This window comes from Actinomadura barringtoniae (genome assembly GCF_017573505.1).
GTDB classification, from domain to species: domain Bacteria; phylum Actinomycetota; class Actinomycetes; order Streptosporangiales; family Streptosporangiaceae; genus Spirillospora; species Spirillospora barringtoniae.
Map to the genome: position 1 here is coordinate 509,139 of NZ_JAGEOJ010000005.1, position 57,671 is coordinate 566,809.

The window sequence follows — 57,671 nt, forward strand, 5'->3', positions numbered from 1 at the left end:
GGGTTCGGCGTGAGGACCGTGTAGGGGAAGTCGAGGTCGGGCGAGCGGTGGCTGGACGCAGGCCGGACCACGATCATCTTGCCGGTGGAGGCGGCGCCATTGGAGGCGGCGCCATGGCCGTTCAGCTGCGTCACGGTCTGCTCGGGCAGGACCGCGACCTGGCGGGTGCCCGCGCCGGTCAGGCTCGCCTGAACGTTCGCGCCGCCCTCGCCGGGGTCGAGCACCTTGGCCGCGCGGAGCATCCGGGTGAACGTGCCGAGCTGCCTCGATCCCGTTCCCGACTGCAACCACATCGCCAGCAGCGAGACCATCCCCGCCCCGCTGCGGGCCGGATCCAGCATCCGCAGGCGCAGGCTGTCGGCAGCGCTGTCCGCCGCACCGCCCGCCGCGTTGCCCGCGCCGGCCCCCGCGTGGGCGAGGACGCCGAACCCGTTCCGCCGCAGCCGGTCCAGGTCGGCGCCGAGCGCGCCCGAACGGGCTGCGGGCACGGAGAAGACGAGCGGCGAGGAGGCCACTGAAGGCGTCTGCGCGGCCGGGGGCACCTTCGAGGCGCCGGATCCGCCGCGCGATCCGCCGCGCGCGAGGTTCACCCACAGGGAGGAATCGGGAATCCAGACGTCCGGCCCGGACCTGCCCCCGGCGAGCGCGCCCGCCGTCACCGACGAGGGCGAGGCGGTCACCCGGACCGTCACGCAGTGGCCCGCCCCGCGCTGGGAGGCGTTGAAACGGTCGGCGGCCGCGGTGATCGCCCCGGCCAGGCCGGGATCGGCCACCACGCTCAGTGATCGCGCCCGGCCGCCGCAGCCCGACGCGCCGCGGGCCAGCGCCCACCCTCCGGCCCCGAGCAGCAGGCCCGAGGCCAGCGCCACCGCCGCCACGACGGTCAGCCGGTCCTGGCCTCGGGAGGCACCGGGTGCCGGAGGACCGGGAGTTGAGTACGAGGGACCCACTCAATACGACCCTTCTCGCACTATGGCCCATATAGGACCAAAAAGACCACAAGGATCAGCGGTACACACCCTAGACACTCGGACCACTCAAGATCATAAAAAGCCCGATATCCGGCCTGGCCGGCTACGGGCCGTGCGGGACGCCCGCGCGGCACCCGCGCGACACCCGCGCGACGCCCGCGCGGCACCCGTGAAGGCACCCCGCACCACGTTCCGTGATCACAACGTCACCGTGACGCCGACGGGGATGGCGAGCCCGGAGAGGTAGTCTGGTCGGGTGCGATCCCGTGTGGCAGGCACGCGGCGCCGCGACAGGCACGGTCGCGGCCTCCGTGGCCCTCTGACGCCCCCGCAGGCCCCGGCCTCCCTCACTCGCGCGGAACGCTTCGACGGCATCGTGCGCGACGAGGTACGCCGCCTCGAGCAGCACTGGGGCCGCGAGCTGGCCCAGGTGGAGTTCGCGGTCGAGGACGTGCCCGACCTTCCCGCCGACTTCGACGGGCCCGTTCCGCTCGGCCAGACCGCGCCCGGCATCGCCGGGCGCCCCGTCCGCATCGTGATCTTCCGGCGGCCGACCGAGGCGCGCGGCTCCGGCGACGCCGAGCTGAGCCTGCTCGTGCGCGACCTCCTGGTGAAGGAGATCGCGGACCTGCTCGGCCTCTCCCCCGAATCGGTCGACCCCAGCTACGACTCGCCCGACGACTGAGAGCGGGCCGGGCGAAATGGGCCCCGGCGCATCTGGTGGAAGCCGCCACCGTCCTTCATGATCACCGAGTGACCGTGATCATCCGCGGCACGGTCACTCCGGTGACACATGAAGGACGGCCATGCGACCTCTCCCCCCGTTCCCCCGTGCGGGCAGACCGGCTGCGGCCGGGCTCCTCGCCGCCGCCGCCGCGGCCACCACGATCTCCGCCACCGCCTCCCCCGCCGCCGCGTCGCCCACCAGGCCGGCCGTACGGAGCGCGTCCACGCCCGTCTACTTCCTGCACGGCATCGACTGGAACCACGGTCACGCCGGCGACGCCCAGGTCAACTGCGAGAGCGCGTGGACGGCCGCCAAGACCGCGCTCAAGGACCGCGGCTGGACCGGCGACCTGATCACCTGGGGCTACTACGCCAAGGACACCCGCTGCACGCGGAAGTTCGACGGTGACCTGAACACCCGCATCCAGGAGCTGGGCAGGCAGTTCGCCTGGGACGTCCACGACCACTACACCAAGTACGGGCAGCCCGTGGACGTCGCCGCCCACTCCATGGGAGGCCTGGTCGTACGGGCCGCGATCGAGGGCGTGAGGCGGTACGGCCAGAACAAGGACTGGCCGGACAGCCTGGCCATCCAGGACGTCGTCACGTTCAGCACGCCGCACACCGGCACGAGCTGGGCGACGACCTGCACCGCGCTCAAGGGCTGGAAGCAGTGCAGCGACACCAGGCCGGGCAGCGGCTTCCTGAAGTGGTCGGGGCAGAACCCGCAGGCCGGCGGCGGTACGGACTGGACCCTGATCGGCGCGAGCGACGACGACATGGTCACCTCGGGCTCGGCGACCGGGATGCGGGCCAGGCACAAGACGATCTACGCGTCGGGCCAGGGCCTGGAGCACGGCACGATCAAGAACAAGGGCACCGGGGACACCTGGAAGGCCAAGTACACCGACGACTACGGGACGACCTGGAAGAACCGCACGGGCCCCGGCCCGCTCCGGCTGCTCTACGACGCCCTGTACGACGCGTCCTCCGCCTGAACACGAACTCCGCCTGAACACGAACTCCGCCTGAACGCGAAATGCCTTCGCCCCGACCATGAACGGCATGGTCGGGGCGAAGAGTGCGGGGTGAATCAGGAGGCGGGCAGCTTGGGGGTCGTGATGGTCTGCGTGGCACTGCAGCGCGCCTTCGCGCCCGTGCCCTGGCACACCTTGACGGTGTACTTGGTGATGAACGAACTGGCCGCCGGGTAACCGAAGCCGCGCTCCAGCTTCTTGGTGAACGCGTGGCTCTGGGTGTTGTGCGTTCCGCGCTTGGTGTACGCGGTCACGTAGAAGTACGCCTTGCCGCCGAGCTTGTTATAGGCGGACACCTTGCCGGTCGCGTACTTACCGAACGTGATGGTGCCGTGGGCACGCAGCTTGCGGTTCTTGGCGGTCGAGCACTTCTTGGCCTTGGGGTAACAGACGTCGAAGGGCTTGACCGGCGCGGCGACGGCCGCGGACGTGCCGGCGGCAGAGGCCGAGGACGCGCCGGCGACGGCGGCACCCGCGGAGCCGGTGCCCGCGGCGGCGACGCCGTCGACACCGGCGCCGAGCGCGAGGGAAAGGCCGCCCAGGACGGCGGCGCCGCGAACGCGGCGGGGGGTGGCGGTCTTCATCTATGTGTCCTCTCGGAGGGATCACTGTGACGGCACCGGCGGGGGCGGCACCGCTCATGATCATATTGGCCCGTCCGGGCGCTCCTCCGGTAGAAGCCACGGGGCCCTCGCACTAGTGCCCAGGCACCAGTCGCCGTGCGTCAGTGGATGACGGCGGTCTGCGAGTCGCCCACCGGCGGAAGGGTCACCGTGGTCGCGGCGGGCTCCAGCGGAAGCACCGTGAACAGGGCCTTGTCGCCCTTGCCCGTGGTGAGCGTCCGGGCCGCGTGCACCGGTCCCGAGCCCTCGACCGGGACGACGAGCACGCCGTAGCCGTGTTCACCGCCGCGCGGGCCCGCGATCTTGACCTCGGTGGTCCGGCCCGCGGGGATCTTCACCACCTGCGGGCTGCCCGGTCCCTGGCCGCCGATCGCGGTGATCCGTACGCTCGCGGCGCCCGCCGGGGCGGTCAGCTGGAGCGTGGAGTCGAACCGGTTGTCCGAGATCACCGCGCCGGTAGGGCTGAGCGGCGCGGTCGCCGTACCGAAGCCCACGTCACCGCCGCGCTGCGCGTCGAAGCCCGCGACGATCGGCCGGTCGGAGACCAGCCGTACGGCGGCGGGCTTGCCCGACAGCGCGCGGTCCAGTTCCAGCGGGGTCACGGTCTCGGCGGGGGCGTCCAGCACGTCCTGGCCCTGCGGGGCGAACGCACCGTTCGGCGTGAGCACCTGCACCTTGATCCGGGCGTCCTCGGAGCCGGGAACGCCGACCAGCAGTTGCCGGTTGCCCTCCCCGCTCGGGATGCCCGGCACGACCAGCGTCTTGGCGGGCGCGGGTGACAGCGGCATCCACTCGATGCCCTTCTTCTTGCCGATCCGCACCCGTACCGAGGCGGCGACCCGGCCCGTGGTCGAGTGCACCCGCAGCGCCAGGTCGCGCGCGGTGGCCAGGATGTCGCCGAGCCCCTCCGGCGACTTGCCGAGCGGGATGATCCTGGTGCTGTACGGCTCGACGGGCGTTCCCTGGCCGTCCGGGGTGTCCAGCGGCCCCTCGCCCGACAGCGCCGTGACGTCCACGGAGGCGGGCTGTGCGTCGACGTTGGTCAGGTAGAGATCCAGCTTCTCAGCCGCGATCGGCCCCGGCCCGAGGAACCACAGGTCGGTGCCCGGCCGGGCACAGCGCACGCCCGCCAGCCCGCGGTCGTCGCCGCCGGGCCAGTACGTGGTCCGTTCGGCCTCCAGCCCGGACGCCAGCGCCCCGGACCCGCGAACGGTGTAGGAGTCCTGGCCGTGCGTGATGTCCTTGGCGTAGGACTCGCCCGGGTTGGGGACCGAGGCGACGACCTTGCCGTCGCGGGTCTGCACGATGTCGGCGCGGCCGGACCCGCTCCGCGCGGGCGCCAGCACGCTCACCCGCCCGTCCTCGTGGGCCGGGCAGACCATCATCGTCGAGGTCAGCGCGGCCTCGACGGGTTTGCCCGCCGCCCGCGCGGGAGCGTCGGGACGCGAGAGATCGGCCGCGCCGTACAGAGCGGCGAGCGCGATCAGGACCAGGCCCGCGGTGGCATAGCGCAGCCCGAGAAGCCGGAGGAGCCTGTCCATCAGGAGCGCTCCTCGCTGCCGACCCGGTCGTCCGAAGAGGCCTCCGCCTCATCGCCGGGCGACGACGGCTCCGGAACCTCACCGCGCCACGCGCGCCGCAGCCGCCGAACGCCCCGGAGCCGCCCGGGAGACTCGATCCCGTCCTCCGCCGCGTCGTCCTCGCCCACGCCGCTCTGAACGCCATGAGAGCCGCTGCTACGAGACGGGGTGGTCTCGGAGACCTCCCTCTCGGACCTCTCGGAGCCACTGCCGGAGTCGCCGGCGCGCGGTGTGGCGCGGTGGGAGCCGCTGCTCCGGGACCGACGGCCCGGAGACGACACGGGCTCCTCGGCCGGGAGGTTCTGAGTCGTGGAGGGCTCGGGTTCGGCGGGCTGCTCGTCGAGATCCGGGCCGTCGAGCGACAAGGTGTCGCGGGCTCGGCGGCGGAGTGCCTGGGTGCCCCGGTCGGCGCGGCGCGCGGCCTTGCGGGCCAGCGTGCCGGCGCGGCGGCGGCCCCGGGACTCGGACTCGGCCTCTGCGGCGGGCGCGCCGGGCAGGGCCAGCACGGCGACCGCGATGACGGCGAAGGCCTGGACGGCGATCCAGGTGTGCCGCATCCACATGCCGCGGGTCAGCTCGAACTGGCCGCCGGACGCCGGGATCTCGTAGCCCTGGGCCCAGCCGTCGACCTTCTCGGACTTGAGCGAGTCGCCGTTCAGGCTGGCGTGCCAGCCGCCGTCGGCGGGCTCGGCGAGCAGCAGCGTGCGGGTGCTGTCGCCGGGCGGGATCTGGACGGCGGCGTCGGTGTGACCGGCCTCGAGCGGCGTGATGGTCTGGCCCTCCATGAGCATCAGGCGGCCCGCCGGGGACGGCAGTCCCCACGTTCCGAACGCGTCGCTGCGGGCGAGGCGGGTCAGCTCGGGGTCGGCGTCCAGGACCTCGGTCAGCGGCTCCCTCTCGGGGCGCGGGACCAGGACGTACTGAACGCCCATCCGGGTCAGCGCCCTGCCCTCGCCGCCGCGTCCGCCCGCCAGGCCGGACACCAGGTCGTCGAGGCGGTTGCGGAGCGGACCGGTCACCGGGGTCTCGGCCTCGCCGAGCATCGGCTCGGTGCCGCGCAGCAGCGTGTAGGCGACGCGGCCGGTGGGCTCGCGGTGCAGCACGAGCGTGCGCGGGCCGGTGGAGTCCTGGACGAACGAGGGGATCGTGTCGGAGGACACGCGCCCGACCGGGTCGCCCGCGCCGCGGACGATCCAGGTGCCGGCGGCCAGGGCCGGGACGGTGATGGCGGCCAGCACGATCAGCGCGCCGAACGCCCGGTAGGTCAGGTGGCGTCCGGCGAGGACCTCGGTGCCGCGCTGGACGAGCGCGGTCGCCGCCAGCAGCACGCCCGCCGCCGCGAAGACCAGCGCCACGCCGGGCCAGGCGGGCGCACTGTCGGCGCCCTTGCTCACGGTCGCCGTGCTCACCAGGATCGCGACGAGCGACCCGAAGATGGCCAGCATCCAGCCCGCCAGGACGGCGGTGCGGCGGCCGCGCAGCGGCAGCGCGCACAGCGCGATGGCGAGCAGGCCGTAGGTCGTCCATTGCGCGGGAGCGCCGGGACCGCCCGGGTTGAGCGCGAGCAGCTCGCGCGCGGTCGGGACCGGGGACGTGGTGTGCAGCCCGGCCTCCAGCAGGAACCGGGACGGGTGCACGATCATGCCGAGCGTCCACGGCAGCAGCAGGAGCGGCGGGACGGCCAGCGCGATGACCAGGTTGCGGCGGCCGCGCGGCCCCTGGCGCCCGGCGAACAGCGCCCAGGTGAGGCCGCCCGCGGCCAGCGCCAGCGGCCAGGTCAGCGGCACGAACGCCATCGCGATCGTGAGCAGCAGCGCGACCGCCCAGGACGCGCGCCCGGCCCGCTTGGCCCGGGCGATCGGGTCCGCGTCGGCGGCCGAACGGGGCAGCCCGTACATCCGCGCCACCTGGACGGCGATCAGCGGCAGCAGCACGATCACCACGGCGGCGCCGAGCCGCCCGCCCGCGATCGCGCCGGTGGCGGCGGGCAGCAGCGCGTAGACCGCGGCGAACCAGGCCCGTACGACCGAGGCCGGGATCCGGCGGCGCGCGGCACGGCGGCCCGAACGCGGCGTCTCAGGAACGACCAGGCGCGCGGCCAGGTAGGCGGTGAGCCCGGCGAGCGGAACACTGCCGAGCAGCAGCACCGACACCACGACCCACGGCTTGCCGAACGCGAGCGTGGACAGCACCGCGAGCACGCCCACGTACGGCGGGCTGCCCTCGGCCGAGCCGAGGCCGACCGGATGCCAGCCCGAGACGTACTGGCTCCACAGGTCGCTCGCCCCGCCCCACGCGGGCACGAGCGCGCCGCCGCCCAGCCGGCTCGCGGCGGTGAGCAGCGAGCGCTCGGCGGCGATCGACACGACGGTGAGCGCGATGACCAGGACGATGCCCGGGTGCGCGAGCAGGCGGCGGACCGGGCCCGGTCCCTCGGGGATCGGGATGTCGTCGGGGGCCTCGCGGCGGCTCGCGTCGCTCTGCTCGGCGAAGTGGCTGGTGATGGTGTCGAACGCGTGGCGCGCGGCCACCCAGCGCGGCTGGAAGCGTTTGATGCTGCGGTAGACGTGCCTGCGTCCGTCCGCGCGAGCCGCCCGTGCGCGCCGCAGCCGTCCCGGGGACCTCAGCACGTCGCCGAGCGCGCGCACCTCGTCCCGTGCCGCCTGCGGTTGTTTGACGACCAGCAGGAGGAGCGCGCGGACCAGCGTCGACCACACGTTGCGCGCCAGCGCCCTGAACATCACGCCGAGCGGAAGGTTCGCCAGCAGCGTGTAGAGCGCGTTGCGGCGGTCCCGTCGGCGGGCGCTCTCGGCGGCCATGCCGATCTCCCGCACGCCGCGGCGCGACGCCTCGGCGTGGAAGACGACGGCGTCGCTGACCGCGACCACCCGCTGGCCCGCGGCGTGCGCGCGCCAGCAGAAGTCGATGTCGTCGCGGAAGAGGCCGAACTCCAGGTCGAAGCCGCCGAGCCGTTCCCAGACGTCGCGGCGCACGAGCATGCCCGCACTGCTCACCGCGAGCACGTCCCGGATGCCGTCGTGCTGGCCCTGGTCGAACTCGCGGCGATCGAGGCCCGTCTCGCGGCGGCCCGCGCCGTCCATCGCGACGCCGATCTCCAGCAGCACCCGCCGGTCGGTCCAGTCCCGCAGCTTGGCGCCGAGGACGGTCGCGTTGGGGTCGTTGTCGGCCACCCGCAGCAGCAGCGCGAGCGCGTCGTGCGCCGGCGCGGAGTCGTCGTGCAGCAGCCACACCCATTCGGTGCGCTGTTCGCCCGGGTTGTCCTCGGGGACCGGCAATGAGGCGGCGGCATGCCGCAACGCCTCGGCGACGGCCTCGCCGTAACCGGTGGTCCGGGGCAACGTCAGTACGTTGCCGGCGCCCACCACCTCGGCGAGAACGGCCGGGCCGCGGTCACGGCTTCCGGTGTCCACCGCGACGAGCCGTTGTACGGGCCGCGTCTGGGTCAGCAGTGCCTTCAGCGTCTCGGGCAGCCAGCGCGCACCTTCGTGCGCGACGAGGACGGCCGTGACGACATGGCGATCGGGAGTGGGCGACAAGGTGCGCTCATCTGGGGGTCGACAGTCAGCAGCCGTGCCGGCCGGTGGCCGGCACGGCTGACAACTGTACGCGTGCCCGCGGGGACCCGCCCCGGGATCCCCCCACACATCCGGAACCGCGGTCGTGAGAGCGTCCGCGCGACTCCGGTGGAGGTCCGTCGATCAGACGGCCTGCCGCTTCAGCTTGCGGCGCTCCCGTTCTGACAGACCCCCCCAAATACCGAAACGTTCATCGTGCTGAAGCGCGTACTCCAAGCACTCCGCCCGCACCTCGCATGCCCGGCACACCTTCTTGGCTTCGCGAGTCGAGCCGCCCTTCTCCGGAAAAAAAGCCTCCGGGTCCGTCTGCGCGCACAACGCGCGCTCCTGCCAGCCCATCTCTTCGCCGTCTGTGCCGTGCGCCAGCGGGATCACTACCTCGCTCACAGCGCACCTCCTAGCCCGTGGAGCCCCCTGGTCAATGCCTTCCCTCGAGCTCCATCCCCCGAGAAGGCATAGAACTACACCCACGAAATTACACGCGTGTAGCGCCCGCCCCGTCAAGCGGAACAAGTTTCCGGGGGGACATAGGCGGCTATTTGGGTATGGCTGCGTTCCAGTTTGACCGGCGATCACTTCTGGCCGTTAAATAATCACCGCCGCGGAGGCAGTCTCGGCTGCCGTCCGCGGCGGTGATCTTCGCCGTCTGTGAACGTCGATTGACGCTGGTTGTCGCCGCGCGTTACCGCCGCCGTCACAGCGGCAGGTTAGCGCCCGGCGTTACTGCGGCGGGCGGTTGTCGCGATACCAGTCGCCGCCCTCTTCGGACTGCTGGCCCTGCTGACCCTGCTGCTGGCCGTAGCCGGGCTGCTGGTAGCCGCCGGACTGACCGCCGTACGCGCGGGTCCACTCGCCCTCACCTTCGCCCTCGGCGGCGGCGTCGGCTGCGGGCTGCTGCTGGTAACCCTGCTGCTGGCCGTACTGCTGCTGGCCCTGCTGCTGGCCCTGCTGGTCGTAGCCGGGCTGCGCCTGCTGCTGGTAGCCCTGCTGGCCGTAGCCCTGCTGCTGCCCGTACTGCTGCTGGTCATAGCCCTGCTGGCCGTACTGCTGGCCCTGCTGGCCCTCGGCGCCCTGCTGGTAGCCCTGCTGCCCGTACTGCTGCTGGCCGTAGCCCTGCTGCTGGCCGTACTGGTCCTGGCCGTAGCCCTGCTGGCCCTGCTGGTAGCCGTAGTCGGGGTAGCCCTGACCGACCTGGCCCCCCTGGCCCTGCGGCTTGGACGGCTGCATGCCCTGGAAAACGGTGAAGATGTACCAGCCGCTGACGCCGATCACCGCGATCTTGGCGGCACCGATCAGGAACTCGGCGAACTTCTCCGACGCCGACGGGCCGGTCTTGATCGTCACACCGCTGATGCTGCCGGACTCACCGCCCGCCAGCAGTCCGCCGAACCAAGCGATCACGGTGAAAAGGGCGATGGCGCCGAGCACCCCGAGCGCGCCCATCACGATCAACCGGGCGTTGGGGGTGACGGTGTCGCCCCAGGTGACCAGCAACACGGCGACCACAAGCAGGCCGACCACGGTGATGCCGGTGAAAACGCCCCCGGTGATCTCGTTATAGGCGTGGTACTTGAATCCCCCATCGCCGGAGAAGAGGCTCACGAGTCCTGCGACCAGTTGCAGACCGGCGGCGGCGAGCAATACCCAGGCTGCCGGTTCGCGCAGACGCTGGACGGCTTCCTTGTTCACGACCATCTCTCCAGACGAGGGAATCGGTTTACAACCCAAAGCTTTGCACATCGCGAGCCCCGGCGTCCGCAGGGCAATGATCGTTCCCCGATGTGGTCACCGCCGCAGGCCACAGACCCCCCTCAAAGGCGTACCAACGTGCAGATCGCCCGCCCCGCCGCCCTAGGCTTGCCCGCATGAGGATCGTGACGCTGGCGGGCGGCATCGGCGGGGCCCGCTTCCTGCGCGGACTGCAGGCGGCCGCCCCCGAGGCCGAGATCACCGTCATCGGGAACACGGGCGACGACATCTCCCTCTTCGGCCTGCGCGTCTGTCCCGACCTGGACACCGTGATGTACACCCTCGGCGGCGGCATCAACGAGGACCAGGGCTGGGGACGGCTCGACGAGAGCTTCACGGTCAAGGAGGAGCTGCTGGCGTACGGGGTCGGGCCGGGCTGGTTCGGGCTCGGCGACCGCGACTTCGCCACCCACATCGTCCGCACGCAGATGCTCGCGGCGGGCTACCCCCTCTCGGCGGTCACCGAGGCGCTCTGCGACCGGTGGAAGCCGGGCGTACGGCTGATCCCGATGACCGACGACCAGGTCGAGACGCACGTGGTGGTCGACGACCCCGACCAGGGGCGCCGGGCGATCCACTTCCAGGAGTGGTGGGTGCGGCTGCGCGCCTCCATCCCGGCCCAGTCGATCGCGGCGGTCGGCGCCGAGGAGTCCAAGCCGGCGCCGGGCGTGGTCGAGGCGATCGAGGCCGCGGACGTGGTGATCTTCCCGCCGTCCAACCCGGTGGTCAGCATCGGCACGATCCTGGCGGTGCCGGGCATCCGCGCCGCGGTCGCGACCAAGACCGTGGTCGGCGTCTCCCCGATCATCGGCGACGCGCCGGTGCGCGGGATGGCCGACGCGTGCCTGACCGCGATCGGCGTGGAGACCTCGGCCCAGGCGGTCGGCGAGCTGTACGGTCCCGGCCTGATCGACGGCTGGCTGGTCGACGACGCCGACGCGGCCGTACGGGTGGACGGCGTCGAGGTCCGTTCCCGGCCGCTGCTGATGAGCGACCCGGAAGCGACCGCAGCCATCGCCCAGGCCGCACTGGACCTGGCCCTGGAGCTCAAGGAACTCGACAAGTGAACTTGCAGGTCTTCGGCCTTCCCGGCCTCCCGGAGGTCAAGGAGGGCGACGACATCGCCGCCCTCGTCCCGGCGGACATGCTGGAGGACGGCGACATCCTCGTCGTCACGTCCAAGATCGTGAGCAAGGCGGAGGGGCGCGTCCTGGTCGCCGATGACCGGGAGAAGGCGATCGACGCCGAGACCGTGCGCGTCGTCGCCCGGCGCAAGCACCCCGGCGGCGAGACCCGGATCGTCGAGACCCGGCAGGGCCTGGTGATGGCCGCCGCCGGAGTCGACGCCTCCAACACCGAGCCCGGGACCGTACTGCTGCTGCCCGCCGACCCCGACGCGTCCGCTCGCGAGCTGCGCGCCGCGCTGCGCGAGCGCACCGGCCTGAACGTCGCGGTCATCGTGTCGGACACGCTCGGCCGCCCCTGGCGGATCGGCCTCACCGACGCCGCGATCGGGGTGGCCGGGCTCGCGCCGCTCGACGACTTCCGCGGCCGCGAGGACACCTACGGCAACCGCCTCGAGGCGACCGTCACCGCCGTCGCCGACGAGCTGGCCTCGGCCGCCGAGCTGGTGAAGGGCAAGCTGGACGGCGTCCCTATCGCGGTCGTGCGCGGGATGGGCTCGCTGGTGACCGCGGGCGACGGGCCCGGCGCGCGCGTCATGGTCCGGCCCTCGCAGGACGACATGTTCCGCTACGGCTCGGCCGAGGTGCTGCACGCCCGCCGCACGATCCGCGAGTTCACGCAGGAGCCGGTGGACGGCGAGGCGGTCCGGCGCGCGGTCGCCGCCGCGATCACCGCGCCCGCGCCGCACCACACCACGCCGTGGCGGTTCGTGCTGGTCGAGTCGGCCGAGACCAGGACCAGGCTGCTGGACGCGATGCGCGACGCCTGGGAGGCCGACCTGCGCCGCGACGGCTTCACCGAGGAGTCGATCACCAAGCGGCTGCGGCGCGGCGACGTGCTGCGGCGCGCGCCGTACCTGATCGTGCCGTGCCTGGTGATGGAGGGCTCGCACGACTATCCGGACGAACGCCGCGGCGGCGCCGAACGCGAGATGTTCGTCGTCGCGGTCGGCGCCGGCGTGGAGAACCTGCTGGTCGCGCTGGCCGTCGAGGGTCTCGGCTCCTGCTGGGTGTCGAGCACGATGTTCTGCCGCGACGTCGTACGCGAGGCGCTGGACCTGCCGGACGAGTGGGACCCGATGGGCGCGGTCGGCGTCGGCCACGCCGCCGCCCCGCCCCGCGACCGCCCGCCGCGTTCCCCCGACACCTTCATCGAGGTCCGCTGAACGCACCGATCTTGCTCTCATGGCCCTTTATCGCTGCCCGAGAGGGCTATGAGAGCAAGATCGGCGTATTTCTCAGCTCCAGGATTTGATGGCGTGGGTGACATCGTCCGGGGTCGGCCAGCGCAGCAGGCGCGGCATCGTCTCGGGGATGCCGTTGCGGCGGGCGGCCGACTCCGCCAGCGTTCCGTCGGGGGCGCGGAAACCGAAGCGTTGCAGGCTCTCGCGGGCGGACCGCGACCCGAGCGCGGAGAAGAACGCCGCCGCCGCGTCGCGCCGCAGCGGGTCCGGGGTGGTGATCACGAACGGGTGGTCCAGCGTCAGCGTTCCCTCGCGGGGCGCCAGCGCGACCACGGGGTTCGGGCGGTGCGCGTCGTTGTAGGCGACCACGGCCTGCTCTGAGGTGACGGCGAGCGGCCGGCCGAAGCGTTCCAGCCCGCCGAGATCGGCCAGCGGGGCCGCGGCGCCACCTCCGGACACGTCACCCGGCACGCCCCGGCGCAGGTCACGGACCGTTCCGGCGCCTGGCTCGGCGACCTGGTCCATCGCGATCAGGGCGAGCGTCCCGGTCATGCCGACGCCGGGCGCGGTCGTACGGCGGTTCAGCGTGATCCCGTCGGCGTCCGGCTCGTTCAGCAGCTTCCACGCGGGCTCGACCCCCGCGTCCTTCAGCTCGGCGGCCACCGGCCGGGTCGTCGCCAGCACGATCGGCGAGACCACCAGCGACGGCGCGACCTGCGGCAGCGTGCCGAGACCCGAGCTGCGCGCGACGCCGAGCCACAGCGACGACTCGGGGATCCACGCGTCGGCGCCCTGCCGGGCGGCGGGCTTGCGGACATAGTCGGCCGGCGTGACGGCCGCGATGTCGGCGCGCACGCAATGGCCGCCGACCTCGCGCGACTCGACGTTGAAGCGGGCGGCGGCGTCCCGCAGCGCCGGGGCGAGCTCGGGCTGCGCCGCGACGCGTACCCGCAGCTCCGACCCGCCGCACGACGCGGAGAACGCGCCGAGCGCCCACGCGCCGCCGCCGAGCGCGCCGGCGGCCAGCGCGGCGGCCACCGCGATCACGGGCCAGCGCGGGCGCCTGGCCCCGGTCTCTCTCACCACGCGGATACAGAAGCACATCGGCGGCGGGGACGTCCAAATCGGGCCGACCGATTTGTCCAATTCTCCACTTTGTCCAGGTCATCGCGTGACCCATTCCGCAGCGTGATCACCCCATGGCAAGATCCACGACACCTCATGCCCCCGCGCGGTGCCCGGCCTCCCGGGTACCCGAAAGGATGCAGCTCCCACATGAGATCAAGAGCTCGACTGACGATCGCCTCCGCGATCGCCGTCGTCTGCGGGGCGGCGGCGCTCATCGCCGTCCTCGCCGGCGGCGGTATACACGGCGTCAGCGCCGCGATCACCGGTGCCGACGGCGCCGACGGCCAGGCCGTCCGTTACTTCCCCGCCGGCACCGACCTCGGCGGACGGAAGGTCAAGAACCTCAAGGGCAAGCAGTACAAGCAGTACGTCAAGGGCACCAAGGTCGGCGTGAAGTGCCAGGCCTGGGGCGTCCTCGCGGGCGAGTCCTACATCTGGGACAAGACCACCGACGGCCTGTGGGTGCCCGACTACAACGTGAAGACCGGCACGACGCTGTTCGTCCCGGGCATGCCGCGCTGCGACCGTGACAGGCCGTCCGCGGGTCCGGGCACCGGCAAGCCGATCTTCACCGACCCGCGCTGCGGCACGGCCGGCGCCAAGCACGGCCGCTGGTGGAGCACGACCGAGCCCGCGGTCCGCAAGGCCAAGGGTTCGACGCGCGGCACCTCCAAGGCCAAGGTCGAGCGGGTCATCAAGGCGGCCCTCTCCCAGACCGGCAAGAAGCTCCCCTACTCCTGGGGCGCGGGCGGCCTGGCCGGGCCGAGCTGCGGCGGCGAGAAGAACCACATCCGCGAGAACGTGGACGACTACGACCGCTACGGCTACGACTGCTCCGGGTTCACCGCCTACGCGTTCTGGAAGGGCGCGGGCAAGAACATCGGCGTCGCCACCGGCAGCCAGGTCAAGTCCGGCACGAAGGTCGCCTACAAGAACCTGCGCCGCGGCGACCTGATCTTCTGGGAGTCGCACCCGGGCACGACCGACCACGTCGCCCTCTACCTCGGCAAGGGCAAGATCGTCGAGGCCAAGTGGCCGCGCACGACCACCAGCGTGCACGTCCGCACGTTCAAGCGCTCGAAGGAGGCCGGCCTCTCCCCGTACGCGATCCGCGTCTTCCGCTGACACCCCACCCGCGCGACGCGACCACGCGCCGATCTTGCTCTCACGGCCCTTGGAAACGTTTCCAAAGGGCGCTGAGAGCAAGATCGGCGCATTTGTGCGGCCCAGTGGGTGGCACACTTGCGGTGCGATGTCCGGGGAGATGAAGGGTCTGAGCCGTTTGTGGCGGCCGCCGTACGAGCTCGATGTCCGGCTGACCGTGGGCCTGCACCGGCGCGGCGGCGGCGACCCCGCGTTCCGCTTCGACGGGGACGGCACGATCTGGCGGGCGTCCTGCACGCCCGACGGGCCCGGGACGCTGCGGCTGAACGAGGCGGACGGCGTCATCGAGGCGCGTGCCTGGGGCCCAGGGGCGGCGTGGCTGCTGGAGGGCGTTCCCGATCTGCTGGGGGCGTCGGACTCGACCGAGGGCTTCCGGCCGACGCACGCGATCATCAAGGACACCATGGAGCAGCGACCCGGCCTGCGCCTCAGCAGGAGCGGGCGGGTGTTCGAGGCGCTCGTCCCGGCCGTTCTGGAGCAGAAGGTGCTCGGCGTCGAGGCCTGGCGGGCGTGGCGCTACCTGCTACGCCGCTTCGGCGAGCCGGCGCCGGGCGCCCCGGACATGCGAGTGCCCCCGCCGCCCGAGGTGTGGGCCAGGATCCCGTCGTGGGAGTGGCACCGTTCGGGCGCGGAGGCGGTGCGGGCCCGCACCATCATCGGCGCGGCCCGGGTGGCGGGGCGGCTGGAGGCCGACCCGAGCGAGCGGAAGCTGCGTTCGCTGCCCGGGATCGGGGTGTGGACGGCGGCCGAGATCCGGCAGCGGGCGCTCGGCGACCCCGACGCCGTCTCGGTCGGCGACTACCACCTGCCCGGGATCGTGGGCTGGGCGCTCACCGGCCGCAAGGTCGACGACGACGGGATGCTCGAGCTGCTGGCGCCGTACGCGGGGCACCGGTACCGGGTCACACGCCTGCTGGAACTGTCCGGCGCCCATCCGCCGCGACGCGGCCCCCGCCTTCCCGTGCGTGACTACCGCGGCTTCTGAAAGAGGCCGAGGAGCCCCTTCGCCGCAGCCAGAAGTTGTTCTTGGCCCAGTCGAGGCCGTCACGGGAGTCGGCGCCGAAGATCGGGCCGAAGACGGCGAGGGCGACGAAGAGAGCGAGAACGATCAACATGGGACTGTCCTTTGCGGTGGTGATTGCAGTGGACCCTGGCCGGGGTCCGGGACTATCCCGCGCGGTGTGCCTTTAGTTTGACGTGGTCCAACATTCAGGTCCAGCGACTATTTCTGGAGGGAATGTGTAAGAATCCCTTCACTATGCTGGATCTGGGGCGGTTGCGGGTGCTTCGCGAGCTGAGGGTGCGCGGGACCGTCAGCGCCGTCGCGGACGCCCTGGGTTACACGCCTTCCGCGGTCTCCCAGCAGCTCGCCCAGCTGCAGAAGGACGTCAACGTCAAGCTCGTCGAACGGGTCGGCCGCAGGCTGCGGCTCACCGAGGCGGGCGAGGTCCTCGCCGAGCAGGCCGAGTCCCTGCTCCTCCAGGCGCAGCGGGCCGAGGAGTCCGCCAAGGCGGCGGGCGGACGCGTCGCCGGAACGGTCAAGGCCGTCGGCTTCCAGACCGCGCTCCTGCACGTGCTGGCTCCGGCGCTGTCCAGGCTGAGGGCCGAGTACCCCGACCTGTGCGTCGACCTCCTCGACGAGGAGTTCCACCGCGTACTGCAGGGGCTCGCCCTCCAGGAGATCGACCTGGTCATCACCGACGAGTACTCGCATCTGCCGCGCGCCGTACGCCCCGAGCTCACCGCCGAGACGCTCATCACCGAACGGATGCAGATCGCGCTCCCGGAAGGCCACCGGCTGGCCAAGACCGAGGAGCCCGTTCACCTCGCCGACCTGGCCGACTGCGCGTGGGCGACCGGGCACATCGGCACCAACCACTCCGACCTGCTGGAGCGGACCTGCGTCGACGTCGCCGGGTTCCGGCCGGACGTGCGGCATCGGTCCAACGACCTCATGGTGCTGAACGCGGTGATCGCGCACGGCGGCGCGGTCGCGCTCGTACCGGACCTGGCGCTGTCGCGGTTCGAGTCGGGCATCGTCGCGCGCCCGCTGGCCGAGACGCAGGTGTGGCGGCGGATGGTGCTGTGGACTCGGGTCGGCGCCGAGGAACGCCCGTCGGTCCACGCCGTCGCGCGGGTGGTGCGGGCGACCGCCGACGAGCTGGTCGCCCAGCGTCCCAGCCTGATCCGCGGCGATCTTCAGGATGAGAGCGCCGATCCACAGGGCTAGATGCGGACCGGACCGGCGGGAATAGGCTCGACCTGCGGGCGGCTGGACTTAACAACCTCTTCACCTCGAGGTACCCCAGGGCTCCAGAAACTATGACGCTTGGCATAGAGTGCCGTTCATGGACGCTGGTGTGACGGAGTCCGCGCTCCGCAGGGCCTTGGCCCGGGCACGCGACGGCAAGACACTCGACCTCTCCGAGGCGACCACCCTGCTGCACGCCCGCGGCGCGCAGCTGGGCGACCTCCTGACGTACGCCTCACGCGTGCGCGACTCCGGGCTGGAGGCGGTGGGACGCCCCGGCGTCATCACCTACAGCCGCGGCGTCTTCATCCCGCTGACCCGCTTGTGCCGGGACCGCTGTGGCTACTGCACGTTCGCCACCGTTCCGCACAAGCTGGAGTCGCCCTACCTCAGCCCCGACGAGGTCCTGGACATCGCCCGCAAGGGCGCGGAGATGGGCTGCAAGGAGGCCCTCTTCACGCTCGGCGACAAGCCCGAGGACCGCTGGAAGGCCGCCCGCGACTGGCTCGACGCGCACGGCTACGACGACACGATCTCCTACGTCCGCGCGATGGCCATCCGCGTGCTGGAGGAGACGGGGCTGCTCCCCCACCTCAACCCCGGCGTCATGAACTGGCGCGACTTCCAGCGGCTCAAGCCCGTGTCGGCCTCCATGGGCATGATGCTGGAGACTACGGCGACCCGGCTCTTCAGCGAGAAGGGCGGGGCGCACTTCGGCTCCCCCGACAAGGACCCGGCCGTGCGGCTGCGCGTCCTGGAGGACGCGGGCCGCACCAACACCCCGTTCACCACCGGCATCCTCATCGGCATCGGCGAGACGCTCACCGAACGCGCCGAGTCGATCTTCGCGATCCGCAAGACCATGCGGGAGTACGGCGCGATCCAGGAGATCATCGTCCAGAACTTCCGCGCCAAGCCCGACACCAAGATGCGCGCCACCCCCGACGCGCTCCCCGAGGAACTGGCCGCGACCATCGCGGTGGCCCGCCTGGTGCTCGGCCCGAAGGCCCGCATCCAGGCTCCGCCCAACCTGGTCGGCGGCGAGTTCGAGCTGATGCTGCGCGCCGGGATCGACGACTGGGGCGGCGTCTCGCCGGTCACGATCGACCACGTCAACCCCGAGCGCCCGTGGCCGCAGATCGACGACCTCACCGCCCGTACCGCCGAGCTCGGCTTCACGCTCCGCGAGCGGCTGCCGATCTACCCCGAGTACGTCAAGCGCGGCGAGCCGTGGATCGACCCGCGCATCATGGGCCACATCACCGCCCTCTCCGAGCGTTCGACCGGCCTCGCCGACGACGCCAAGACCCCCGAGGGCCGGCCCTGGCAGGAGCCCGACGGCGGGTTCGAGGCGTTCGGCGGAACGGGCCGCACCGACCTGCACGTGGAGATCGACACCACCGGCCGCACCTCGGACCGGCGCGACGACTTCGACTCGGTGTACGGCGACTGGGACGCGCTCCGCGACCGCATGTCCGCGCCGCAGCGCTTCGACTCCGACATCAAGGCCGCCCTCGCCCACGCCGAGGCCGACCCCGCCGGCCTCTCCGACGACGAGGCCCTGGCCCTCCTGCACGCCGACGGCCCCGAGCTCGACGCGCTCACCAGGATCGCCGACGACCTGCGCCGCGAGACCGTGGGCGACGACGTGACCTACGTCGTCACCCGCAACATCAACTTCACCAACGTCTGTTACACCGGCTGCCGGTTCTGCGCGTTCGCCCAGAGACGCACCGACGCCGACGCCTACACCCTCTCTCTGGAACAAGTCGGGGACCGCGTGGACCAGGCCTGGGAGGCCGGTGCCACCGAGATCTGCATGCAGGGCGGCATCCACCCCGACCTGCCGGGCACCGCCTACTTCGACCTCGCCCGCGAGGTGAAGAAGCGCGCGCCGGAGATCCACCTGCACTCCTACAGCCCGATGGAGGTCATCAACGGCACCGCCCGTACCGACATGTCGCTACGGGAGTGGCTCCAGGAGGCCAAGGCCGCGGGCGTCGACTCGCTCCCCGGCACCGCCGCCGAGATCCTCGACGACGACGTGCGGTGGGTGCTCACCAAGGGCAAGCTCCCGACCGACCAGTGGATCGAGGTCGTCACGACCGCGCACGAGGTCGGCCTCCGCACCACCTCGACGATGATGTACGGCCACGTGGACACCCCGTCGCACTGGGTCGCGCACCTGAAGCTGCTGCGCTCGATCCAGGAGCGCACCGGCGGCTTCACCGAGTTCGTGCTGCTGCCGTTCGTGCACCACAACTCGCCGATCTACCTCGCCGGCCTGGCCCGCCCCGGGCCCACGGTCCGCGAGAACATCGCCGTCCACGCGCTGGCCCGCATCCTGCTGCACGGCGCGATCCCCAACATCCAGACCTCCTGGGTGAAGCTCGGCGACGAGATCGCGACCCGCGTCCTCCAGGGCGGCGTCAACGACCTGGGCGGCACCCTGATGGAGGAGACCATCAGCCGGATGGCGGGCTCGGAGAACGGCTCGTTCAAGACCATCAGCTCCCTGGAGGCCATCGCCGCCGCCGCCGGCCGCCCCGCCGTCCAACGCACCACCGAGTACGGCCGCCCGTCCGCCGAACGCGTCCAAGCCGCCCGCCGCACCGACGGCGTCGGCCACTTCGGAAAGGGCCTCCCGCTGGTCAGCAGCTGACCACACGCGTGAGCCCGCTGCCCGCGCGGCGCCGTAACGCCCCTGGCGCCGCGCGGACAACCGGCCTATGCCATGCGGTCGAGCTGGGCCACGACCCTGGCCAGGATCCTGCCCTGCTCCTCCTGGGTCGCTCGTAGCTTGCCGAACTCACCCATCATGAGATTGAAGCCCGACTTCATGTCTTCCTTGGTGGCGAAGACTTCGTGCAGCGCAGCGAACTCCTGCCGAGTCTCCTCGCGCAGTGCGGCGAGGTCGTCTTTGGTGGCGAGGTTGACGAGGTCCTGCTTGGTCGCCAGGTCGCCCAGGCGGATGTCCTCGACGCGAGGCGTGTCGGTCATGGTCATCTGGACCCTTTCTCTCGGGGGACCATCAGACTACGGAACGTCAACGACGCAATTCGGACTGTCACGCGTCTGTGGAAAACCTGACGGCGGTGGGGGGGAGGGCTATGCCGGGCCAGAGGCGGAGGCCGTCGCGGAGTTCGTTGCCGGGGCCTACGAGGGCGCCGTCGCCGAGGATGACGCCGTCGAGGGTGGCGCCGGGGCCGACGCGGGCGCCGCGGCCCACTACTGAGTCGCGGACGGTGGCGCCTTCGGCGACGAAGGCGCCGTCCTGGAGGACGCTGCCGAGCACGGTGGCGCCGGCCTCGATCTCGGCTCCGCGGCCGACGGTGGTGCCGTCGCGGACGACGGCGCGCGGGGAGACGACGGCGCCGTCCAGGATGAGGCGCTCGCCGGGGTCGCCGGGCATGGCGGCGGAGGCGATCCGGCCGAGCACCAGGTCGCAGGAGCCGCGGACGAAGGCCTGGGGGGTGCCGACGTCGAGCCAGTACCCGGACTCGACGTAGCCCATGACGACGGCGCCGGAGGAGATGAGGCCGGGGAAGGTCTCGCGTTCGACGGAGACGACCTCGTCCTCGGGGATGGTGTCGATCGCGTCGCGGCGGAAGACGTAGCAGCCCGCGTTGATCTGGTCGGTGACCGGGTGGTTGGTCTTCTCCAGGAACGCGGTGACGCGGCCGTCGGCGTCGGTCGGGACGCAGCCGAAGCGGGACGGGTCCTCGACCTCGACGAGGTGGAGGGTGACCGCGGCGCCCGCCTTCTCGTGGACCGACACCTGGGCGGTCACATCGTGGCCGGAGAGGATGTCGCCGTTGAGGATGAGGACGGGCTCGTTGGAGGAGCAGGTGAGCGCCTTGGCGGCGTTGCGGATCGCGCCGGCCGTGCCGAGCGGGCGCCTCTCGCTGACGTAGGCGAGGTCGACGCCGTACGCGTGCGAGCCGAAGGCGGCCTCGAACATCTCCGCGCGGTAGGAGGTGGCGAACACGATGCGGTCCACGCCCGCGGCGTGGGCGCGGGCCAGCTGGTGCGCGAGGAAGGCCACGCCGGCGGTCGGCAGCAGCGGCTTCGGGGTCGAGATCGTCAGCGGTCGCAGCCGGGTTCCCTGTCCCCCGACCAGCAGGATGGCTTCCAACGGCTTCCTTCCTCGTGCAGGCAGGTCGTGCGAGCCTAATGGGGACGGACCTTAGTGGGACGCCGCGTACTGCGTGATGGCCCTCTCAAAAGATTCAAGGTGTGCTTGCGCGGACGCCTCCCAGCTGAACTGCTGGGAACGGGCGTACGCGGCCTCGGCCAGGTCCTGGCGGCGCGCGTCGTCCGACAGCAGGGAGCTGAGGGCACGGCAGATGCCCCACGCGTCGGGCTCGGTGTAGGCGACCGCGTCCCCGCCGACCTCGGGCAGCGGGCCCCGGCGGGTCGTCAGCACGGGAGCACCGCAGGACATGGCCTCAAGGACGGGAAGGCCGAAGCCCTCGCCGCGGCTCGGGAGAGCGACCACGCGGGCGCCACCGAAGAAGCCCGGCAGCGCCGACCAGGGCAGGTAGCCAGGGCGCACCACCTTGAGCTGCAACGGAACGGTCGCCAGTGCCGCGTCCACCTCGTCGTCCCAGCCGCCGCTCCCCGCCAGCACCAGTGCAGGCGGGTCGGGATGGTCCGACACCGCACGCGCCCAGCCTCTGATCAGGTTCGGAACGTTCTTGCGCGGCTCCAGCGCGCCGAGGTAGGCGATGTAGGGCCGGCCGTGCAGGCCGAGCCGGTCCGACACCTTCTTGACCTCGACCTCCGACGGCCGATGGAAGATCTTGTGGTCGACGCCGTGGTAGGCCACGTCGATGTGGGTGGGGTCGGCGTCCAGCAGCGACACCAGCTCGTCCCTGGTGGCCCTGGACGGCGCGATCAGCCGGGTCGCCCGGCGCGCCGCGGTACGGGTCGCGGACTTGATGTAGGTGGACCGGATCGGGTCGTGCCCCTCGGCCTCGCCGAACACGGTCACGTCGTGGATCGTCACGACCGTCGGCAGCCCGGCCCGCATCGGCAGGATGTAGGCGGGCAGATGGATGACGTCCGCCCCGACCTGCTGCGCGACGTACGGCAGGCCGGTCTGTTCCCACGCCAGCCGCGAGGCGCGGTGCGACAGCGCCGCCGGCCCGGCGACGATCCGCGCCCCCGGCGCGATCAGTCCGTACCGTTCCTCGTCGGCGCGCTGGCACGCGACCGCGAGATCCGCGCCCTGCGCGTGCAGAGCGGCCAGCAACCCGTCGATGTAGCGGCACAGCGCCCCACGATCGGCGGGTACGGCAGTGGCGTCGACAAGGATCCGAGGCGCCACGGTGCCCCCTTATGTCCCGGTGAGCGCGAAGTGATGGGGATCACTCCCCACCAGTCCGAGCCTACGCCGATCTCGGGAGCGGTGGGGCGAAGCCACGGGGGCGAAACACGGCCCCGGGTGGAAGTCAGACCCGCTTGCGAGCCCGGATCAACACGATGCTGCCGCGCTCGTTCGGAGCGCGCCGGTCACCGAGCGCGACCAGGGGCGTGAGCGGCGCCGCCGCGTTGAAGCCGATCTTGCCGCCGTACGTGGACAGCGACAGGTAGAGGCGTTCGGCGGCGGCCGTGCGGAACTGGTAGGAGTGCCGCACCAGGTCCAGCCCGCGCTCGTTCATGAGCTTGCCGAGCGTCTCGTGGGTGTAGGTGTGCTGCACGTGGTACTTGCTCTTGTGCGTGTCGCGCAGCTTCGGCCACGTGTCGGCGCGGCTCAGCACGTCGGCGGACATGAAGATCTCGCCGCCCGGCTTCAGCACCCGCGCCATCTCGTCCAGCGACTCGCCGCCGTCGTCGAAGTGCTCGATCGCGCACACCGACAGGATCGAGTCGAACGAGCCGTCCGCGAACGGCAGCCGCAGCGCGTCGCACTCGACCAGCGCCGGCGGGTGGGCCAGGCCCTGCCCGTACAGCATCTTCTTGCGCGCCAGGTCGATGGAGACCGCTTCGGCGCCGCGCTTGCGGGCCTGCCCGGCCCAGTAGCCGTCGCCGCCCGCCACGTCCAGGACCCGCTTGCCGCGCAGATCCCGGCCCATCCAGCCGAGCAGCGTCCCGGCCTCGCGGTACCGGCACACGTGCACCTGGTGCCCCATGAAGGCGACCACATCCGAGAGATTCATCGGGGCCAACTCTAGGACCCCCGCGCCGTGGAAATGGCGAAAGCTCCGAGCGCGGGGCGCGCTGGCCTACCCTGGGCGGGTGATTTCGAAGGCCCTGGTGATGCGTGCGCTGCGCATCCTGCTGGTCGTGCTGGCACTGGCGTTCTGCGCCTACAGCCTTGTCGACCAGTGGGACGCGACCGTGCGGGCGTTCGAGCAGATGTCGGCATGGACCCTGCTCGGCGCGTTCGTGACGGGAATGGCGGGCCTGTTCGCCTGGATGCTGAGCTGGCGGGTCTTCCTTGCCGGGCTCGGCTCCCCCCTGCCGCTCAAGGCGATGTACCGGATCTCCTCCATCTCCCAGCTCGGCAAGTACGTGCCTGGCAAGGTGTGGGCGGTCGTCACGCAGATGGAGATGGCCAAGGAGCACGACGTGCCGCGGGCGCGCAGCTTCGGCTCCACGCTGCTGGCGGTGGCCGCGTCGCAGGCGACCGGGCTGGCCGTGGCGGCGGTCACGCTGCCGCTGGTCTCCGAGGCGGCCAGGGAACGCTACTGGTGGCTGTTCCTGCTGGCCCCGGTCGTGCTGGCCTGCCTGCACCCCAGGATCGTCACCTGGGGCCTGAACCTGCTGCTCAAGCTGGCCCGGCGCCCGCCGCTGGAGCACCCGGTGAGCCTGGCCGAGACCGTGCGCGGCGTGGTCTGGGCCGTGGTCGGCTGGTTCTTCTTCGGCCTGCACATGTGGATGCTGTGCGCGGCGGCCGGCGGCGAGGGCAAGGGCCTGCCGTTCCTGGCGATGGGGGCCTACGCGCTGGCGTTCGTGGCCGGGTTCCTGGTCTTCATCGCGCCCGGCGGCATCGGCGCCCGCGAGGCGGCCATGGTGCTGGTGCTCACCCCCGCGATGCCCGCCGGCGCCCCGATCGTGGTCGCGCTGGTCTCCCGGGTGCTGCTCACGCTGGCCGATCTGGCGAACGCGGGGATCGCCGTCCTCATCGGCGGACGGCCGCCCAAGGCACCGAAGGACGCCTTCGAGGCGGGGAATGAACGCGAACCCGAGACGCTTGTCACGGGTACGCAGCCGACTAAGGAGTGATCCGTGGCATCCCCTATCACCATTACCGACGCCACCTACGAAGAGCAGGTGCTGAAGAGCGACGTCCCGGTCCTGGTGGACTTCTGGGCGGAATGGTGCGGGCCCTGCAAGATGATCGCCCCGATCCTCGAGGAGATCGCGCAGGAGTACGACGGCAAGATCGTGATCGCCAAGCTGAACGCCGACGACTACCCGTCGATCCCGGCCGCGCAGGGCGTCATGGGCCTGCCCACCCTGAACCTCTACAAGAACGGCGAGGTCGTCGAGCAGATCGTCGGCGCCAAGCCGAAGCGCGCGCTGCTCAAGGTCATCGAGCCGCACCTCGGCTGACGGCTCAAGCGACCGGCCTGCCGACGGCCTCGGTCAGCGTCTCCACGTAGGCGGCCCAGAGGGGCTCGTGATCGACGGGGGCGACCCCTTCACGCAGCTTCTCGGGCTCGCCGGGCGCGTAGAACCGCTTCAGCGCGTCCGTGAGCGAGCCGACGTCGTCCGGCTCGCAGATCAGCCCGTCCACGCCGTCGCGGATCTGCGCGGCGAAGCCGCCGACCCGCGTCGCGATCACCGGGATGCCGTGCTCGTACGCCATCCAGACGTTCTGCGAGGCCGTCGCCGACCGGTAGGGCAGCACGAGAGCGTCCGCCCCCGCGAAGAGCCCCGGCACATCCGCCGCCGGCACGTAGCCGGGATGGATCTCGACGCGTTCGGCGATCCCCAGCTCGGAGATCAGCTTCTGCGTGTCGTCCAGACCGCCCCAGAACTCCCCCGCGACCGTCAGCGAGACGTCCGGCGGCCCGGCCGCCAGCGCCCGCAGCAGGACGTCCAGCCCCTTGTAGGGCCGCACGATCCCGAAGAACAGCAGCCGTCGCGTGGTCGCCTCGTGCGGCGTCGCGATCTCCGAGGTCGGCAGGTGCGCGGGCATCTCGGCCACCCGCACCGGCTTGGAGGTCAGCGTCCGCGCGATCTCGGCCTGCGGCTCGGAGTGCACGAGGACCCCGTTCACGCGCCGCAGCAGCCGCTTCATCAGCGGCCGGTCGTACGGCTTGGCCTCGTGCGGAAGGACGTTGTGGCACAGCGCCACCACCGGCGTCCCCCGCCCGATCCCGGCGAGAATCCCCAGGTAGGACGGCACCTGAACGGGGCTCAGCACGGCCAGCACGATCAGGTCGTACGACCGCAGTGACCGCCCGGTGCGCCACCAGCCGTCGGGGCGCCGCCAGTCCAGGTCGTGCCGCGTCGCCGGGAACGGCTCGCCCTCCGGCTCGGAGATCGTCTGCTGCCCCGGGTAGAGGAACGACGGGTACTGCGCGCGCCACGACTCGATCACCACGTCGTGGCCCGCCGCGCTCAGCCGGTGCGCCAGCTCGGTGGTGTGGTGGGCTCCGCCGCCCTTGTAGGGGAACGCGGGCCCGACGACGGCGATCCTCATGTGTCACCGCGCGAGCGGACGATCAGGTCGGCCAGCAGCGCCAAACTCGCGATGATCAGTCCGGTCACGAAGATCATGATGGTGTTGTTGGCGAAGTAGCCGAAGTGCCACACCATGTCGAACACGCCCTTGGCCAGGCCGATGACGATCAGCCACAGCGCGGGCGGCATCAGCACCTTGAGCGGGTTGAAGTACATGACCATCCGCAGCACCTGCAGGATGTAGCGGTAGGCGTCCTTGGTGAAGTGGAACTTGGACTTGCCCGCCCGCTTGAAGTAGTCGATCGGCACGTACCGCACGTCGTGCTGGTTCGACAGGAACGCGATCGTGATCGTGGTGACGCAGGAGAACCCGGGCGGCAGCAGCCGAAGGTAGGGCAGCGACACCTCGCGGCGGAACGCGCGCAGCCCGGAGTTCAGGTCCGGGATCTTGGAGTTGGTCAACCGCTCGGCGACCTTGCGGATGAACCACTTGGCGGGCACCCGCAGCAGCTTGTGCGTGCCCTCCTCGCTGGTCCGCGCGCCGACGACCTGGTCGACCGTGGGGTCGGTGTCCAGGATGTCGACCAGATCGGGGATGCGGTCGTTCGGATAGGTCATGTCGGCGTCGGTCCACACGACGATCTCGCCGCGGGCCTGCTGGGTGCCGATCCTGCGGACCGTTCCCGAGCCGCTGTTGTGGTGGAACGCCATGATCCGCATGTTCGGGAACTGCGGTGCGGCCTCCTCGAGGCGGGCCAGCGTGGCGTCGGTCGAGCAGTCGTCGACGGCGAGCAGCTCATAGGGTTTGCCGCTGTCGTCCATCGCCTTGCAGATGCGTTCGACCTCGTCGATGACGTGATCCTGCTCGTTGTAACAGGGCAGGACGATCGTCACGTGCACGGGCGGCTCGTGGGGCTCGGTACTCACGCAGCGCGAGGATACCCGGCTTACGGGTGAGCGGGCTCGGACATCCACACGTTGAGGTTGAACGTCCAGGTTCCGGAGGGGGCCTTGAGCAGCGTTCGCGGGTCCTGCCGGGTGCGCAGAGCGATCACCTGGGCGGGCGGTCCGTAGGGCGAGACCTGCTGCGGTTCGGCGCCGAGAATGACCGGCCGCCGGCCCGCCGCGTAGATCTTGCCGATCACCCGCTGGACGTCCTGCGGCTTGGCCGTCTCGACCGTACGGGCCGCCGGGAGGCCGCACATGCTGCGCACGACCTGCAGGAACCGGTCGGCGGTGGGACGGTCCACGATCACGATCGACCGCCCGGGGCCGAGCCGGTCGCACATCGACCGGACGGCGGCGACCTCGCCCTGGTCGGACTTGGAGACCATGAACCCGGCCGAGGCGACGGCGATCGGCACGACGAGCACCGCCACGCCGAGGACGGCCGCCGCGCCGGTGACGCGCTTGCCGTACCCGAGTCGTCGCATTCGCCGGAAAACCCACGCGAGCGCCCACACCGCGAAGAGCAGGAGCCCCGGTATGACGACGCCGATGAGCCGCCGGGTGGCCCACGGGTGGTCGGGGGTGATGCCGGGCCGCCACAGCACGGCGACGGTCGTGAACGCGAAGACCGCGTACGGCAGCAGCCATTCCGGGGACTGGCGCCGCAGCAGCCGCCGGACCAGCAGCGCCGCGCCGAACGTCGCCAGCAGCAGCGCGGGCACGCCGATGTACCAGATCACCCAGTAGAGCGAGAGCTCGGAGTACTGCCGGGTGCCGTCGACGGTCAGGTGCTCGATCCGCTGGATGGACTCGATGAACTGGGCGTTCAGCTGGTCGTCGGGGTTGTCGGGGACGCGCCGCACGGTCTGGAAGTACGGCCGGACCGCGAAGCCGATCATCACCAGCACGGTCAGGACGGCCGCGAGCCCGGGCAGCCGCCCGTTCGACACCCAGGCGCCGATCCGCCGCAGCCTCGGCCCGGTGACCTTCCAGCGCAGCGCGCCGACCAGGGCGGCGGTGGCGGCGACCAGCAGCACGGTCATCGCCAGCAGCGGATCGAACGAGGCGTGCAGGTACTTCAGGTAGGGCCGCGACAGCACGAAGCCCTCGATCAGGCCGGCGCCGACGCCGAACGCCAGCCCCATCGCCAGCGGCGTGCCGGTCATGCGGCGGCGCGCGACCAGCAGCCCGGCGATCACCACCACCGGCAGGACGTCGCGCAGCCCGTCGATCCGGACCAGCACGATGAGGCCGAGCGCCATCCCGCCCAGGAACGCCTTGGCCCGCGCGGACTGCGGCAGGCCCTCGCGGGCTTCGGCACGCACGTCGTACATCAGCGCCAGCCCGCCCAGCAGCAGGACGAGCGCGGGCAGCTCGCTCAGCGTCGAGCGCGACACCCACAGCATGGGCAGGGTCAGCGCGAGGAAGAGCGCGCCGGCCGGAGCCCAGCGCGGCCCCACCATGCGGGCGGTGAGCCCGGCGAACGACAGGACGGCGCACGCGCCCAGGACCGGCGCCATGGCGAGCAGGGCGTACGTCCCGCCGATCCAGCCGCCGAGGGCCAGAATCATCGGCAGGCCCGCCATGAACTGCGGCACGATCGAGGTGCCCTGCTCGTAGAACGCGGGGCTGGCGTACCCGAGCGCCCGGTCCCCGCCGCCGAACGCCCAGCGCATCTGCGGGATCGGCAGCGAGCCGTGGTCGTTCAGCCAGGTCGCGAACTGCACGTACGAGGCCGGGTCGCGGCGGACGATGACCTGCTCGGAGCACATGACGATCTGCAGGACCAGGAACGCGATCGTGATCGCCAGGACCGACCCGGTCACCCACCACGGCACCGGCCCGAGGCGTTCGGGCGCGGGCTCGTCAGGGCCGCGCGGCCGGTCCCGCAGGCCCAGCCAGAGAACGATGGCGGCCGCGGGCAGGAACAGCGCGATGGCCGGCCCGGGGCGGAACAGCCCGGCCAGCAGGAGCGGCAGGGACACCATGAGCCAGGCGACGACGAGCAGCGCCGGGGCCACGGTGATCCTGGCGAGCACTCGGCTCGCACTCATCCTTCGCCTCCATGGTCAACCATCGATGCGGAGCGTAGCGGGCTTGACGCCCGGCTTCCGCCCGGCGCCCCGTACGCGCGGGCTCTAGGCTTCGCCCCATGGCTGAACCGTCGTCCGATGTCACACCCGCCGTTCTGCTGCGCCGCCGGGTCGAGAGCGACCCGTCGCGGCCTCTGGTCACCTTCTATGACGACCGGACCGGCGAGCGGGTCGAGCTGTCGGCCAAGACGTTCGACAACTGGGTGGCCAAGACCGCCAACCTGCTCGTGGACGGCCTGGGGGCGGCGCCCGGCGACCGGGTGGTGCCGGCGCTGCCGCCACACTGGCAGACCGCGGTGTGGCTGATGGCCTCCTGGGCGGCCGGGCTCGTCGTCGAGCCGGTCGATCCCGCCGGGCCGTTCGTCCCGGGCGAACCGGTCTCCGCGTCGGGTCCCTACATCCTGGCGGCCGCCGAAGAGGCGCTCGAGGATCTGGCGAACGACCCGGAGGCCGATGAGGTCGTCGGGCTGTCCCTCCACGCGCTCGGCGGGCCGCTGTCGTCCGCCCCGGCGGGGGTCACCGACTATGCGGTGGAGGTACGTGCCTACGGAGACAGGTTCGTCCCAGATACGGGAGTGACGTCCGAGTCGCCCGCCCTTACTGTGACAAACACCACATTCAGTGCGGCCGAGCTCGTCCGTGAGGCCACTGTGGCCGCCGAGAAATGGGGGTTGGACGCGCAGGACAGAGTGCTGGTTGACATGTCGTACACCACACTCGGCGGGTTGCTGACTGGCCTGCTTGCACCACTAGCCTCGGGAGCTTCCGTCATAATCCAACGAAACTTTGACAAAGACTCCCTAGATCGACGAGTGAGCCTGGAGCATGTGACCGCGGTGGGCGGTGTGTCCGGATGGAATGACGAATCCGGGTCCGTCCGCCGGCTTGCCTGACCTAGTCTCTGTTTTCCCGACCCCCTCGAGAACGGGCCTGCCCCCACCCGGAGCCGATGAACAGCAACCCCATGTACATGGAGTACGTCGACGACGCCGACCCGGATCCGGCGTCCCGTCGGCGCGGCTGGCGCATCCTCGGCTGGGTGTCGATCGGCCTGTCGGTCGTGATGGTGGCGTGCAGCCTGGCCGCGTACGGCGTCTACCGCCAGACGCTCGGCAACATGGGCCACGAGGACACCAACTCCCTGGTCGGGCCGAACCGGCCCAAGAAGCTGAACAACGCGATGAACATCCTGCTGCTCGGGTCCGACACCCGCGCGGGATCCAACGCCAAGTACGGCCGGGCCATGAAGAACGAGCCGCCGCGCTCGGACACGATGATCCTGCTGCACCTGTCGCCGGGCGGCGGCCAGGCGATGGGCATCAGCTTCCCGCGTGACCTGATGATCCCGATCCCGTCGTGCAAGACCCAGAGCGGCGGCACGACGACCGCGACGAGCCGCGGGCAGATCAACTCGGCGTTCACCCTCGGCGGCGCGTCCTGCGTGATCAAGACGATCGAGAAGATGTCCAACATCCACGTCGATCACTTCATGCAGGTCGACTTCAACGGGTTCAAGAAGATCACCTCCGCCATCAACGGCGTGCCGGTCTGCCTGACCAAGGACGTCAACGACAAGGACTCCAAGCTCCACCTCAGCAAGGGCAAGCACGTGGTGTCGGGCGAGACGGCCCTGGCGTACGTGCGGGCCCGGCACGGCCTCGGTGACGGCTCCGACACCGACCGGATCAAGCGCCAGCAGAAGTTCATGGGCTCGCTCGCCAACAAGGCCATGAGCGCCGGCGTGCTGACCAACCCCGGCAAGCTCCTCGGCCTACTGCAGGCCGTCAGCAAGTCGCTGACCGTCGACAACGACCTCACCGTCTCCCAGATGATGAAGATCGCCCAGGGCATGCAGGGCATGACCTCGGGCAAGCTGCGCTTCGTCACCGTCCCCTCGGGCCCCGACCCGCAGGACATCAACCGGGTCGCCCTGAAGCCCGAGGCCCAGGCCTTCTTCTCCGCCATCCGCAACGACAAGGCCGTGGCCGCTCCCGCCAAGGGCGGCAGCAAGGTCACCGCGAGCCAGGTCAAGGTCCGCGTCTACAACGCCAGCGGCATCGGCGGCCAGGCGGGCCGGGTGGCCGACGCGCTCAAGGCGCAGGGCATCCAGGTCATGGAGACCGGCAACATGAGCACCACCGCGACGACCAAGGTGCTCTACGGCACCGGCGCCGACCAGCAGGCCGGGTTCCTGGCCAAGCTGATCCCGAGCGGCCCGAAGCCCGCCCCCCGCACCAGCGGGGCCAGCGCGGGCGTGGTCGACCTCGTGGTCGGCAAGGACTGGACCAGCCTCAAGAGCGCCAAGGCCGGGATCCCGACCCAGGAGGGCGAGATCAAGGCGACCGACGACATCTGCAAGGGAGCCTGACCCCTCCCCCTGGGAACCGCGTATGACCTACACCAGCAGGCCCACGGCCTCAGTGCCCCAGCCCTCGCCCCATCAGGACGCCGCAGCCCCGGCGCCCGGGGAACCTGCGGCTCCAGAAGCCGCGGAGACGGCGGCACCGGAACCGGCGCCCAAGCGCAAGCCGCGGGATCCGTTCTTCGACAACGCCAAGTACCTGGCGATCCTGCTGGTGGTGATCGGGCACTCGCTGGCCAACCTGCAGAGCGTGCCGATGGCGGCGGGCCTGTACCTGTTCATCTACATGTTCCACATGCCGCTGTTCATCGTGATCACCGGCTACTTCTCGCGGAACTGGTCGTTCTCCCCGGGCAAGGCGCGCAAGCTCATCACCAACGTGGGCGTGCCGTACGTGGTGTTCGAGTTCGCCTACTCGATCTACGACTGGCTGGCCGGGCGCAACAAGCTCGAGATCAGCCTGCTCGACCCCTACTTCCTGACCTGGTTCCTGCTGGCGCTGTTCCTGTGGCGGCTGTCCACGCCGGTCTGGCAGCAGATCCGCTGGCCGGTCGCGGTGGCGCTCGGCTTCTCGCTGCTGTCGTACATGAGCGACCTCGGCCCGACCTTCGACCTGCACCGGGTGATCGGGCTGCTGCCGTTCTACGTGCTGGGCCTGATGCTGAAACCCGAGCACTTCGAGGTGCTGAAGCAGCCCGCGGCGCGGTACGTGGGCATCGTGGTCCTGCTCTGCGGGGCGGCGGTCGCGTTCATGGCCAAGGGCCACATGAACACCGACTGGGTCTACTGGAAGAACTCCCACCACGGCCTGGGCGTCAACAACGTGACCGGAACGGCGATGCGGCTGGCGATGTTCGCCTGCGCGATCACGCTGGTGGCGGCGTTCCTGACGCTGGTGCCCAGGCGCCGCACCTGGTTCACCGGGCTGGGCGCGACCACGCTCTACGCCTACCTGCTGCACGGGTTCGTGACCCGGCTGCTCCAGTTCACCGACTGGTGGGACGCGGCCTGGATGAACACCATTCCGGGCGTCCTCATCGTCATGGTCGGCGCGGTCATCGTCGGGACGCTGCTGTGCACCCGGCCGGTCGTGCGCTGCATGAGCTGGGCCCTGGAGCCGAAGATGACCTGGGCGTTCACCCCATTGCGGAAGCCGGGGACGAGCCGGGCAACGGCCACGGAGGGTACGAAGATCACCCCGGAGGGTACGAAGATCATCGATAACGGCCCGATCCGGTCGGGTCAGGTCAGATAGTCTCTGAGGAGCCGTCGCGCTTCTCATTAAGCGCAGTCCCCCGGGCCGCCGCTCGGTGCGGGGCCATCACCGAACGCCTGAACCGGGCGGATGCTTTCTGGAGGATCGTGTCCCCGCTGTTGACCGTCGTTGTGCCGTTCTACAACGTCGAGGAGTACCTGGAGGCCTGTCTGGAGTCGGTGCAGCAACAGACGCTGCGCGACATCGAGGTCATCATGGTCGACGACGGGTCGCCCGACGGCAGCACCGCGATCGCCAAGGAGTTCACCCAGCGGGACGAGCGGTTCCACCTCGTCCAGCAGCAGAACCAGGGCCTCGGACCGGCCCGCAACACCGGCGCGAAGCATGCCAAGGGCACCTACATCGCGTTCCTGGACTCCGATGACATCGTCCCCCGCTACGCCTATGAGCTGATGGTGGGGACGCTGAAGGAGACGGGCTCGGACCTGGTCTGCGGCGGCGTCCGGCGGCTCACCTCGGCCGGCCCGCGCAACTCCCCGATGCACACCGAGATCTTCCGGGTCACCGACAAGAGGACCCACATCACCAAGCGGCCCGACCTGCTGGGCGACCGCACCGCGTGGAACAAGGTCTTCCGCCGGGAGTTCTTCGAGGCCAACTCGTTCGAGTTCCCGCCCGGGCTGTACGAGGACGCGCCGGTGACGATGCCGGCGCACTTCCTGGCCTCCTCGGTGGACGTGCTGAACGACGTCGTCTACTACTGGCGCGAGCGCGAGGGCGAGTCCCAGTCGATCACGCAGCGGCGGACCGAGCCGGGCAACCTCGAGGACCGGGTGCGCACCACCCAGACCGTCACCGCGTTCCTCAAGGGCCGTTCCCCGGCGCTGTGGCGGGCGCAGCTCACCAATGTGCTGTCCGGCGAGCTCCCGCTCTACATCGACGTGGCGGGCGACGGCGGCCCCGAGTACCGCGAGCGCCTGCGCACGCTGGTGAACGACGTCGTCGCCGAGGCCGACGAGGCGATGCTGGCCGAGCTCACCGCGCTGAAGCGGCTCAAGTACTTCCTGATCCAGAACGGGATGATCGAGGAGCTGCTGGAGGTCATCAACTACCAGCAGGCCCGGATCTTCACGGCGGGCGTGGTCCGTCAGGGCGACCGCTGGTACGGCGAGTACCCGTTCTTCCGCGACCCGCGGCACCAGGTCCCCGACCGCCTGTACGACGTCACCGCCGAGCTGACCATGCAGGGCCGCGCCGACACCGCCTGGTGGCAGGACGGCAAGCTGCGGATCGCCGGGCACGCCTACATCACGCGCATCCCGATGACCGACCCGAGCACCGACCCCGAGGCCTGCGGGCTGCGGGTCTGGCTGCGGCACGCGAGCCGCGGCACCGAGGTCGAGCTGCCGGTCACCCGCGTGCACCGGCCGGACGTGTCGGCCGACTCGCGGCGCGCCGCCGCCGACTACGACTGGGCCGGGTTCCAGGTCGAGATCGACCCGGCGGTGCTGCGGGTCAGCCGCTACCGGGTGCTGCGCGCCTCCAAGTACCGCATCCTGCAGGCGCTCCGTTCGGCCAACTGGGAGCTGCACGCCGAGGTCATCGCGCCCGGCGGGCTGAAGCGCGAGGCGCCGCTGCGCGGCCCGCGCCGCGCCGACATCCAGTGGGCGGGCGGCCGCGAGGCCGCGCCCGGTGTGGTGATCCGCCCGGTGACCGCGGCGGGCGACCGCTTCACCGTCCAGGTCAAGCAGCTGAACGCGCACCTGACGCACGCGCACGTCGAGGGCCCGCTGCTGGTGCTGTCCGGCCGGATCGGCGACGCCGAGGCCGCCTCGGGCGAGCTGGTGCTGGCCCGCCGGCAGGGCATGGCCGAGGCCCGGCTGCCGCTGACGCTGAACGGCAAGGGCGCGTTCTCCGCTCGCGTGCCGATCGACGTGCTGGTCTCGCACGCCGCCGACACCGCCGCGACCATGCACACCTGGGTCACCGAGGGCCTGGACTGGGACGCCTCGGTCCAGCTGACGGGCCAGAAGAAGCCGGTGCGACTGTCGGTCGGCGACGACGTCGAGGTGCGCCACTCGCTCGGCACCGACGAGATCGTCGTCACCCGGACCAAGTTCGGCAACCTGCGCATCCTGGAGCGGCCGCGCCGCTGCGTGGTCACCGCCACCGAGTGGACCGGCGACGGCCGCCTGATCCTCACCGGCGAGCTCGCGGCCGGCGACCGTCCCGACCATCTGATCGTCCGGCTACGCACCGGCGGCGACGCCCACCCGGTGCCGCTCACCTGGGGCGATGACGGCATGTGGCGGGCCGAGCTCGCGCCGACCCGCATCCCGCTGTTCGGCGAGGAGCTGCCGCTGGCGACCGGGCACTGGGGCTTCTTCGCGCCGATGGCCGACGGCGACATCGCGGTGTCGATGTCGCGCGCGTCGGTCGCCGACATCCACCCGCCGCACCGCGTCGGGCTCACCGAGTTCATCCTGCAGACCTACCAGGGCGACGCGCTGCGGCTGGAGTCGCGGCCCGCGCTGGACGACGAGGAACGCGGCGTCTACGGCCTCAAGCGGATCGCCGAGCGGGACTACCCCGCCTACCTGGCCGAGCCGCTGCGCGACATGGCCATGTTCGAGAGCTTCCGCGGCCGCCAGTACTCCGACAGCCCGCGGGCGATCTACGAGGAGATGGCCCGGCGGCTGCCCGACCTGGAGTACGTCTGGGTCACCAAGGACGGCCAGTTCCAGCCGCCCGAGGGCGTACGCACCGTCGTCTACGGCAGCCGCGAGCACTTCAGGACGCTCGCCCAGGCCAAGTTCCTGGTCGGCAACGACCCGATGCCCGAGTGGCTCCAGAAGCGCGAGGGCCAGTTCTACCTGCAGACCTGGCACGGCACCCCGCTGAAGCGGATCGGCTACGACATCGAGCGGCCCGCGTTCAAGAACGCCCAGGACTACCTGCGGCGCTTCAGCGCGGACGCCGCCCAGTGGGACGCGCTGGTGTCCCCCAACCCGTTCAGCACGCCGATCATGCGGCGCGCGTTCCGGTACGACGGCGAGATGCTGGAGTCCGGCTACCCGCGCAACGACCTGCTGGCGCGGCCCGACGCGGCCCGCGCCACCCGGGTCCGGACGCTGCTCGGCATCCCCGAGGGCAAGCGCGTCGTGCTGTACGCGCCGACCTGGCGCGACGACCAGGCCCGGGCGGGCGGCTACCGGATGGAGCTCCAGCTCGACCTGGACGCCGCCAGGCAGGCGCTCGGCGACGATCACGTGCTGCTGGTGCGCGGCCATTTCAACCTGGGCGGCGGCATCGAGGGCGCCGACGGCGAGTTCACCATCGACGTCAGCCGCTACCCCGACATCGCCGAGCTCTACCTGATCGCCGACGTCATGATCACCGACTACTCGTCGGTCATGTTCGACTATGCGGTGACGGGGCGGCCCCAACTGTTCTTTACCTATGACCTCGAGCGCTATCGCGACCAGCTGCGCGGCTTTTACTTCGATTTCGAAGCCGAGGCCCCGGGGCCGCTGTGTCATACGTCACAGGAGCTGATCGAGGCCATTCGCGACGCCGAGAGCGCCGCGCCGGGCTACGAGGCCCGCTACCAGGCGTTCCGGGAGAAGTTCTGCGCCTGGGACGACGGCCACGCGGCCGCCAGGGCGGTCGACCGGATGCTGCGCGACGCCTGATCATTCGTTCACGAACGATCTCCCGAGTCACGACTCGGCGACAATCAGGAAGACCGCATCTGGACAGCGGATAACATCGATTGCCGACCCCGACCTTTCCGGCGGGGCCGAGGCATGCGGTTCTGGGGCGGGCGCATGCCGGTGAACCGATTTGATCTTGAGGTTCGCGTGACCCGCGACCGGGGAAGCCTCTCTTCACGATGAAAGGACACCTCTCCATGGCGAATTTCACGCTCGAGGACGTTCGGCAACGGACGTACAAGGCGCGTGACGCATGGTGGACGGTACTGCTGGTCGACCCGCTCGCCTCACGTCTGGTCCGGTTCACCGCGAACCGGACCAACATCACGCCGAACCAGCTCACCGTGGGTGCGCTGCTCCTCGGCCTGGGCGCCGGCGCCTCGTTCTACCTGCACTCCTGGCCATGGCTGCTGCTCGGCGCGCTGCTCTACCACCTGTCGTTCACGCTCGACTGCATGGACGGCAAGATCGCGCGGCTGAAGGGCACCGGCTCGATCTTCGGTGCCTGGCTCGACTACATCTTCGACCGCGTCCGGGTGCTGGCCTGCGCGATCCTGCTGATGGGCGGGCAGTACGCGGCGACCGACAACGTGGCCTACATCTGGACCGCGGTCGCGGTGGTCTTCCTGGACATGCTGCGCTACATGGACGCGCTGGAGATCTACAAGGTCCGCGGCCAGATGCGCAAGAAGCTCGACACCGCCAACGAGGAGCTCGCCGGACTCCAGCTGCTCCAGCGCCGCCTGGCGGGCGAGGTCGACCCGGCCGTCGCCGTCGACGAGCCCACCGCCGACAAGGTGCTGGGCGCCGACCCGGACGCCGACATGGAGGACCAGGTCCTCGGCGACAACCCGAACGCCGCCCTGCAGGAGAGCTTCAACAAGAAGTTCTCCTGGTACGCGCGGATCCGCAACGTGCTGAAGGCCGGCCGCATCCGCCCGCACCTGATCAGCGGCATCGAGTTCCAGATGGGCGTGTTCATCGTCGCCCCGCTGGTCGCCGCGGTCATCCCGGGCGCCATCATCCCGGTCGTCGTCCTGTCGGCCCTCGGCATGCTGGCCTTCGAGTTCGTGATCATCTACAAGTTCTGGCTGTCCAGCAAGGACTTCACCCGCCAGATCGCCAAGGTGGACCGGAAGATCGCCGACGTGCGCGACCAGCTCCCGCAGGAGATGCTGGAAGAGCCGCTCGTCCGCAACTGACGTCTCGTTCGAACGGCCCCTGATCAATCTGATCAGGGGCCGTTCGGCTGTCCGGGGCTGTGCCCTGCCGTCTGAGGGCTGCTCAGCCGCGGAACGCGCGGCGCAGCCGGCCGAGGACGCCGAGGACCTCCACCGAGAGGTTGCCCTTGACGGTACGGAACGGCCGTCCGCCGCGGCCGCCCGACAGCGTGGCGCCCTTCGGCGCCGCCGCCCGCAGCTCTCCGGCGGCAGAGCCCTCGCCCACCTCGCACGAGACGTCCCAGGAGCCGGTGGCGGCGCCCTGCAGGGACAGCTCCCCGGAGAACGCCAGGGTGTCGCCGGACGCCTCGACCGCCAGGTCGGCCGTCTTGGTCTCCTTGCTGTCGCGATGCCGCAGCAGCGCCCGCATCGGGACCGTGCCACCCGAAGTCGCCGCGGTGCCCGCCAGGCGCAGCACGCGCGCCTCGACGGTCGCCCGGGTCACCTGGATCAGCGGGTCCTGGCCGGGCGCCTCGCCGCCCGCGTTGAACGCCAGCACCCCGGTGCCCTTGGTGAGGTACGGGGTGACGCAGGGCGTGCCGTTCAGCACCGGGACGATCCGGGTGCCGGGCAGCGCGACCTTGGGCTTGGGGGTCGGGGTGAGCTTGCCCTCGCGAACGATCTTGCCGACCCGCACGACGGCGTACGGGTCCCAGCGCCCGGCGGGCAGCGGCCCGCCGCCCGCCACGGTCGCGAAGTCGATGTCGGCGGTGAGCTCGGCCGTCCCGTCGGGCAGCAGCGGCACGCGGTGCTCGACGTTCTCGTCGCGGAGCCGCAGGATCAGCTCGGCGCGCTGCTCGGCGGGGTCGACCCGGTCGATCCGCGCGGTGATGCTGACGGCCAGCCGCCCGTCGCGCCATTCGACGCCGGTGAGGGCGACGCGCTCGTGGAGCCTGGTGGTCTCGAAGACCTCGTCGGGGACGTCCAGGCCCGCCTCACGGAAGCCGGGATAGGCCACGAAGGCGCGGTCACCGTCCACCACGATCGGCGGCGGGTCCTCGGCGTGCACGTGGGCGGCCCGCTCGACGAGTTCCTCGGGCCCGTTCTTCAGCGCGTGCGCCACCACCCGCATGTACGGCGAGAGCGCCTTCATGATCTGCGGGTTGGCGTACTCGGCGAGGATCTCGCGCGCGGCCGCCTTGGTGTCGGCCCGCTCCCCCTCGTCGAAGTGGACGTAGCGGGGGTCGAAGCGAGAGAAGACCTCGATGGCGAAGTGCCTGCGCAGCAGGCGGTCCCGGGTCTCGCCCGGCTCGGTGTGCGCGGTGACGTACTCCATCAGGTCGGCGATCTGCGGGAAGTAGCCCTTGGCCGGGGCGCCGCCGAGCTGCAGCGCGCTCGTGCCGTCGTCGCGGTCGACCCAGTAGTAGTAGTCGTAGTCCGACAGCACCGAGACGCCCGCGGCCTCGAAGTAGGCGCGGACCGCGAAGATCTGGTCCTCGCCCGACAGCAGGCCCTCGGGGAAGCGGATGCCGGCCTCGTCGAGCATCTTGCGCCGGTAGAGCTTCAGCACGGTGATGCTGCCGTAGAGGTTAGGCACGGCGTCGTAGATGGTGGTGAACGGCACCGTCTTCTTGAACAGGTGCGGGTTCACCTTGCGGCCGACGCCCACGTACTTGGGCACCACCACGTCGGTGCTGTTCTGGTCGGCGGCGACGACCATCCGTTCCAGCGCCTCGGGGCCGAGGTGGTCGTCGGCGTCGAGGAAGAAGACGTACTCGCCCTCGGCGCGGTCCAGGCCCACGTTGCGCGGGCGCCCGGGACCGCCCGACGGCGGCTGGTGGACGACCGACAGCGTCGGGTGCTCGGCCGCGAGCCGGTCCAGCGTCTCGCTGGTCCCGTCGGTCGAGCCGTCGTCCACCGCGATGATCTCGATCAGCTCGGCCGCCAGCGTCTGGTCGACCACCGACCCGATGGCACGGACCACCGATTCACGGCAGTTGTGCACGGGCAGGATCACGCTGACCTTCGGCGCCCCCATGGATCTCCCAAACCAGACAAGTGTCACTTCGTCAAAGATCGAAGACGTACGACCCGGTGCGGAGGTTGACAAATGGGCCGAAAGAAACCGATCTTTCTGGTCAACGAACGTAGACCATCCTGCCGTTCCTCAACGGGCCCGTCAGCCGGTTGCGAACGTCCCGTCACGCTGCGCTGGGAAGAGGCAGGTCAGCGTCCCCACACGGCGGCCACTCCCGTATCCGGCCGCTGTGATGAGTCTCACCGCCACCCGGTCGTCAGGCCCCGCGCACGCGACGGAGACCTTGACCCGGGCCAACGCGTCGCGCACCTGCACGACGCCCGGCTTGCTTCCCTTCGGCGACCGTACCAGCCCGGTGAGGAGCAGGCGGGCGTCAATGGACGAACGTGATACCGGCAGGTTCGTGAGGTAGTGGGTGTTGGGATTGACGGCGTTCACACGCGTCGAGAAGAGCGGAACCGTGCGCATGTAGAGAGGCGGCATCAGGACCGTGCCCGTGCCCCGCGCGGCCCGAACGACGGCGCGCGCCGTGCCGAGTTCGATCGGGTCGGCCTTCCACGACGGACGGCCCTCCAGCCTCGATCCCGCAGCGTGCGACCAGAGCGGAGTCCCCGCCAGGAGCAACGCGACGCCCAGGAGCACGGCGGGCACAGCGGCCGCCAGGCCGACGGCGCGAGCGGGCACGCGAGCCAGCACGCGAGCGGGCACGCGAGCCGGCACGCGAGCGGGCAACGTGGTCAGGGGCGCGAGCGCCCGCCTGACCTGAACCGTGGCCAGGAGCCCGATGAGGACGGGCGCGGGGACGACCCACATCGTGCGCCACATCACCTGCCCGGCATGCGTCGCCGTACCGATGAAGTCCAGCACGCCGTCCACGAGCAGAACGGACGTGACGGCCGCCACCCCGGCGACCATCAGCGCCGGAGCACCACGGCGGGCCAGCCACGGGCCGAGCCAGATGGCGCAGCCCGCGAGCACGCCCATGAGACCCGACATGAAGACCCAGGAGAAGCTGATCGGTGCGTCGGTGAAGATGCCCGACACCTCGTTCCGGCCGCCCGCCAGCGCGACGAGCGCGCCCGCCGCCAGCGGGTAGACCGGCACGGCGGCGACGGCGAGGGCCGCGCGGAACCGGCCGGTGGCGAGCAGCGGCCCGGCGGCCGCGGCGGCGACCATCGGGACGACGAACGCCGCCGAGGAGGTCAGCCCGGTCGCCGCGACGCCCGCCGCGACGGCGAGGCACAGCGCCACGGGTGAACGCCGCTCCGCCCATCGCGTCAGGTACACGTACAGCAGCGGGATCAGGGCCGACACGAACATCGCCTTGCCCTGCCACATTCGCAGCAGGTGGAACGCGCCCAGCGAGGCCGGGCTGAGGCCCGCCCAGAGCAGGTACATCGCGGCGATCGCGAAGCACGCGAGCAGCCGCCTGGGCGCCCATTCGCGAACGAGGCGCCACATCGCCCACACGGCCAGGAAGACGACGAGCGGCAGGAACCCGTACCAGAGCAGCGACGCCGCGGGCACGCCGAGCGGCCGTGCCACCGACCCGACCAGCACCTCGATGGACGACACCGGCGGCTCACCGGCGACCGGTCCCGCCGTGCCCTGGGTGAAGATGACGTCCCGGAACGGGATGCGCCCGTGCGCCGCCGTCCAGACCGAGCGGGACACGAAGTAGGAGTCGTCCGCGTCGGTGTTGACGACGAACAGCGACGCGACCGCGAACCCGGCCGCCGTGAGCGCGGGGATCAGCGTTCCGCCGCGTCCGGCCCGCGCGGGAGCCTCCCCGGCGTCGGCCGTCGCGTATCCGCCCCGCAGGAACGCGACCGCCGTCGCCGCGATGCTGAGCAACCCGAACGTCCAGGCGGGCCACCAAGGAAACCCCGGCCCGTGCAGGCCCGCCGCCGCCCCCGCGACGACCCCGGAGGCCATGGCCAGCGCGGGAAGCGACCAGTCGATGCGCGGTGAGGTTTCGGCTGAGGGCTCAGCCGGGGACTCGACGTTTCCCTGTGGTGCCGCCCAACGGGCGTACAGCACAGCCAGAACGGCGAGGGCCGGCAACCAGGCGGCCAGCAGCACCCACGTCGGCGCCCGCAGCGCCAGCCCCACGTGATAGACGACCGTCCATACGGCGAACGCCACCAGACACAGATCCGTCAGCGCGTCCAGCATGAACGTGACCCGGCCCCGGCCACTCGTGATGATGCCGAGCCCGGCGCGTGTCCGCTCGCTGATCCGGTCTGTCAGCACGAGCCCGTCCCCCCACGCCATCCCACAGAACAGGTACCCGGACCGGGGGCTCACACCGCAGGAGAATTTTCCATGAATTGCTGGCAACGTTCATGGGGGCCTGAAACGTCTCTCTTGTGAGGCTTCTCCGCTCCGCATGGCCGACCGACGGATTAAAGGGAACGCGAACAGAGCTTTCGGACAAGTACGGGACAAGAGCCAGCTGACCGACGAAAGGCGCCGCCATCGTTGAGATAACTGCGGGCCAGGGCACGTACCCCATCGGGCCGTCCCTGACGACGACGCTGATCGTGATCCCGGCCCTGAACGAGGAACGCGCCATCACCGGCGTGCTGCACGAGCTGGCTCTGTGCTGCCCGGACGCCGACGTCCTGGTCGTCGACGACGGCTCGTCCGACGGCACCGGCGCCGCGGCCGAGGCGCTGGGGGTGCCCGTCGTCCGGCTGCCGTTCAATCTCGGCGTCGGCGGCGCGATGCGGGCGGGCTACCGCCACGCCCTGCGCCACCGCTACCGGGCCGTCGTCCAGGTGGACGCGGACGGGCAGCACGACGCCTCCTACATCCCCCGGCTCGTCGCCGAGCTCGGGTCGGCGGACCTGGTGATCGGCGCGCGGTTCGCCGGGGAGGGCCGGTACTCGGCGGGCCGGGGCCCGCGCCGCTGGGCGATGAGCATGCTGGCCGCCGTCCTGTCGCGGCTGGCCGGAACGCGGCTCACCGACACGACCAGCGGGTTCCGCGCCGCCGGTCCGCGCGCCATCGAGGTCTTCGCCGAGCACTACCCGGCCGAGTATCTCGGCGACACGGTCGAGTCCCTGGTGATCGCCGTGCGGTCCGGCTGCACCGTGCGGCAGGTCCCGGTCGCGATGCGGCCGCGCGCCGCCGGCCGGTCCAGCCAGTCGCCGCTCCGGGCGTCGGTCTACCTGCTGCGCGCCTTCGTCGCGCTCGGGCTGGCCCTGGTGCGCCGTTGGACGCCCACGTCCCCGGCGCGCTCCTCATGACCGTCTACCAGCTGGGACTGGCCGGAGCCGCCATCTCGCTGCTGGTGATCTTCGAAATGCTCCGCCGGCGCCGGCTCCGGGAGAAGTACGCGATCACCTGGGTGGTCGTCGCGCTGTTCATCGTGGTGATCGCGGTCTTCCCGGGCGTGCTGACCTGGGCCGCCGAGCTCACCGGCGTGGAGGTCCCGGCCAACCTGCTGTTCTTCGGCGCCAGCCTGGTGCTGCTGGCCCTGAACGTCCAGCTCAGCTCGGAGGTGAGCCGGCTGGAGGACAAGGTCCGCACCCTCGCCGAGGAACTCGGCCTGCAGCGCCTGCTCCTCCAGCAGCTCGAGCAGGCCGCCGCCGAGCGCGAGGACGCCGGCCATGAGAAGGGCACGGGCGGCGAGGTCCACGAGATCAGCGAAGGCCCATGAGGGCGCTGAGGACGGCGCGGGCCACCGCGGGCTCCACCTCGGTGGCCTCGGGAACGCTGACCATCGGCGCGGGCCTGGTGCTGCTCGGGCTGTCGGCCACCGTCTACCTGGTGCTGTCGGCCCGGGCGGTCGGGCCCCGCGAGTTCGCCTCGGTCTCGACCCTGTGGACGCTGGTCTACACCTTCGGCATCGGCGCGTTCCTGCCGTTCGAGCAGGAACTCGGCCGGGCGCTGGCACACCGCACCGAGCTCGGCCAGGGCGGGCGGCCGGTGGTGATCCGCACCGCCCAGGCCGCCGCGGTGACGCTGACGGTCCTGCTGGTCGCCGGTGCGGCGCTCGCACCACAGCTGGTGGACCGGCTGTTCGACGGCCATTGGGCGCTGCTCATCGCGCTGGCGGTCGCGGTCGCGGCGATGGCCGCGCAGTACGTCACGCGCGGGGCGTTCGCCGGCTCGGGCCGCTTCGCCTGGTACTCGGCCCAGCTCGGCATCGAGGGCGGGCTCCGGATCGCCGGCTGCGCCGTTCTGTTCCTGCTGGGGACCGAGACGATCGGGCCCTACGCCTGGATCCTCGCCATTGCGCCGCTGACGTCGGTGCTGCTGACGGCGCCGGGCACCCGCCGAGGCCTGCGGCCCGGCCCGGCCGCGGCCTGGGAGGAGGTCTCGGTCAACCTCGGCTGGCTGCTCGCCGCCGCGATCTGCGCGCAGGGCGTGGCGAACGCCGCCATGGTCGCGATGAAGCTCCTGGACCCCGACGGCGACGCCGCCGGGCAGTTCCTCGCGGCCTTCGTCGTCGCCCGGGTGCCGCTGTTCCTGTTCCAGGCCGTTCAGGCGGCGCTGCTGCCCGGGCTGGCCAGGGCGCTAGCCGCCGGGGACCGGCAGGGGTTCCACCGGGAGCTGCGGCACGTGCTGACCGCCACCGGAGCCGTCGCGGGAGCGGGCGTGCTGGGCTCGGCCGTGCTCGGCCCCCAGGTGCTCGGCCTGGCCTTCGGTTCGGAGTTCTCCCTGGGCCGCCTGGACATCGTGGTGCTGGCGGCCGCCACCGGCCTCTACATGGTCGCCCAGGTGTTCCAGTCGGGGCTGGTGGCGCTCAAGCGCCATCGGGACAACGCCATCGGCTGGTCGTCCTCGCTGGCGGTCTTCGTCCTGGCCTGTCTCGTCCCCGTCTCCGCACTGCACCGGGTCGAGCTGGCCCTGGTGCTCTCCTGTGTCGTCGCCGCGGGCTACATGAGCGCGCGGCTGTTCACCGCCTCGAACGTCCCCGATGGAGTGACCTCTTGATCAGCCGTTGGACCAGCCGCTGGATCGGCACGATTCCCGCCCGCCTACGGCTGCCGCTGCTCGTCTACGCCGTCACCCAGCTGATCCTGCTGGCCTGGTGGGCCTCGTACTACCCGGGGCTGATGAGCTACGACTCCATCTCCTACGTCTGGCACGTCACCACCAACCATTGGATGGCCAACCACTCGGTGGCCTACGACGGGCTGGTGTGGTTGTCGCTGAAGACCGGCGGGGGCCTCGGCCCGCTCACGTTCCTGCAGACCGTGGCCGCGGCCGCGGTCCTGGCGTACACCGCCGACGTGCTGCACGCCCTCGGCGTGCGGGCCCGGTGGGCGGCCACGGCGGCGGTGGCCACGGTCGTCCTGCCCACGCTCGGCACGTTCGTGGTCTTCGTGTGGAAGGACGTCCCGTTCACGCTCTCGGCGGTGCTCGCCTTCGCCGCGACCGGGCGCCTCGTCGCCCGGCGGCGGGCGGGCGCGACCGGCTTCCCGGCGCGAGCGGTCGGGCTGCTGGCGCTGGGCTTCCTCGGGCTGGCGCTGTTCCGCAACAACGGGTTCCTCACCGCGATGATCGCGGCGCCGATCCTGATCGTCGCGCTGTCCGGCCTGCGCCGCGCGATCGCCGTCGCCACCATCGTGCCGATCATCGTCTCGTTCGTCCTGACGGGCTGGGTCTACCCGGCGCTGGGCGTCCAGGGCGCCGAGCCCGCCCTCACCTATGCCTCCGCGTACGCCGACGTCTCGGTCGCCTACGTCCAGCGGCCCGACACCTTCACCAAGGCGGACAAGCGGCTGATGACGCAGGTCGCGCCGCTGGACCACTGGGCCTACGCCGGGAGCAACTGCTACAACTCCGACTGGCTGACCAACAAGCCGGGGTTCAGCAAGTCGGCCGCGAACCGGCTGAACGACCGGCTGCTGGACCTCTGGATGCGCACGATCAAGCGATCCCCCGACGTGGTCGTCGGAGCCCGGATCTGCCGGGGCTCGATCGCCTGGGCGGTCTTTCCCGGCCCCGCCTATCTGGGCGGGCACACCGCCGTCGGTCCCAGCCAGATTCCGAAGGACCGGTTCAGCTGGGCGCTGCCCGGCGGGCGCATGGAAGGCAGCCCGTACCTTTCCGAGCTGAAGATCCGGCCGCTGTCGCAGCCGGTCCACGACGCCGCCGAGTTCACGCGCCGGCTCAGCCTGACCCCGCAGTTCGAGTGGCTCCTGCAGCGCGCGCCGATCTGGTGCTACCTGGGCTATCTGGCCATCGGGCTGTACGCGTGGCGGCGCCGTACCCCGGCGGCCTGGGCGCTCGCGGCCGTGATCGTCGGGGGCCAGCTGGGCGTGCTGGCGGCCAATCCCGCGCAGCTGTTCCGGTACATGACGGCGCCCATGATGCTCGGGATCCTGACGCTGCCGCTGCTGACGACGCCCCGGCGAACGCGGGCCGAGGCTCAGACCGACGAGGAGCGGACGGCCTCTTCCTCTTCGTCCGCCTCGGCCTCTGCCTCCGACTCCAGCCCTTCAGCGTCGTCCTCTTCGCCGGGCTTGACCTCGGGCTCGACCTCGGACTCAGGCTCGGACTCCGACGCCGGGGACGCCGAGGACGCCGCCTCGGGGGCCACCGCCTCCACGGCGAGCGCGGGCCTGCGGGCGCCCGGGACGAGGGCGAGGACGGCGGCCAGCGCGGCGAAGGGGATCGCGGGCGGGATGTAGCGGTAGTCGAAGTCGGCGGTCGCGGCGGGGATCACCAGCAGCGCCGCGGCCATCGACCACGGGAGCAGCACCGAGCCGCCCCAGCGGCTGCGCGGCCTGAGCCTGATCACGATGCCGGCGAGGCCGACGGCCATCAGCCCGCCGAGGACCGGTCCAGGGGTGTACCAGCGGTCCTGGTAACCGCGGATCCAGGCGGCGTCGGGCTCGACGACGCGGATCTCGCCGGTCGTGCCGCCGTACTGCTCGGCGAGCAGCGACTCCTCGTCCGACCATTCCTCGCCGACCGGGAAGCGCAGGTTCTGGTAGGTCCACGGCGTCGGATACGGCTCGCGCTCACCGCCCTTGAACGCGCGGAAGGTGTCGCGGACGACGACGTCGGCGTAGTCGCGCGGCTGGGCCTTCACGGCCTCGTCGGCGAACTCCCCCGCGAGCTTGTTGCCCTGCTCCCCGTAGATCCCGCCGGGGATCCTGGTGAACGGGGAGTCCTGCGTCCACAGCGAGCGGAACGCGGGGGCGAGGGCGGGGTCGCTCGGCGGGTTCTTCGGGCACATCACGGCGAGCTCGGGCCTCGGCTTGATCTTGGCGCAGTCGGCGAACGACATGACCCGGCCGTACATCCAGACGTTGTCGGCCGCCGAGACGGTGAACTTGCCCCAGTGGTCGTCGTACCACTTCATGTAGGCCAGGAACGGCACCGCGAAGACCGCTCCGGCGGCCAGCACCGAGGCGAGGGTGCGCCGCCAGCCGCTCCAGCGCAGCAGCAGCGCGAGCACGATCAGCGCGAGCAGCGGCAGCCCGGCCAGGCGCGTCACGGCCGCGCAGCCGATGAGCCCGCCCGCGAGCGCCCCGGTCCACCAGCTCACCCGGGGCCGCCACAGCACGACCGTCACCGACGCCATGAGCAGGAACGTGAACAGGCTGTCGGCCAGCATCATGTGTTCGAGCTGGATGGTGTTCCCGTCGTACAGCGGCAGGATCGCGGCGGCGGTCGCGGGCACGCCCGGCAGCAGGATCCAGCGCGGGAACGCGGCGCGCACGTGCCGCCAGACCAGCGCGTACACCATCACGCCGACCAGCGCGCCGAGCGCGGCCTGCGCCGCGACGACCATGCCGAAGTCGTGGAACGGCTCCAGCCCGCGCAGGAAGATCGAGTAGCCGCTGGGACGCCCGATGTGCGGCCGGAACGCGATGGCCGCGTGCAGGTAGCCGTAGGAGTCGCCGCCCCACAGCGGAGCCGGGTAGCCGTGCGCGGCGATGACCCTGACCCCGACCGCACCGGCCAGAACGAAGGTGAAGAGAAGATGAGCCGCGACGAAACGTCCGGTTCCCCTGAAAAGACGCGTTAGGGGCCGGGTACTCACTGCATAAGCTTAGCGAGGTTCCGAGGGCTTCCCTTCTCGAAGACACTCGCCACGGGGAAGTAGCTCTCCAGGAAAGCGAACACCACCTGTCCCTGCTCTTCCGGGGAAAGATCGCCGTGGTGGGTGTCGTTCAGGCAGATCACTTCGTACTGCCGCTGCGTGAGGATCTGCGTGAGGCGCGGGTGCTGGGTGGCGTCGCCGACGTTCACGTACGTGGACTTGATCTCCCCCGGCACGCTGCGCCCGGTGAAGAACCCGACGTAGTGGTGCAGCGACGACGGGATCGCGATGTCGGTGTGCGCCCGCACCTGGCTCGCGGCCGTGGTCGCGACCTCCGCCGGGAAGCGTTCGGCGATGTCGGCGAGCACGTCGCGCCGCAGCGCGTGCGGGGTGTGCAGGAACGCGTGCGTCAGCGTGTGGCCGAACGCCTCTTCGATCAGCCTGCGGTTGTTCTTGCCCGCGCTGAAGTTGAAGTCGTCCTCGGGCGAGACCGGGGTGAGCGGGACCGAGGTCGGCGACTGGAAATGCCTGGCCGTTCCGCTGGAGTGGAAGAACCGTTCCGCCGTCACCGGCGAGCCGAGGAAAACGTCGTCGTTGAAGTAGAGGAACTGGTCCGACAGCCCGTCGATGTGGTGCAGCTGCGACTCGATGGCGTGCGAGTTGAACGTCGGCAGCAGGCCCCGATCACCGAAGATCTCCCGATGGTCGACGATCCTGATCTTCGGGTGTGAGGTGTCGAGCCAGGCGGGCACCTGGTCGTCGGTCACGAGGTGGATCGTGCGCACCCAGGGTGCGAACATCTCCAGGCTGCGCAGCGAGTAGCGCAGCTCGTCGCGGGACCGGAAGCGCGCGTCCGATCCCGCGGCGTCGACCGGCGGGCGTCCCATCGCGGCGAACGCCTCGTTCCGGCGGCTCCGCCAGTCCGGGTCGTCGCCGTCGACCCAGGTGTAGACGACGTCCACGGGGAACGCGACGTCGGCGACCAGCGTGGCGTCGAGCGCGGCGACCGACGGGTACTCGCGGTCGCCGATCCGGACGCGGCCCGGCGTCATGGCAGCGGCGGGCACGGTGTCGCCCAGCAGCGTCCGCCTGGTCGGGACCAGGATCCCGACGGAGTCGGCCCGGGGGGTGTGGGGGGTCGGTCCCCCTCGGGTGGTACTGCTCTCGTCGTCATCCTCGGTCCAGAACTCCAGGTCGCAGCCGTAGGCCGGGCCGTAGCTCAGGGTGCGCGACGAGGTCACGACGGGCTGGAAGACCCGCAGGCCCGCGAGGTCGACCGCGTCCTCGATCTCGGCGACGAGCGTTCCGGCCGCCGCTCGCCCACCCGCGCGCAGCGGCTCGGCGTAGACCGCGTCGTCGGCGTACGCGCCGGTCAGCGCCTCGATCGCGGCGGTCCGCTGCCCTGCCCGGACCACGACGCGATGACGCACGCCCTGGTCGCGCAGCAGCTGGTACGCCACCCCGGCACGGTCGAGGGGGCCGGTCACGATCTCCAGGTTGGCGCGGGTGACCTCGGCGGGCATGAGGTCGTCGGTGACCCGGCAGAGCCGCCCGCCGAACCGTACGAGCCCGGCCTGGTCCGACTGCAGCCGGTGCTCGCGCCGCCCGGCCTCCCCGCTGAGCGGCGGAACGGGCGGCGGGACGGCGGGCGCGAAGCCCGATCCGCCGGTCCGTGTCGTCCAGGCGGCCAGCCGGTCGGCCTTGACCGCACCGCGGTCGGCGTCGTCGCGCCCGTCGAGCAGGTCCGCGTAGAGGCGTTCCCAGTCGCCCATGACGCGGTCGATGTCGTACTGCCCGGCCGAGGCCAGCGCGGCGGCGCCGAACTCGCGCAGCATCCTCGGGTCGCCGATCAGCTTGATGAGCGCGGCGGCCAGGCCGTCGATGTCGTCCTGGGCGACCAGGAAGCCGTTCTCGCCGTGCGTGATGATCTCGGCGGGCCCGGTCTGGCAGTCGTAGCTCACCGCGGGCACCCCGGCGGCGAACGCCTCGGTGAGCACCAGCGGGAAGGCCTCGCCGTCGCGGGAGGTGAGCAGCGCGATGCTGGACTTGGCCCACTCCTCGGCCATCCGGCCGGTCGGGCCGAGCAGCTGGACCTGGTCGTGCAGCCCGAGGGCGCTCACCAGGCGGCGCAGCCGGGTCAGCTGCGGGCCGTCGCCGAACACGCGCAGCACCCAGTCCGGATGCACCTCGGCCACCTGGGCGAACGCCCGGATCGCATGGTCGACCTGCTTGTCGGGCACCAGGCGGCGCGCCATCGTGACCGACTTGCCGGTGAGCGACGAGCGCGGCCGGAAGCCCGCCGGAACGGCGTTCACGATGACCTCGAGGCGCGGCGCGCAGTCGGTCAGCGTCTCCTCGAACCACTCCCGCGTCCGTTCGGTCAGCACGACCAGCGCGTCCAGGCGCGGCGCGTACCGGAACAGCGGCTCGCCGGTGCCGCCGCGGATCTGCGACGGGCGGTGCTCCTGGTGAACGGTCAGGACGCGCGCGGGCGGCAGCGTCGTGGTCACCGCCATCAGCGCGGGCGAGGTCGACACCAGCACGTCGGTGTCGAGCGCGCGCAGCTCGCGTTCGATCTCCAGGTCGCTCAGCCGGTTGAACGCCTTCTCCCAGCGCGGGTCGATCAGCCGGCTCGGGCTGCCCGCGAGCGTGCGGCACAGCTCGTCGTCCAGGTCGCAGTCGCGGACCGGGCGCGGCACCGGGCCGGTCTCGTCGACCAGGTAGCGCACCGGCACCCCGCCGCCCACCTCGAAGAAGCGCTCGGCGCTGGTACGGAAGACGCTGACGATCTCCACGTCGTGGTCGGCCGCCAGGTGCTCCGCCTGGGTGTAGATCGCCCGTTCGGTGCCGCCCATGGCGTCCGCCCAGGTGAGCATGAACGTGATCTTCACAGCGGAACCTCCGTGGAGCGGGCGCCGGGCGAGCAGGCCAGGGCCAGGTCGCCGTTGCCGGTGTAGTAGGTCCGGACGCGGACCAGCGTCGCGGCGTCGACCGCGATCGTGCGTTGCGGGACGCGCAGCGTCCGGCGGGGATCGCGCACGTCGTGCAGGTGCCGGCCGACCCGGAGCGGGGCGTGGTCGGGGATCACGGCCATGACGTTCCAGACCACCTCGCCGGCCTGGCCCTCGCGCACCATCTCGGCCAGCGGCACCCGCGCGCCGAAGACGCCGTTCGCGGATGTCGCGGGGACGGTGAACGCCGCGCCGCCGCGAGCTTGGAAGCGCAACGCGGCTTGGGGTGGCGGTGTGACGCCGGCGAAGCGCACCTCGACGTCGAACCGCGACAGGGTGAGCGCGAGCCGCGTCACCTCGGCGGACGGCTCGGGTGCGGCCACGCGGAGCGCCCACAGGCCGGTCGGCGAGATCTCCGGAACGAACCGCGCCCCGGTCTCCGCGCAGGGCGGGGACGTGACGGTCGGCCCGCCGGGGTCGGTGATGGTCGGCGCGTCCGCGAGCAGGCGCAGCCGTCGATCCCCGCCCGCCGTGCCGTAGGAGAGGGCGACCTTCCAGCGGCCCGGGGTGAGCGGGACGCCGCCGTCCAGGTCGGCGCCGAGCACGACGGTCGCGCTCACCGAGCCGTCCGCCGAACGTTCGGCTGCGGCGCGGTGCTCCTGGCCGAGCCGGGTGAAGACGACCTCCACCGGGCCGTTCTGCCCGGGGCCTGGAACGTGCAGGTTGAGCGTCCGGCCGTCGAGGACGGCGAAATAGTCGGCGATCGCGGTGGGGCCGTTGCGGCTCGCGTGGTCGAGGCCTGCTCTCGCGGCTGCCGTACGGACGGCCGCGTCGGCCTCCCTGCGCACACGGCGGCGCGCGCTGACGGCCCTGGTCTCGGCCTCTTCGCGCACGCGCTGCGCGAACCACGTCGGGTCCGTGCGGGCCAGGCGCCAGTATCGCTTCATCCTCAGCTCACCTCCTGCCATCGCCAGGCGGACGATGCGCTGCGGCGGGCGATGTTCAGCCGTCCGTCCACGCCCAGGGCAGCGATGACCGGCTGGCCTTGCGCGTCGAGGGCGATACCTGGCGCGTGTACGAACAGCGGTCCGGAGTGGGTCCACGCGCCCGTGTCGGAGATGGCCACGGTGCCCAGGTCGTCGCGTCCGGCCAGCACTGAGGCGCCTGCGGAGCCGATGGGGCCGTGGCCTCCGGGTCCGGCGAGGTCGGTGGGCACGGCGGTCCAGCTCCCGCCGGGTCGCGAGGCGCGGAACGCGAGGGTGCTCGCCGTTTCGGGGACGCGTGCGAGCAACGTGAGGCCCCCGCCCTTGGTGTCTGTGCTCATGGTGAGCGGGCCGGTGACCGGGCCTGGGGTGGCGGTGTAGGTGCCGCGGCCCATGGGGGCGCCGGGCTCTCGCTGCCGCCAGTGCCACAGGCCCGGAGTGCCGGACGGCCGGTCCCAGCGCCAGCCGACCGGGGTCGCGGCGCCGAACAGCTCGATCCGCCCGGTCGCGTCGGTGCCGGTGGCGAGGCCGTCCTCGATGCGGTGGCCGCCCAGGTCCTGCCATGGGCCGAACGATCCGTCCGCGCGCTGGGTGCGGCCGCTCACTCCCAGCCCGCCGTTGCGGCTGAAGATGGTGATGCGGCCTCGGCCGTCGATGGCGGGGACGGGCGCGCCGACGTCCCGCTGCCGAGCCGTGGCGTGACCGGCCGGATTGCCCAGATCCTGCCATCGCCCGAAGTCGCCGCCTGGTCGCGGCCGGGTCGCGTACAGAATCCGGTAGCGCGGCGCCGTGATCGACGAGCCCGCGGATACGCGGACGCCGAAGACGGCCAGGCGTCCGCCGGGCAGTGCCAGCAGGCTCAGGTCCGAGATGAAGCCGGGGCTTGAGATGGGGCGCCCGGCCCGCCATGCGCCGTTCGGCGCGGTCTCTTCCCAGAACGTCACCCGGCCGGAGACGACGGCGACGGCGGCCATCCGCCCGTCGGCCAGCGGCGCGATCCAGCCGGTGGTGCCCGGGTAGCGCGCGCGGGTGCTCTGCGGCCAGCCGTTGAGATCCCCCGTACGCCCGACCTGGAGATCGGCGTCGCCGTAGGTGCCGATCAGCGCCATCTTGTCGCGCTCGGCGGAGGCGTCGAGGTTGTGCGGCCAGTGGCGGTTGTCGTAGCCGCGGTAGAACTCGGTCACGACCGGGAGGTGCGCCGACGACTCGTACCGCCAGATGGCCCGCCAGGCCAGCTGTGCCGTCGCGGTGTGGTCGGGGTGATCGATCCGGTGGCCCTTGCCCTTGCGGTCGTAGCCGCGTTCCGGGTCGGGGTCCTGCGCGCGTACGACCGTGGGCCGCAAGCGTGCGAGCAGGCCGGCGAGCTGCGCGATGAGTTCGTTCCGCGTGTACGAGAGCCGAGCGGGGGCGAGGCTGCCGCGCGCGGGTCTGGTGTCGAGGGCGCGGACCGAGCCGTCCCACAGGCCTGACAGCCGCTGCATGCCGCCCGGCCGCCGCCAGGTGCCCACGTCGAGAAAGACCAGCCTGACCTGCGGCGCGTCCTGGAGGTGGTCCATCTCTACGGGTCCGGCGGCGGTGGAGATCGTGCTCGCGATCCAGCGGGCCTGCGGCGAGCCGGTGGCCATGCGGGCGTAGGCGCGGCGGACCCCCTCGTGCCGTGCCGCCGAGTACGAGGTGTAGTCGACCGGCGCGGTGCGGCCCTGCCCGCGGCGGGCGTTCCTGCCGTTCGCCTCGGCGGCCTCCACATAGATCGTGGCGACCGGGTCACCGGCCTTGATCGCCTGCTCCACGTCCGGGTTCATGAAGTACAGGTCGTCGTCGGGATGCGCGACGATCTGGACGTGCGAGGCCCGGGGCGCGGCGGTGGGCGTCGTGCGTCCCGCGGCATGGGCCGTACGCGAGGCGACGCCGTGGGACCGGTGCCCGCCGACCCCGACCGCCGCGACGACGGCGAGCAGCGTGGCGGCCCCGGCTCCCGCCCGCAGCCCCCGGCGTCCCACCCCGCGTCCCGCCCCAGGGCCCGCCCCGCTCTGCTCAGCCGAGCTCATATGGGCTCGGCACGGGGAAGTAGGCGGGCAGGAAACGGTCGGTCAGCTCTTTGTGGACGGCCTGGCTCTCGGCGTCGGACTCGGTGTCGTTGACGCAGAAGACGTCGTACTCGCGTTCCGCCAGCACGGCGCGCAACCGGTCCGAGGCGTCCGGGCTGGCCAGGTTGATGTAGCGATACCTCAGGTCGGCCTGGACGGCTCGGCCGGTGGCGAAGCCGTAGAAGTGGTGCAGCGACGACGGGAGCGACACGTCGTCCTGGTGCCGGAACTGGTGGTGCGCGGTCTCGGCGATCTCCGCCGGGAAGCGCTTCTCGATCTCGTTCAGCACGCTGCGGCGGAGCGCGTGCGGGGTGTGCTTCACCCGGTGCGTGATCACGCCGCCGAACGTCTCCTCAATGAGGCGCCGGCTGTTCTTGCCCGCCGCCGTCGCGGGCTCGTCCTTGCCGGAACGGACGCGCAGGTCCACCTGCTTGCTGGACGGGAAGTACTTGGTCGTCCCGTTCGGGTGGAAGAACATGTCCGGCGTGACCGGGCGGCCGAGCAGGACGTCGTCGTTGAAGTAGAGGAAGTGCTCCGACAGCCCGTCGATGCGGTGCAGCTGCGACTCGATGGCGTGCGAGTTGAACGTCGGCAGCACGCCCCTGTCCTGGAAGAGCTCCTTGTGGTCGATGACGGTGATGCCGGGGTGGGTGACGTCCAGCCATGCCGGGACCTGGTCGTCGGTCACGATGTAGACGTGGCGTACCCACGGCGCGAACATCGTCAGGCCGCGCAGGGAGTAGCGCAGCTCGTCGCGGCTGGTGAAGCGGGACTTGTTGATCGCCAGCTCGTGCCGTTCGGCATCGTTCACCGCGCCGAGGGCCGCGTCGCGGCGGTCCTGCCAGGCCGGGTCGTCGCCGTCGACCCAGGTGTAGACGACGTCGATGGGGAAGTCGATGTCGTCCAGCAGCGGCAGGAGGGTCTCCTCGCGCACGGGGAACGTCACCGCTCCGTGCGACTCGGGTCCGGCGAGCGCCGTGAGCCGGTCGGAGGTCACGCGGACGATCGGGCCCTCCAGCGGAAGCTCGCCCACCACGCGGTTCGGACGCGGCGCGACGAGCTCGCCGTCCACCGGCTTCCAGAACTCGACGACGCAGCTCAGCTCCGGCCCGAGCACCAGGTCGCCGTCCGGCGAGCCGAAGCAGCGGGTGATCCGGAACGTCGGGCGGCCGGCCATCGCCTCCCAGGCCTTCGGGCCGATCTCGGCCTTGGTGCCCTCGGGGTCCTTGACCGGGCCCACGTACGCGCCCGCCTCGGTCACGGCGGCCGCGAGCACCTCGATCACCCGGTCCCGGTCGACCTCGGAGACGGCGACGGCCGACTCCAGGCCCGAACGCGGGCGCAGGCAGAAGTGGTGGATCGACGCCGCCTCCAGCGCGCCCGTCACCAGCTGGAGAGTGTCCTCCCAGACCTGGAGCGCGCTGAGCTCGGGCCGCAGTTCGGCCAGGCGGCTGCGCCCGTGGTGCTTCACGACGCCCTGCTCGGCCTCGAAGTGCCGGTGCCGGAGGCGGAACCGGGCGTTCTCCACCCGGTTCCGCACCTCGGGGTACAGCAGCGCCTTCAGGCTTCGGCGCACCGGCGCGGGCACGAACCGGCGGACGCCGGCCGGCCTGGACTTAGCCACCGCGGCTCTCGTTCGCGTGCATGGGGCAGCCTCCTAGCGTGTCAACTGTGACGAAAGTGACCGTCTTTACATCACATAAAGGACACACCGGAGGCCCGATTGGTTGCCTTAATGATCAAAGAACATGATCAGAAAGAAGACCGATCCAAAGCAACGATCTTGAACAGGGCCGCCGAGCCAGGACGAAACAGCAGGTCAGACGGCTGACACCGCCTCGACCGGGGTGCCGGCGAGCAGGGCGGTCCACTGGCGGCAGACCTCGTCCAGCCCGTACGCCGTCGTCACCTGCTCGCGCGCGACGAGGCGCTCGGACTCCCAGCGGCCCTCCCGTACGGTCGCCGCGATCGAGGCCGCCATCGACGCCGGGTCGGCGTGGATCCACCGGGTGTCGTAGATGGTGTCGGCGCCGGGCCAGTTCAGCAGCGCGGGGATCGCCCCGGCCGCCATGCCCTCGGCGGGTGCGAGGTGGAAGCTCTCGTCGTCGCTGGTCGACAGCACGAACCCGATCCGCCGCAGCCAGGCCGCGACATCGCGGCCGTAGGCGTCGAAGACGACCCCGCCCGCCAGCAGCGGCGACCGGCGGATGCGGTGGAACACCTGCTCGTAGTGGGCGCGCTCCTCCTCCTTCTGCCAGATCCACCAGTACTCCCAGGGGAGCTTGGACTTGACGAAGAGGGTGAAGCGCGGGTCCTCGCGGCGCAGTTCCTCCACCACGTCCAGCGCCAGGTCAAGGCGCTTGCGGGACGGCGCGATGCCGATCATCCCGAGGTGGTGCTGGGTGCCGGGGAGCTTGTCGCGGCCCAGCTGGCGGTCGTCCACCCAGTTCGGCACGACGGTGACCTTGGTCGAGGGCCAGCCGGTGATCTCCAGCGTGAGATCGCGGTAGTGCGGGCTCACGCAGATGACCTGGTCGACGGCGTCGATGTCGAGCTTACGCGGCCAGCCCGAGTACAGCTCGAAGCGGTGGAGGCGGACGACCAGGCGCTGCTCGGGCCGCTTGTGCGCGGCGTACCAGAGCGCGTTCGGGCCGCACCACTCGCAGACGATCACGTCGGCCCAGTCGACCAGCTCCTGGCTGCGCTCGGGGTCGTGCACCTTGAGCGCGCGCCAGTGGTCGACGCGGATCTCCATGTCGGGCCGCGACTTCAGGTAGTTCAGCAGCGCGGTGAAGAACTTCAGGTCGTGCCCGGCGACGCCGACGCGCAGCTTGCGCGGCGCGCCGTTTCCGGTGCCCTGCGCGGGCACGCCCAGCAGGCCGTCCAGCCCCCCGGCGGGCGCTGCCGCGGCGGCGAGCACGGCCTCGGACGGCTCGGGGAACGCGTGCGCGAGGTACTCGGTGAGGCGGCCGGCGGCGGCCTCCAGGCTGAACTCGGCCGCGGCGGCGCGGCAGCGCTCCACCGCGAGCGCGTAGCTCTCGGGGTTCTTGCCGATGAGGGCGAGCGCGTCGACGACGTCGTCCTCGGACGCGGCGAACAGCGGGTAGTCCGCGCCGAACAGCCGCTCGTGCATCGGTGTGCGGTTCATGACCACCGGGACGCCGAGCGTGCCGCACTCCAGCACCTTGGTCGACAGCTCCAGGCTGGCGTCCATGTCCGGGGCGCGCCACGACAGGCCCACGTCGCACCCGGCGGTGAGGCGCATCGCCTCGGCGCGCGGGTGGCCGCCGTGCCAGACCACGCTCTGGCCGGTCTCCAGCGCGTTCTTCATACGGGTGGAGTACGTGGGGTCCTCGGGGTCGTCGTGGACCTTGTCGCCGATCATGTGGAGCTCGGCCTCGACGCCGCGCCGGTCCAGGAGCTTCGGCAGCGAGGTCATCTCGAGGGTGTTCCAGCGCGGCGCGAACTTGCCCGTGTAGACCAGCCGGAGCGCCCGGCCCTCGGGCGCGCCGTCCTGGCGCCGCTCCAGCCCGTCCGGCAGCACCACGACCGGCGGGAACAGCACGCTCTTGCCCGCCGTCGCCGGGACCGCGCTCTCCATGAAGGTGCGCAGCTCCTCGGTCTGGCAGAGCAGCACGCGGGAGGCGTCGGCGATGCGCCGCAGCTCGCCCTTGGAAGCACCGTCGAACTCGCCCGCCGACTGCGGGACGTCGGTGAGGTAGGTCCACATCCGCCCGGCGAGCGGGCCGCCGGACAGCTTGCCCGCCAGCCGCTTCCCGCGCACGACGATCAGGTCGAACGGGTCGGCCGCGTCGACCTCGGCCAGGGTGATCGCGGCCTCCTTGGGGGTCATTCCCCGGTCGGCCTCGATCCGGCCCTCGGCGTGCGGGCTGTGCACGGTGACGTCGGACAGGGAGCGCAGCGGGTCGACCAGCCGGCCGGTCCGCACCGGGGCCTTGAGGACCAAGGTCACCGAGCAGCCGGCGCGCGCCAGGGCCTGCACCATCCCCTGGGCCCAGATCGCCGAGCCGTCGATCAGGTTGAGATCGACGTCGCCGTAGACGAGGGCGCGTGGTCGCACAGAAGTTCCTTTCACAGGGCGGCGGGGGCCGGTCACAGGGCCGCAGGGGCCGGGCGGGCTGCCAGGCGGGCGGCCAGATGGTCGGTGAGCTGGGAGAGGCTCGTGGCCTTGGCGTCCCATTCGAGGTCGGCGATCGTCGGCGGCGCGGCCTCGCCCCACAGGACGAGCGGGAGCTCGCGGTTCGCGGCGATCTCGCGGACC

General features: G+C 71.5%; 41 protein-coding genes (2 of these 41 cut by a window edge). 19 read left to right on the forward strand and 22 right to left on the reverse strand.

From position 1 onward, the window contains the following. Nucleotides 1-950, reverse strand: the 5' portion of a protein-coding gene (locus J4573_RS15140; protein WP_208256068.1) for a substrate-binding domain-containing protein. The gene continues 826 nt to the left of window position 1, outside the view; 950 of the gene's 1,776 nt are visible here — the first part of the coding sequence; the start codon lies at nt 948-950; its stop codon lies beyond the left edge, outside the window. Nucleotides 951-1,227: 277 nt separating this feature from the next. Here J4573_RS15140 and J4573_RS15145 point away from each other — a divergent pair, with 277 nt between their 5' ends. Continuing rightward, nucleotides 1,228-1,656 (forward strand): metallopeptidase family protein, encoded by a 429-nt coding sequence (locus J4573_RS15145; protein WP_307796641.1) that lies wholly within the window; start codon nt 1,228-1,230, stop codon nt 1,654-1,656. 121 nt (nt 1,657-1,777) lie between these two features. Then, nucleotides 1,778-2,695, forward strand: coding sequence for an esterase/lipase family protein (locus J4573_RS15150; RefSeq protein ID WP_208256070.1), 918 nt, complete (start codon nt 1,778-1,780; stop codon nt 2,693-2,695). A 95-nt stretch (nt 2,696-2,790) separates the two neighbouring features. Here the strand turns inward: J4573_RS15150 and J4573_RS15155 are convergent, their stop codons facing one another. The 5 genes from J4573_RS15155 to J4573_RS15175 all read right to left on the reverse strand — a co-directional run bounded on the left by J4573_RS15155 (nt 2,791) and on the right by J4573_RS15175 (nt 10,222). Continuing rightward, entirely contained in the window at nt 2,791-3,318 is a 528-nt protein-coding gene (locus J4573_RS15155; RefSeq protein WP_208256071.1) for a hypothetical protein, read from the reverse strand. 140 nt (nt 3,319-3,458) lie between these two features. Then, nucleotides 3,459-4,898, reverse strand: coding sequence for a DUF5719 family protein (locus J4573_RS15160; protein WP_208256072.1), 1,440 nt, complete (start codon nt 4,896-4,898; stop codon nt 3,459-3,461). Continuing rightward, the gene (locus J4573_RS15165) at nt 4,898-8,494 is read right to left on the reverse strand and encodes a glycosyltransferase family 2 protein (RefSeq protein WP_208256074.1); all 3,597 of its coding nucleotides are present in this window, start codon (nt 8,492-8,494) and stop codon (nt 4,898-4,900) included. The genes J4573_RS15160 and J4573_RS15165 overlap by 1 nt, the downstream gene beginning before the upstream one ends. A gap of 162 nt (nt 8,495-8,656) precedes the next feature. Continuing rightward, nucleotides 8,657-8,872 carry a WhiB family transcriptional regulator gene (locus tag J4573_RS15170; protein ID WP_153537861.1) on the reverse strand — a complete coding sequence of 72 codons (216 nt, stop codon included), beginning with the start codon at nt 8,870-8,872 and terminating at the stop codon, nt 8,657-8,659. 381 nt (nt 8,873-9,253) lie between these two features. Then, entirely contained in the window at nt 9,254-10,222 is a 969-nt protein-coding gene (locus tag J4573_RS15175; RefSeq protein ID WP_208256158.1) for a hypothetical protein, read from the reverse strand. A gap of 176 nt (nt 10,223-10,398) precedes the next feature. Here J4573_RS15175 and cofD point away from each other — a divergent pair, with 176 nt between their 5' ends. Then, entirely contained in the window at nt 10,399-11,349 is a 951-nt protein-coding gene (cofD, locus tag J4573_RS15180; RefSeq protein ID WP_208256075.1) for a 2-phospho-L-lactate transferase, read from the forward strand. Then, nucleotides 11,346-12,632 (forward strand): coenzyme F420-0:L-glutamate ligase, encoded by a 1,287-nt coding sequence (locus J4573_RS15185; protein ID WP_208256076.1) that lies wholly within the window; start codon nt 11,346-11,348, stop codon nt 12,630-12,632. The genes cofD and J4573_RS15185 overlap by 4 nt, the downstream gene beginning before the upstream one ends. 72 nt (nt 12,633-12,704) lie before the next feature. Here the strand turns inward: J4573_RS15185 and J4573_RS15190 are convergent, their stop codons facing one another. After that, a complete protein-coding gene (locus tag J4573_RS15190) occupies nt 12,705-13,736 on the reverse strand; it encodes a substrate-binding domain-containing protein (RefSeq protein WP_208256077.1) in 1,032 nt (343 codons plus the stop codon). 189 nt (nt 13,737-13,925) lie between these two features. Between J4573_RS15190 and J4573_RS15195 the strand changes: the two genes are divergently transcribed. The 4 genes from J4573_RS15195 to J4573_RS15210 all read left to right on the forward strand — a co-directional run bounded on the left by J4573_RS15195 (nt 13,926) and on the right by J4573_RS15210 (nt 19,855). Beyond that, the gene (locus J4573_RS15195; protein ID WP_208256078.1) at nt 13,926-14,903 is read left to right on the forward strand and encodes a C40 family peptidase; all 978 of its coding nucleotides are present in this window, start codon (nt 13,926-13,928) and stop codon (nt 14,901-14,903) included. A gap of 127 nt (nt 14,904-15,030) precedes the next feature. After that, nucleotides 15,031-15,927: a DNA-3-methyladenine glycosylase family protein gene (locus J4573_RS15200; protein ID WP_243772972.1), complete on the forward strand. Its 897-nt coding sequence runs from the start codon at nt 15,031-15,033 to the stop codon at nt 15,925-15,927. Nucleotides 15,928-16,200: 273 nt separating this feature from the next. Next, nucleotides 16,201-17,172 carry a LysR family transcriptional regulator gene (locus J4573_RS15205; RefSeq protein ID WP_208256079.1) on the forward strand — a complete coding sequence of 324 codons (972 nt, stop codon included), beginning with the start codon at nt 16,201-16,203 and terminating at the stop codon, nt 17,170-17,172. Nucleotides 17,173-17,290: 118 nt separating this feature from the next. Further along, nucleotides 17,291-19,855, forward strand: coding sequence for a bifunctional FO biosynthesis protein CofGH (locus tag J4573_RS15210; RefSeq protein ID WP_208256080.1), 2,565 nt, complete (start codon nt 17,291-17,293; stop codon nt 19,853-19,855). Nucleotides 19,856-19,920: 65 nt separating this feature from the next. Here the strand turns inward: J4573_RS15210 and J4573_RS15215 are convergent, their stop codons facing one another. From J4573_RS15215 to J4573_RS15230, 4 genes are all read right to left on the reverse strand, one after another. Continuing rightward, a complete protein-coding gene (locus tag J4573_RS15215) occupies nt 19,921-20,193 on the reverse strand; it encodes a hypothetical protein (RefSeq protein ID WP_208256081.1) in 273 nt (90 codons plus the stop codon). A gap of 67 nt (nt 20,194-20,260) precedes the next feature. Beyond that, the gene (gene manB, locus J4573_RS15220) at nt 20,261-21,328 is read right to left on the reverse strand and encodes a mannose-1-phosphate guanylyltransferase (RefSeq protein WP_208256082.1); all 1,068 of its coding nucleotides are present in this window, start codon (nt 21,326-21,328) and stop codon (nt 20,261-20,263) included. A 51-nt stretch (nt 21,329-21,379) separates the two neighbouring features. Continuing rightward, nucleotides 21,380-22,522, reverse strand: coding sequence for a glycosyltransferase family 4 protein (locus J4573_RS15225; protein ID WP_307796642.1), 1,143 nt, complete (start codon nt 22,520-22,522; stop codon nt 21,380-21,382). Nucleotides 22,523-22,646: 124 nt separating this feature from the next. After that, entirely contained in the window at nt 22,647-23,354 is a 708-nt protein-coding gene (locus J4573_RS15230) for a class I SAM-dependent methyltransferase (RefSeq protein ID WP_208256083.1), read from the reverse strand. A 79-nt stretch (nt 23,355-23,433) separates the two neighbouring features. Between J4573_RS15230 and J4573_RS15235 the strand changes: the two genes are divergently transcribed. After that, entirely contained in the window at nt 23,434-24,423 is a 990-nt protein-coding gene (locus J4573_RS15235) for a lysylphosphatidylglycerol synthase transmembrane domain-containing protein (protein ID WP_307796643.1), read from the forward strand. Between the two features lie 3 nt (nt 24,424-24,426). Beyond that, the gene (trxA, locus tag J4573_RS15240; RefSeq protein WP_208256084.1) at nt 24,427-24,753 is read left to right on the forward strand and encodes a thioredoxin; all 327 of its coding nucleotides are present in this window, start codon (nt 24,427-24,429) and stop codon (nt 24,751-24,753) included. Nucleotides 24,754-24,757: 4 nt separating this feature from the next. Here trxA and J4573_RS15245 read toward each other — a convergent pair whose 3' ends face one another. The 3 genes from J4573_RS15245 to J4573_RS15255 are packed head-to-tail and all read right to left on the reverse strand — an operon-like array spanning nt 24,758 to nt 28,832. Further along, the gene (locus J4573_RS15245; protein ID WP_208256085.1) at nt 24,758-25,849 is read right to left on the reverse strand and encodes a glycosyltransferase family 4 protein; all 1,092 of its coding nucleotides are present in this window, start codon (nt 25,847-25,849) and stop codon (nt 24,758-24,760) included. Then, on the reverse strand, nt 25,846-26,757 hold the full coding sequence (locus tag J4573_RS15250; protein ID WP_208256086.1) for a glycosyltransferase family 2 protein: 912 nt from the start codon (nt 26,755-26,757) through the stop codon (nt 25,846-25,848). Before J4573_RS15250 ends, J4573_RS15245 begins: the two co-directional genes overlap by 4 nt. A 20-nt stretch (nt 26,758-26,777) precedes the next feature. Continuing rightward, complete coding sequence (locus tag J4573_RS15255; protein ID WP_208256087.1) at nt 26,778-28,832, reverse strand: hypothetical protein; 2,055 nt, start codon at nt 28,830-28,832, stop codon at nt 26,778-26,780. Between the two features lie 98 nt (nt 28,833-28,930). Between J4573_RS15255 and J4573_RS15260 the strand changes: the two genes are divergently transcribed. From J4573_RS15260 to J4573_RS15280, 5 genes are all read left to right on the forward strand, one after another. Next, entirely contained in the window at nt 28,931-29,764 is an 834-nt protein-coding gene (locus J4573_RS15260) for a TIGR03089 family protein (protein ID WP_208256088.1), read from the forward strand. Nucleotides 29,765-29,820: 56 nt separating this feature from the next. After that, on the forward strand, nt 29,821-31,239 hold the full coding sequence (locus J4573_RS15265) for an LCP family protein (RefSeq protein WP_208256089.1): 1,419 nt from the start codon (nt 29,821-29,823) through the stop codon (nt 31,237-31,239). Nucleotides 31,240-31,261: 22 nt separating this feature from the next. Further along, on the forward strand, nt 31,262-32,488 hold the full coding sequence (locus J4573_RS15270; protein ID WP_208256090.1) for an acyltransferase family protein: 1,227 nt from the start codon (nt 31,262-31,264) through the stop codon (nt 32,486-32,488). 119 nt (nt 32,489-32,607) lie between these two features. Continuing rightward, nucleotides 32,608-36,141, forward strand: coding sequence for a bifunctional glycosyltransferase/CDP-glycerol:glycerophosphate glycerophosphotransferase (locus J4573_RS15275; protein ID WP_208256091.1), 3,534 nt, complete (start codon nt 32,608-32,610; stop codon nt 36,139-36,141). Nucleotides 36,142-36,359: 218 nt separating this feature from the next. Continuing rightward, on the forward strand, nt 36,360-37,364 hold the full coding sequence (locus J4573_RS15280; RefSeq protein ID WP_208256092.1) for a CDP-alcohol phosphatidyltransferase family protein: 1,005 nt from the start codon (nt 36,360-36,362) through the stop codon (nt 37,362-37,364). 82 nt (nt 37,365-37,446) lie between these two features. Here J4573_RS15280 and J4573_RS15285 read toward each other — a convergent pair whose 3' ends face one another. Both J4573_RS15285 and J4573_RS15290 read right to left on the reverse strand, forming a co-directional pair. Next, nucleotides 37,447-39,360, reverse strand: coding sequence for a glycosyltransferase family 2 protein (locus tag J4573_RS15285; RefSeq protein ID WP_208256093.1), 1,914 nt, complete (start codon nt 39,358-39,360; stop codon nt 37,447-37,449). 141 nt (nt 39,361-39,501) lie between these two features. Further along, complete coding sequence (locus J4573_RS15290) at nt 39,502-41,613, reverse strand: DUF6077 domain-containing protein (protein ID WP_208256094.1); 2,112 nt, start codon at nt 41,611-41,613, stop codon at nt 39,502-39,504. A 290-nt stretch (nt 41,614-41,903) separates the two neighbouring features. On the opposite strand from J4573_RS15290, the gene J4573_RS15295 reads away from it, so the two are divergent. Genes J4573_RS15295 through J4573_RS15310 form a run of 4 tightly spaced genes read left to right on the forward strand, consistent with a single transcriptional unit; the run spans nt 41,904 to nt 46,007 of the window. Then, nucleotides 41,904-42,611, forward strand: coding sequence for a glycosyltransferase family 2 protein (locus J4573_RS15295; RefSeq protein WP_307796644.1), 708 nt, complete (start codon nt 41,904-41,906; stop codon nt 42,609-42,611). Further along, the gene (locus J4573_RS15300; RefSeq protein WP_208256095.1) at nt 42,578-43,024 is read left to right on the forward strand and encodes a DUF2304 domain-containing protein; all 447 of its coding nucleotides are present in this window, start codon (nt 42,578-42,580) and stop codon (nt 43,022-43,024) included. Before J4573_RS15295 ends, J4573_RS15300 begins: the two co-directional genes overlap by 34 nt. Then, nucleotides 43,021-44,304, forward strand: coding sequence for a lipopolysaccharide biosynthesis protein (locus tag J4573_RS15305; protein ID WP_208256096.1), 1,284 nt, complete (start codon nt 43,021-43,023; stop codon nt 44,302-44,304). Before J4573_RS15300 ends, J4573_RS15305 begins: the two co-directional genes overlap by 4 nt. After that, a complete protein-coding gene (locus J4573_RS15310) occupies nt 44,301-46,007 on the forward strand; it encodes a DUF6020 family protein (protein ID WP_208256097.1) in 1,707 nt (568 codons plus the stop codon). The genes J4573_RS15305 and J4573_RS15310 overlap by 4 nt, the downstream gene beginning before the upstream one ends. Before the next feature lie 1,357 nt (nt 46,008-47,364). Here the strand turns inward: J4573_RS15310 and J4573_RS15315 are convergent. From J4573_RS15315 to J4573_RS15340, 6 genes are all read right to left on the reverse strand, one after another. Then, nucleotides 47,365-50,259, reverse strand: coding sequence for a stealth family protein (locus J4573_RS15315; protein ID WP_208256098.1), 2,895 nt, complete (start codon nt 50,257-50,259; stop codon nt 47,365-47,367). After that, nucleotides 50,256-51,266: a hypothetical protein gene (locus J4573_RS15320; protein WP_208256099.1), complete on the reverse strand. Its 1,011-nt coding sequence runs from the start codon at nt 51,264-51,266 to the stop codon at nt 50,256-50,258. Before J4573_RS15320 ends, J4573_RS15315 begins: the two co-directional genes overlap by 4 nt. A gap of 2 nt (nt 51,267-51,268) precedes the next feature. Next, nucleotides 51,269-53,302, reverse strand: coding sequence for a PIG-L family deacetylase (locus J4573_RS15325; RefSeq protein WP_208256100.1), 2,034 nt, complete (start codon nt 53,300-53,302; stop codon nt 51,269-51,271). 34 nt (nt 53,303-53,336) lie between these two features. Continuing rightward, nucleotides 53,337-55,013, reverse strand: coding sequence for a stealth family protein (locus tag J4573_RS55305; protein WP_208256101.1), 1,677 nt, complete (start codon nt 55,011-55,013; stop codon nt 53,337-53,339). A 195-nt stretch (nt 55,014-55,208) separates the two neighbouring features. Further along, complete coding sequence (locus tag J4573_RS15335; protein WP_372442837.1) at nt 55,209-57,470, reverse strand: glycosyltransferase; 2,262 nt, start codon at nt 57,468-57,470, stop codon at nt 55,209-55,211. Between the two features lie 32 nt (nt 57,471-57,502). Next, nucleotides 57,503-57,671 carry the end of a hypothetical protein gene (locus J4573_RS15340; RefSeq protein WP_208256103.1) on the reverse strand. It continues 542 nt past the right edge of the window, so only the last 169 of its 711 coding nucleotides appear in the window; its start codon lies beyond the right edge, outside the window — the gene reads right to left on this strand; it ends in the stop codon at nt 57,503-57,505.

Excerpts from the sequence above, each read along its gene's own strand:
- J4573_RS15280 (WP_208256092.1), top strand. The coding sequence starts at position 36,360 with ATGGCGAATTTCACGCTCGAGGACGTTCGGCAACGGACGTACAAGGCG.
- J4573_RS15255 (WP_208256087.1), bottom strand. The coding sequence starts at position 28,832 with ATGAGTGCGAGCCGAGTGCTCGCCAGGATCACCGTGGCCCCGGCGCTG.
- J4573_RS15320 (WP_208256099.1), bottom strand. The coding sequence starts at position 51,266 with ATGAAGCGATACTGGCGCCTGGCCCGCACGGACCCGACGTGGTTCGCG.
- J4573_RS15195 (WP_208256078.1), top strand. The coding sequence starts at position 13,926 with ATGAGATCAAGAGCTCGACTGACGATCGCCTCCGCGATCGCCGTCGTC.
- J4573_RS15270 (WP_208256090.1), top strand. The coding sequence starts at position 31,262 with ATGACCTACACCAGCAGGCCCACGGCCTCAGTGCCCCAGCCCTCGCCC.
- J4573_RS15305 (WP_208256096.1), top strand. The coding sequence starts at position 43,021 with ATGAGGGCGCTGAGGACGGCGCGGGCCACCGCGGGCTCCACCTCGGTG.
- J4573_RS15245 (WP_208256085.1), bottom strand. The coding sequence starts at position 25,849 with ATGAGGATCGCCGTCGTCGGGCCCGCGTTCCCCTACAAGGGCGGCGGA.
- J4573_RS15215 (WP_208256081.1), bottom strand. The coding sequence starts at position 20,193 with ATGACCGACACGCCTCGCGTCGAGGACATCCGCCTGGGCGACCTGGCG.
- cofD (WP_208256075.1), top strand. The coding sequence starts at position 10,399 with ATGAGGATCGTGACGCTGGCGGGCGGCATCGGCGGGGCCCGCTTCCTG.
- J4573_RS15230 (WP_208256083.1), bottom strand. The coding sequence starts at position 23,354 with ATGAATCTCTCGGATGTGGTCGCCTTCATGGGGCACCAGGTGCACGTG.
- J4573_RS15265 (WP_208256089.1), top strand. The coding sequence starts at position 29,821 with ATGAACAGCAACCCCATGTACATGGAGTACGTCGACGACGCCGACCCG.
- J4573_RS15285 (WP_208256093.1), bottom strand. The coding sequence starts at position 39,360 with ATGGGGGCGCCGAAGGTCAGCGTGATCCTGCCCGTGCACAACTGCCGT.
- J4573_RS15160 (WP_208256072.1), bottom strand. The coding sequence starts at position 4,898 with ATGGACAGGCTCCTCCGGCTTCTCGGGCTGCGCTATGCCACCGCGGGC.
- J4573_RS15155 (WP_208256071.1), bottom strand. The coding sequence starts at position 3,318 with ATGAAGACCGCCACCCCCCGCCGCGTTCGCGGCGCCGCCGTCCTGGGC.
- J4573_RS15210 (WP_208256080.1), top strand. The coding sequence starts at position 17,291 with ATGGACGCTGGTGTGACGGAGTCCGCGCTCCGCAGGGCCTTGGCCCGG.
- J4573_RS15260 (WP_208256088.1), top strand. The coding sequence starts at position 28,931 with ATGGCTGAACCGTCGTCCGATGTCACACCCGCCGTTCTGCTGCGCCGC.
- J4573_RS15200 (WP_243772972.1), top strand. The coding sequence starts at position 15,031 with ATGTCCGGGGAGATGAAGGGTCTGAGCCGTTTGTGGCGGCCGCCGTAC.
- J4573_RS15205 (WP_208256079.1), top strand. The coding sequence starts at position 16,201 with ATGCTGGATCTGGGGCGGTTGCGGGTGCTTCGCGAGCTGAGGGTGCGC.
- J4573_RS15150 (WP_208256070.1), top strand. The coding sequence starts at position 1,778 with ATGCGACCTCTCCCCCCGTTCCCCCGTGCGGGCAGACCGGCTGCGGCC.
- J4573_RS15170 (WP_153537861.1), bottom strand. The coding sequence starts at position 8,872 with ATGGGCTGGCAGGAGCGCGCGTTGTGCGCGCAGACGGACCCGGAGGCT.